Origin of the sequence: Streptomyces wedmorensis (assembly GCF_000716445.1) — a bacterium.
Classification (GTDB): domain Bacteria; phylum Actinomycetota; class Actinomycetes; order Streptomycetales; family Streptomycetaceae; genus Streptomyces; species Streptomyces wedmorensis.
This window is the reverse complement of sequence record NZ_JNWK01000085.1, coordinates 1-55,514: the sequence shown is the minus strand read 5'-3', so window position 1 is coordinate 55,514 and position 55,514 is coordinate 1. Positions and strand designations below refer to the sequence as shown.

Annotated in this window: 36 protein-coding genes and 7 pseudogenes; 14 read left to right on the top strand and 29 right to left on the bottom strand. The window is 70.3% G+C overall.

Features of this window, described 5'->3' with window-relative positions; genetic code table 11:
- The 10 genes and pseudogenes from OO54_RS46940 to OO54_RS38335 all read right to left on the bottom strand — a co-directional run.
- Positions 1-210 (bottom strand): annotated as a pseudogene (locus OO54_RS46940) (hypothetical protein); the annotation flags it as partial.
- A 359-nt stretch (positions 211-569) separates the two neighbouring features.
- A complete protein-coding gene (locus OO54_RS38380) occupies positions 570-1,214 on the bottom strand; it encodes a dihydrofolate reductase family protein (RefSeq protein ID WP_033211760.1) in 645 nt (214 codons plus the stop codon).
- Between the two features lie 249 nt (positions 1,215-1,463).
- Positions 1,464-1,907 carry an SRPBCC family protein gene (locus tag OO54_RS38375; RefSeq protein WP_033211758.1) on the bottom strand — a complete coding sequence of 148 codons (444 nt, stop codon included), beginning with the start codon at positions 1,905-1,907 and terminating at the stop codon, positions 1,464-1,466.
- Between the two features lie 195 nt (positions 1,908-2,102).
- Positions 2,103-2,969 (bottom strand): helix-turn-helix domain-containing protein, encoded by an 867-nt coding sequence (locus tag OO54_RS38370; protein WP_106970182.1) that lies wholly within the window; start codon positions 2,967-2,969, stop codon positions 2,103-2,105.
- A gap of 153 nt (positions 2,970-3,122) precedes the next feature.
- Positions 3,123-3,359 carry a helix-turn-helix domain-containing protein gene (locus OO54_RS47970; protein WP_234439314.1) on the bottom strand — a complete coding sequence of 79 codons (237 nt, stop codon included), beginning with the start codon at positions 3,357-3,359 and terminating at the stop codon, positions 3,123-3,125.
- A 608-nt stretch (positions 3,360-3,967) separates the two neighbouring features.
- A complete protein-coding gene (locus tag OO54_RS38360) occupies positions 3,968-4,939 on the bottom strand; it encodes an alpha/beta hydrolase (protein WP_078905579.1) in 972 nt (323 codons plus the stop codon).
- On the bottom strand, positions 4,851-6,230 hold the full coding sequence (locus tag OO54_RS38355; RefSeq protein ID WP_033211756.1) for a M1 family metallopeptidase: 1,380 nt from the start codon (positions 6,228-6,230) through the stop codon (positions 4,851-4,853). Before OO54_RS38355 ends, OO54_RS38360 begins: the two co-directional genes overlap by 89 nt.
- A 44-nt stretch (positions 6,231-6,274) precedes the next feature.
- Entirely contained in the window at positions 6,275-10,183 is a 3,909-nt protein-coding gene (locus tag OO54_RS38350) for a Pls/PosA family non-ribosomal peptide synthetase (protein ID WP_033211755.1), read from the bottom strand.
- 606 nt (positions 10,184-10,789) lie between these two features.
- Positions 10,790-12,376: a right-handed parallel beta-helix repeat-containing protein gene (locus tag OO54_RS38340; protein ID WP_033211751.1), complete on the bottom strand. Its 1,587-nt coding sequence runs from the start codon at positions 12,374-12,376 to the stop codon at positions 10,790-10,792.
- Positions 12,377-12,728: 352 nt separating this feature from the next.
- A pseudogene (locus tag OO54_RS38335) lies at positions 12,729-13,211 on the bottom strand (transposase family protein); the annotation flags it as partial.
- Positions 13,212-13,498: 287 nt separating this feature from the next.
- Between OO54_RS38335 and OO54_RS44530 the strand changes: the two are divergent.
- Positions 13,499-13,645 carry a hypothetical protein gene (locus tag OO54_RS44530; RefSeq protein WP_324611637.1) on the top strand — a complete coding sequence of 49 codons (147 nt, stop codon included), beginning with the start codon at positions 13,499-13,501 and terminating at the stop codon, positions 13,643-13,645.
- A 171-nt stretch (positions 13,646-13,816) separates the two neighbouring features.
- Positions 13,817-15,046 carry a cation:proton antiporter gene (locus tag OO54_RS38330; RefSeq protein ID WP_234439241.1) on the top strand — a complete coding sequence of 410 codons (1,230 nt, stop codon included), beginning with the start codon at positions 13,817-13,819 and terminating at the stop codon, positions 15,044-15,046.
- A 108-nt stretch (positions 15,047-15,154) separates the two neighbouring features.
- Here OO54_RS38330 and OO54_RS38325 read toward each other — a convergent pair whose 3' ends face one another.
- The 7 genes and pseudogenes from OO54_RS38325 to OO54_RS42035 all read right to left on the bottom strand — a co-directional run.
- Positions 15,155-16,114 (bottom strand): ABC transporter substrate-binding protein, encoded by a 960-nt coding sequence (locus OO54_RS38325; RefSeq protein ID WP_033211747.1) that lies wholly within the window; start codon positions 16,112-16,114, stop codon positions 15,155-15,157.
- A 1-nt stretch (position 16,115) separates the two neighbouring features.
- The gene (locus OO54_RS38320) at positions 16,116-18,089 is read right to left on the bottom strand and encodes an ABC transporter permease (RefSeq protein ID WP_033211744.1); all 1,974 of its coding nucleotides are present in this window, start codon (positions 18,087-18,089) and stop codon (positions 16,116-16,118) included.
- Positions 18,086-18,295 carry a hypothetical protein gene (locus OO54_RS46175; protein WP_157856595.1) on the bottom strand — a complete coding sequence of 70 codons (210 nt, stop codon included), beginning with the start codon at positions 18,293-18,295 and terminating at the stop codon, positions 18,086-18,088. The genes OO54_RS38320 and OO54_RS46175 overlap by 4 nt, the downstream gene beginning before the upstream one ends.
- Positions 18,295-19,389 carry a quaternary amine ABC transporter ATP-binding protein gene (locus OO54_RS38315; RefSeq protein ID WP_033211737.1) on the bottom strand — a complete coding sequence of 365 codons (1,095 nt, stop codon included), beginning with the start codon at positions 19,387-19,389 and terminating at the stop codon, positions 18,295-18,297. The genes OO54_RS46175 and OO54_RS38315 overlap by 1 nt, the downstream gene beginning before the upstream one ends.
- Complete coding sequence (locus OO54_RS38310) at positions 19,386-20,912, bottom strand: GMC family oxidoreductase (protein ID WP_033211735.1); 1,527 nt, start codon at positions 20,910-20,912, stop codon at positions 19,386-19,388. Before OO54_RS38310 ends, OO54_RS38315 begins: the two co-directional genes overlap by 4 nt.
- Positions 20,909-22,417 carry an aldehyde dehydrogenase family protein gene (locus OO54_RS38305; RefSeq protein WP_200146587.1) on the bottom strand — a complete coding sequence of 503 codons (1,509 nt, stop codon included), beginning with the start codon at positions 22,415-22,417 and terminating at the stop codon, positions 20,909-20,911. The genes OO54_RS38310 and OO54_RS38305 overlap by 4 nt, the downstream gene beginning before the upstream one ends.
- 911 nt (positions 22,418-23,328) lie before the next feature.
- Positions 23,329-23,789, bottom strand: a pseudogene (locus OO54_RS42035) (cysteine hydrolase family protein); the annotation flags it as partial.
- Positions 23,790-24,277: 488 nt separating this feature from the next.
- Between OO54_RS42035 and OO54_RS38295 the strand changes: the two are divergent.
- Positions 24,278-24,811, top strand: coding sequence for an EF-hand domain-containing protein (locus OO54_RS38295; RefSeq protein WP_033211768.1), 534 nt, complete (start codon positions 24,278-24,280; stop codon positions 24,809-24,811).
- A 66-nt stretch (positions 24,812-24,877) separates the two neighbouring features.
- Here OO54_RS38295 and OO54_RS38290 read toward each other — a convergent pair whose 3' ends face one another.
- The 5 genes from OO54_RS38290 to OO54_RS48465 form a co-directional block, all read right to left on the bottom strand.
- A complete protein-coding gene (locus OO54_RS38290) occupies positions 24,878-25,837 on the bottom strand; it encodes an SAM-dependent methyltransferase (RefSeq protein WP_078905577.1) in 960 nt (319 codons plus the stop codon).
- Positions 25,834-26,946 (bottom strand): NAD(P)-dependent alcohol dehydrogenase, encoded by a 1,113-nt coding sequence (locus OO54_RS38285; RefSeq protein WP_033211733.1) that lies wholly within the window; start codon positions 26,944-26,946, stop codon positions 25,834-25,836. Before OO54_RS38285 ends, OO54_RS38290 begins: the two co-directional genes overlap by 4 nt.
- Positions 26,943-28,352, bottom strand: a complete 1,410-nt coding sequence (locus OO54_RS38280; RefSeq protein WP_033211731.1) for an aldehyde dehydrogenase family protein — start codon at positions 28,350-28,352, stop codon at positions 26,943-26,945. The genes OO54_RS38285 and OO54_RS38280 overlap by 4 nt, the downstream gene beginning before the upstream one ends.
- Positions 28,353-28,360: 8 nt before the next feature.
- Positions 28,361-29,116, bottom strand: coding sequence for a (5-formylfuran-3-yl)methyl phosphate synthase (locus tag OO54_RS38275; RefSeq protein ID WP_033211724.1), 756 nt, complete (start codon positions 29,114-29,116; stop codon positions 28,361-28,363).
- Between the two features lie 647 nt (positions 29,117-29,763).
- Positions 29,764-29,898, bottom strand: a complete 135-nt coding sequence (locus OO54_RS48465; RefSeq protein WP_267888940.1) for a hypothetical protein — start codon at positions 29,896-29,898, stop codon at positions 29,764-29,766.
- A 496-nt stretch (positions 29,899-30,394) separates the two neighbouring features.
- Here OO54_RS48465 and OO54_RS38270 point away from each other — a divergent pair.
- Positions 30,395-31,010: pseudogene (locus OO54_RS38270) on the top strand (transposase family protein); the annotation flags it as partial.
- Positions 31,011-31,164: 154 nt separating this feature from the next.
- On the opposite strand, the gene OO54_RS38265 reads toward OO54_RS38270, so the two are convergent.
- Complete coding sequence (locus OO54_RS38265) at positions 31,165-33,585, bottom strand: RICIN domain-containing protein (RefSeq protein ID WP_033211722.1); 2,421 nt, start codon at positions 33,583-33,585, stop codon at positions 31,165-31,167.
- A 143-nt stretch (positions 33,586-33,728) separates the two neighbouring features.
- On the bottom strand, positions 33,729-33,869 hold the full coding sequence (locus OO54_RS46170; RefSeq protein WP_157856594.1) for a hypothetical protein: 141 nt from the start codon (positions 33,867-33,869) through the stop codon (positions 33,729-33,731).
- 371 nt (positions 33,870-34,240) lie between these two features.
- Between OO54_RS46170 and OO54_RS38260 the strand changes: the two genes are divergently transcribed.
- On the top strand, positions 34,241-34,498 hold the full coding sequence (locus OO54_RS38260; RefSeq protein WP_033211720.1) for a LacI family DNA-binding transcriptional regulator: 258 nt from the start codon (positions 34,241-34,243) through the stop codon (positions 34,496-34,498).
- On the opposite strand, the gene OO54_RS48965 is transcribed toward OO54_RS38260, so the two are convergent.
- A complete protein-coding gene (locus OO54_RS48965; protein ID WP_078905576.1) occupies positions 34,423-34,587 on the bottom strand; it encodes a helix-turn-helix domain-containing protein in 165 nt (54 codons plus the stop codon). The two genes, OO54_RS38260 and OO54_RS48965, sit on opposite strands and share 76 nt — an antisense overlap.
- A 535-nt stretch (positions 34,588-35,122) precedes the next feature.
- On the opposite strand from OO54_RS48965, the pseudogene OO54_RS42030 reads away from it, so the two are divergent.
- Both OO54_RS42030 and OO54_RS42025 read left to right on the top strand, forming a co-directional pair.
- A pseudogene (locus tag OO54_RS42030) lies at positions 35,123-36,299 on the top strand (ABC transporter substrate-binding protein).
- A gap of 117 nt (positions 36,300-36,416) precedes the next feature.
- Positions 36,417-36,855, top strand: a pseudogene (locus tag OO54_RS42025) (helix-turn-helix domain-containing protein); the annotation flags it as partial.
- A 635-nt stretch (positions 36,856-37,490) separates the two neighbouring features.
- On the opposite strand, the gene katG reads toward OO54_RS42025, so the two are convergent.
- The gene (gene katG, locus OO54_RS38240) at positions 37,491-39,686 is read right to left on the bottom strand and encodes a catalase/peroxidase HPI (protein ID WP_078905575.1); all 2,196 of its coding nucleotides are present in this window, start codon (positions 39,684-39,686) and stop codon (positions 37,491-37,493) included.
- 306 nt (positions 39,687-39,992) lie between these two features.
- Here katG and OO54_RS38235 point away from each other — a divergent pair, with 306 nt between their 5' ends.
- The 4 genes and pseudogenes from OO54_RS38235 (at position 39,993) to OO54_RS38225 (ending at position 44,185) form a co-directional block, all read left to right on the top strand.
- The gene (locus OO54_RS38235) at positions 39,993-40,421 is read left to right on the top strand and encodes a Fur family transcriptional regulator (protein WP_033211714.1); all 429 of its coding nucleotides are present in this window, start codon (positions 39,993-39,995) and stop codon (positions 40,419-40,421) included.
- A gap of 449 nt (positions 40,422-40,870) precedes the next feature.
- Positions 40,871-40,954, top strand: a pseudogene (locus OO54_RS48960) (IS5/IS1182 family transposase); the annotation flags it as partial.
- Positions 40,955-42,607: 1,653 nt separating this feature from the next.
- Positions 42,608-43,252 carry a GAP family protein gene (locus OO54_RS38230; RefSeq protein WP_033211708.1) on the top strand — a complete coding sequence of 215 codons (645 nt, stop codon included), beginning with the start codon at positions 42,608-42,610 and terminating at the stop codon, positions 43,250-43,252.
- Positions 43,253-43,498: 246 nt separating this feature from the next.
- Positions 43,499-44,185, top strand: coding sequence for a DUF1345 domain-containing protein (locus OO54_RS38225; RefSeq protein WP_078905574.1), 687 nt, complete (start codon positions 43,499-43,501; stop codon positions 44,183-44,185).
- A gap of 64 nt (positions 44,186-44,249) precedes the next feature.
- Here the strand turns inward: OO54_RS38225 and OO54_RS38220 are convergent, their stop codons facing one another.
- On the bottom strand, positions 44,250-45,248 hold the full coding sequence (locus tag OO54_RS38220; RefSeq protein ID WP_033211704.1) for a helix-turn-helix domain-containing protein: 999 nt from the start codon (positions 45,246-45,248) through the stop codon (positions 44,250-44,252).
- Between the two features lie 137 nt (positions 45,249-45,385).
- A complete protein-coding gene (locus OO54_RS38215) occupies positions 45,386-49,120 on the bottom strand; it encodes a S8 family peptidase (protein ID WP_033211702.1) in 3,735 nt (1,244 codons plus the stop codon).
- Positions 49,121-49,658: 538 nt separating this feature from the next.
- On the opposite strand from OO54_RS38215, the gene OO54_RS45485 reads away from it, so the two are divergent.
- Positions 49,659-50,072 carry a hypothetical protein gene (locus tag OO54_RS45485; protein ID WP_033211700.1) on the top strand — a complete coding sequence of 138 codons (414 nt, stop codon included), beginning with the start codon at positions 49,659-49,661 and terminating at the stop codon, positions 50,070-50,072.
- A 241-nt stretch (positions 50,073-50,313) separates the two neighbouring features.
- Here OO54_RS45485 and OO54_RS38205 read toward each other — a convergent pair whose 3' ends face one another.
- Positions 50,314-52,668, bottom strand: coding sequence for an arylsulfatase (locus tag OO54_RS38205; protein WP_033211699.1), 2,355 nt, complete (start codon positions 52,666-52,668; stop codon positions 50,314-50,316).
- A gap of 490 nt (positions 52,669-53,158) precedes the next feature.
- On the opposite strand from OO54_RS38205, the gene OO54_RS38200 reads away from it, so the two are divergent.
- Positions 53,159-53,563, top strand: a complete 405-nt coding sequence (locus OO54_RS38200; RefSeq protein ID WP_033211698.1) for a DUF7144 family membrane protein — start codon at positions 53,159-53,161, stop codon at positions 53,561-53,563.
- A 76-nt stretch (positions 53,564-53,639) separates the two neighbouring features.
- Entirely contained in the window at positions 53,640-55,001 is a 1,362-nt protein-coding gene (locus tag OO54_RS38195; protein WP_033211697.1) for an anaerobic sulfatase maturase, read from the top strand.
- The last annotated feature ends 513 nt before the right edge of the window (positions 55,002-55,514 follow it).

Sequence of the window (55,514 nt, the reverse complement as noted above, 5' to 3'; positions counted from 1 at the left end):
CCCGGTCTCGTGCGGCCACCAGTACCCGGACACCTCCAGCCCTGCGGGCCAGTCCCGGGGCCGGGGGACGACGAGCCCGCTGTAACCGTGCAGCACCGGGCGCGCCCGGCGCCGTGCGGACCGGCCCGGCGTGTCGTGCCCGGCCCGTACGAGACCGGCACCCAGACCCGTGTACGGCGCGACGTCACCCCGCGACCCCGCCGTCATCATCACGATGCGCACACGGCCAGTGCGCCCCACCCGGACGCGGCACCACAGAAGACCTGCCCCCGCCGCACTCGGTCGTCCTTCCGGATGGTCGAGGATCGCAGCCCCTGGTCATCCCAGCCACCGGCGCCACACGCACCAAGATCCGGACCATTCCCGGACCGGCTCCTTCCAAGAAACCGGGCATCCGGCCGTTCTCGCTGGTCAGGATGGGTTTATTGGCTGTACCGCCAGCAGACGAAGAACCTCCTGGTCAGCTACTCACCGAAGAAGCTCGGGTTCTTCTAGAGGCAGGGAATGGGGCGTCTGACCTGGTGAAACATGCGCCAGGCGCCCCTTTCCGCATACGGATCCAAGGGGCTTCAGTCGTCGCTTCCAACACCGCGATCGGGTGCGCTCATGTCTCCCGTGGCGGGCATGCCGTCGGCAAGCCCGTAGCGCAGGAACACGGTGCCCTTCGGGCTGGCTACCGGAGGTGCGAGGAGTGTGAGGTTGCTGGGCACCGCGCCGGCGTCGAACACCGTCTTCCCCACTCCGAGCACGATGAGGTGCAGCCAGAGGTCGAGACGGTCGAACAGCTTCTCGCGCAAAAGGGTCTGCACGAGGTTCAGGCTCCCGACGACCTTCACGTGCTCGTGCCGGTCTCGGATCTCGCGCACGGCGTCGGCGAGGTCCGGGCCGAGATGCGTGGACCCGGCCCACGAGAGGTCGGGCGTGCCGCGCGAGGCCACGTACTTCGGCACCCTGTTGAAGAGCGTGGCGATTTCGTTGTCCTCGCCGCCCTCCTGGTGCGGCCAGTAGGCGGCGAAGATGTCGTACGTCCGCCGGCCGAGCAGGAGAGCATCCGTGCCTTCGTACGCGGCCAGGATCTGCGCCCCGGCGACCTCGTCCAGCAGGGGCGCCTGCCAGCCGCCGAACGGGAAGCCCACGGGGTCCTCATCCGGGCCGCCGGGCGCCTGCGCGACGAGGTCGAGGGTCGCGAACAGTTCGATCTGGATGAGGCCCATGGCTTACTCCTGATGAGTCGTTTACGTCCGTCAGAGATCGACTCGTGGGCGGCCGCCGGGCGTCGGCCTCACGGAGGCGATGTTCACCTCCGGCACGGTCATCAGTCGGGCGGACGCTCGTCCGATCTCGCCCACCACTACCCAAACCGGAACTGGTCGCCGGGTTCACATCCCCATCGACAAGAACCATTCGAGGGCGAAGCCTCGCTCCAGGAGCCGCATGTCACGCGGCCTCGGGCCGCCGCTGGGTCAGGACCGCTCGACGGCGGCCTTGATCCGGAGACCGAAGTCGGGAGCATCTTTACGAGCCGCGCGAAGCGCCGGTCCCAGCAGGATTCGGCCAAGTCCGTGGCCTTCGAGCACGTTGAAGATCCGCACCCGGGTGCGGCCGTCAGGCAGCGGTTCGAGGTCATAGCCTCCCTCGGCCGTGATGAGGTTCTTGCTCTGCTCACTCCAGCGGATCGTGCGTGGCACGTCCAGGCTGGTGATGCGGAACTCGCGGGAGGTCTTCATCCCGGCGTCCTTCACGGTGCTGCGGAAGACCGTCCCGACAGTGGTAGGGCCGTCCGGAGTCTTCGTGATCTCCAGGACCCTGGGACTGAACTCGGGATCGTTGCGGCCGTCGACGAGGTAGGCGAAGACTTCCTCCACCGGGCGGTCGACCTCGACGCTGGACTCGAACTCTCCGGACATTGCGTCTCCTCGCTGTGTGCCCGGCGCACGCTTCACGGCCAGGATCCCAGAGAGATCCGACTGCTGCCTCCCGGCCGCAGGGCAGCGGGGTGGGTGCCGGTCCCCCGTGCGCGTCTCCACGCTGCGCCGATATCCGGCACCTCGTACCGAACCTGCGCGCCATTCTGCTCGGCTGACTCCGTTACCAGGTCACCGTCAGGGCGTCGCGGAGTTCCGCCGGGCGCGGGCGCTCTCACGCCAACGGCTCGGCGACTCCCCGTACGCCGCCCGGAACGCCTTGCTGAAGCGGGCTGGGCTGGTGAACCCCCATCGGGCGGCCACCACGGACACCGGGAGGTGGTCCCTGTCGGTGCGTGCGAGCTCCGCGCGGCATCCCGAAAGGCGGCGCCCGCGTACCCAGCGGCCGAACGTGGTGCCCTCGGCCTGGAAGAGCTCGTGGAGATAGCGCGGGGAGATGTGGTGCTCCTCGGCGAGCACGCGCGGTGACAGCTCAGGCTCGCCGAGCCGGGCCCCGGCCGTGGCCTTGATCCACTCGATCATGGAGGCGGGGCCCGGTGCATCCCCCTGTCGATGGGCAGCGGCCGCCTGGTGCGCCGCCAACGTGGCGAGGAGACCCACGACGGTACGGGCGAGGTCCTCGCGCCCGTACGGGGAAGCGTGGCCGAGAGCCTCCCGTACGAGGCCGTGCACGAGCGGGAGCAGCAGCGCCGGCGTCTCGCCCGACGTCTCCTCGACGGGGATCGTGGTGATGCGGCGCAGCCTCGTCTCGTTCACGCGCAGCAGCTGTCGCGGCAGCATCAGGACGTGCGCCCGCTGGGCTTCCGGCAGCGTCAGGGCGAACGGGCGGCTCGCGTCGTGGAAAGCCAGGGTGCCCGGCGTCAGATGCGCGGCCCGGCCGTCCTGGACGAGGAGCGCCGAGCCATCCAGCTGCATTCGGGCGAAGACGTACGTCTGACCATCCGCCGTCACACCCTCGGGCATACGCCGGACGAGGGCCGGCCCCGACGTCTCGGCAGCGATCTGGAGTGTGCCCGTCCGGTACGCGGTGAGAGAGGCGGCCACTCCTCCGGAGCCGCTCCTATGCCGGCTTCCACGGGGACGTAGCACTCCGACAGGGCACGCCGCCAGGCGGCCGACCGGTCCTCGGGAGGCATCGTCCCGGTTGAGAAGACCGGGTGCGCTGGGGTGGGCGTCAGGTGTGAGCGTCCCGTCATGTCACCGCGGTCCCTGCGGGGAGTGCCGGGACCGTTCGCCCCGCAGCCACTCGGTGGGTGACATGCCGTACTCCCGTCGGAAGGCCCGCGCGAAAGCAGCCGGTCCGGTGAAGCCCCAGCGGCGCGCGACCGCCCCCGGAGTCGCCCCGGCGCCCGAGGCGCCTCCCGCACCCTGGAGGACGCCCGACAGCTCCCGCCGGCACCCTTGGAGGCACAGCTCGCGCGTCCAGCGGCCCATCGAGGTGCCTTCGGCCTGAAACAGGCGGTGCAGATGCGGACCGAGATGCCGTGGGCCCTGGCGACGGTCCCTGGTGTGAGGTCCGGGGATTCCAGGTTCCAGCGGATGAACCGCTGCACACTCAGCAGCAGGACCCGCTCGGCACCGGGCAGTTCCCTCGAGTGTCGGCCCAGCTGCTCGGTCGCCACGACGGACAGCAGGTCCACGGCGCTGTCGGCGAGCCGATCGGCGACCGGCTGCTCGTACGCCCGCCGGATGTTCGCCAGGCGACTCAGGAACGGGGAGACGAGGGCCGTGAGTCCCTGAGTCGGGCGCAGCGTCCGCGCCGCGATCCGGTGCAGCTCAGCCTCGGACAGACCGAGACGGTCACGAGACACGGCGAAGATGTCCAGCTGAAAGCGATGGGGAAAATGGGTACGGAACGGGCGGACGGTCTCGAAGAAGGCGGCGTCATCGGGGCGCATCTCCATGGTGCGGCCGTCCTGGTCGACAGCACGCGTCCGCTCGGTGTCATGACGGCTGCGCCCCGCCGCCGGTCATCGCTCTCGGGAGGCCTTCTCATCTCGCTCGGCATGGCATCAGCCTGCCGTCGCTCCCGTGCCCACTCATCAGTCGGTCGACTGGTCCGACGACGGACCCGACGGTGAGCCGGGCCGTTCACCGTTCAGGTGCTTCTGGAGAAAGGCCCCACCCATCCGTACGGCCGCGCGAGCGGTGACGCTGTCGCGGAGGGATTCGAGCGACACGAAGTCATGCACCGTGCCCTGGAACCGTACGGTCGTCACGTCGACGCCCGATCCCCGGGGTCGCTCCGCGTACTCCTCGGCCTCGTCGCGCGCCACATCGGCCTCCGCGGTGACGACCAGTGCGGGCGGCAGGCCGCTGAGCTGCTCAAGGCTCGCCCTCAGGGGCGACACCATCGGCTCGTCGAGCAGTGCTGCGTCGCCCGCGAAGATCAGCCAGTACTCACGCAGGGCTGCTCGGGTGAGCAGGTGTCCGGTGGCGAAGCGCCGCTGGGAGGGGGTGGCGCAACGGGCGTCGGTCAACGGGTAGCGGAGCAATTGCGCCTGGATGCCGGGACCGCCGTGCTCCTTCGCCACCCTCGCGAGTGCGGTCGCCGGAGTCGCCCCGGCGCAGTCACCGGCGACCGCGACCCGGTCCGCGTCCAGGCCCAGCCGCTCGGCGTTGTCTACGGTCCATGTCAGCAGGGCGTGACACTCCTCGATCGGGACGGGGTGTCGCGCCTCGGGGGTGCGACTGCACTCGGGGACGACTGCCGTGATCCCCGCTCCGCGCGCCGGTTCACCGATGAGCCGGGCGTGGGTGTGCGCGTCCCCGAGCATCCACCGTCCTCCGTGGACGTGAAGGACGAAGGGCGACCGCGCGGAAACGCCGCGCGGCCGGAAGACCCGGAACCCCACCAGCCCCGTCGGCCCGACGGGCGCCACGTGGAAGGCGGTCTCCACCCCGGCGTCCTCGACTCGGCTCGTCTCACACTCCTCTCGGCCCGCCGATCGTGGGCGGATTCCCGGGGCGGGCCGGGATCGGCGGGGCGGGCAGCGGGGGGAGGGAGGGCTCATGGAGCCAGGACGAGAGCAGGCCGTCCAGCGGGGCGGCCGCGTAGCGGGCCACATGGGCGGCGAAGCCCGCGGTGGTCACCACGCCGTGGCGGTTCACGCCGGCCCAGTCGCGCAGCATGCGGAAGAACGCCCCGTCACCCAGCGCGCAGCGGATCGCGTGCAACGCCAGGCCCCCACGCTGGTACAGGCGGTCGTCGAACATCAGCTTGCGGCCGGGGTCGGCCAGCACCAGGTCCTGCGGCTGCGCGGCCAGCAATCGGTGTGCGGCAAGTGCCAGTTCATGCGCGGTGCGACCGCCGGAGCGCTCCGACCAGAGCCATTCGGCGTACTTCGCGAAGCCCTCGTTCAGCCAGATGTGTCGCCAGTCGGCGATGGTCACACTGTTGCCGAACCACTGGTGCGCGAGCTCATGGGCGATGAGCCGCTCCGAACCCCGCACGCCGTCCACATGGTTGGCTCCGAACAGGGCCAGCCCCTGGGCCTCCACCGGCACGTCCAGGTCCTCGTCGGCGACGACGACCGCGTACTCGCCCAGGGGGTAGGGGCCGAACAGTTCCTCGAAGAGCTGCATCATCGCAGGCTGCCGGGCGAAGTCCCGGGAGAACTTCGGCAGCAGATGCGCCGGTACGTGGGCGCTCTGCGGAACACCGCCGAGTCCGGGGTCGCCGAGCAGCACGGTCTGGTACATGCCGATGGACAGGCCGACCAGGTAGCTGGAGGTCGGGGCGGTCTGCTCGTACACCCAGGTGGTCGTGGAGGCCTTGGTCGTCCGCGTCAGCAGCCGGCCGCCGGCCACCACCGCGTACGCAGAAGGGGTGTTGACCGAGAGCAGGTAGGAGGCTTTGTCGGCGGGCCGGTCGTTGCACGGGTACCAGGAAGGCGCGCCGACCGGCTGGCTCGCGACGAGCGCGCCGTCGGACAGCTCCTCCCAGCCGAGGCCGCCCCAGGGGCTGCGTACCGGCCTGGGGTTGCCCGACCAGTGCACCTCCACGGTGAAGGCGACGCCGGCGGCGAGGGGCTTGGCCGGCCGGATGCGCAGTTTGCCGCCCCGGTGGGTGTAGCGGGGCGCCCGGCCGTTCACCTGGACCCGGCCGACCTTGAACTCGGCCAGGTCGAGGGCGAACTCGGTGAGCTGCGCCCGGCCGACGATCGCGCTGAGCCGGGCCGTCCCGGCCAGCCGGTTGGGGCCGGGGCGGTAGTCCAGAGCGATTTCGTACCGGTGCACGCGGTATCGGGGATCGCCGCTGGCCGGGAAGTACGAGTCCGACGCCGTTGTCCTCTGGCCGCTCACTGCCGCTTCCGCTCCCTGCACTGTGCTCGTACGCCGTAGCCCCTTCAGGACCGCCACGCCTCGATCGGATTGCCCAGCCAGCGGGTGTCGGCGGGGACGGATTCCCCGGCCATCACGAGAGAGGCGGGTCCCAGTGTGCTGCGGGCCCCGACCGTGCTTCCGGGCAGGACGATGCCGTTCGGGCCCAGGGTGGCGCCTTCGCGGAGGACCACAGTATCCGTCCTCAAGATCCGGTCGTGGAAGAGATGGGTCTGCAACACACTGCCGCGGTTCACGGTGACGGCGTCGCCCAGCCGCACCAGGTCGGTCTCGGGAAGCCAGTGGCTCTCGCACCACACGCCCCGGCCGATCCGGGCCCCCAGAGCACGCAGCCACAGGGTGAGGACTGGCGTCCCCGGCACCGAACCGGCGAGCCAGGGCACGGCCAGGACCTCGACGAACGTGTCGGACAGTTCGTTGCGCCAGACGAAGCCGCTCCACAACGGGTGCTCCCCCGTTCGGTGCCGGCCCACCAGCAGCCATTTCCCGGCCACGGAGACCACCCCGGCGGTCGCCCCGGCGGCGAGCAGGACCACTCCGGACAGCGCCGCGGCCCCCACCGCCCCGACGCCACTCGTCGCGATCAGGGCGCACAACGCGGCCGCGGTCAGGACGGAGAGCGCGGCCGAGCAGAACACCGGGACGAGCCGGCACAGCTCCACCAGGCCCCGGGCCCACAGCAGATGGGCGGGCGGGTCGTAGGTACGGCTCCGATCCGCGCCGGCCGCGGATCGCGGCAGCTTGACCGGCGGCAGGCCCAGGTAGGAACTGCCCTTCTTGGCCTTCTTCGGAGTGGCTGACAGGACGCCGACCAGCCCCTCGTCGGGCACGCTACGGCCCGGCGCGGTCATTCCGGAGTTGCCGAGAAACGCCCGGCGGCCGATCTCGGAATGTCCGATGCGGACCCAGCCTCCGCCCAGTTCGTAAGGAGCGGTCAGGGTGTCGTCGGCGAGGAACGCGCCGTCACCCACGGTCGTCAGGCTCGGGAGCGCGAGCACTGTGGACACCTCGGCGCCCCGGCCGATCTTCATGCCGAGCAGCCGTAGCCACACGGGAGTGATCAGCCCCGCGTACAACGGGAACAGGGTCTCCCGGGAGAGGTCCATCAACTGCGTGACGGTCCAGGCCTGCCAGCCGACCCGGCTGTGCGTCGGATGGGTCCCGGTCCGCAGCCCGAGGCTGAGCAGACGCACCGAGACGAGCAGGAGCAGCGCGTACACGAACCCGAAGGCGAGCGCTCCTGGCACCACGGCCGTCAGCGCGCTGCGCAGGGCCTCGGCGAGCCGGGCGTCCGCGGGTACGAACAGGCTGACGACGAGCAGCGCCGGCAGGGCGGCGAGCACGGTCAGGAGTGGGAGACAGAAGCCGGTCGCTCCGTACACGGCGCGCCAGCGGAAGGCACGCGGCGGGCGCTCCTTGGGCCAGTTCCGCTTGGACTTGCCGAGCTTTACGGCCGGTACTCCGGCCCAGCGCTGACCGGTCGGGATCTGCCCGGTCACGGCGGAACCCGGGGCCACCTCGGCCCGCTTGCCGACCCGCGCGCCCGGGAAGAGCACGCTGCGGGTGCCGACGACCGCGCCCGCGCCGACCTTGACCGGGCCGATCTCCAGCCGGTCCCCGTCCAGCCAGTGCCCGTTGAGATCCACCTCGGACTCCACGGCGCAGCCGCGTCCGAGCTTGAGCATGCCGGTCACCGGAGGCAGGGAGTGCAGGTCGACTTCCGGGCCGATCTTGGCACCGAGGGCCCGTGCGTAGCGTTCCAGCCAGGCCCCGGTGAGGGAGGTCGCGCCGACATGATCGGCCAGTCGTTCGGCCGTCCACAGCCGCAGGTGCACACTTCCGCCGCGCGGGTAGCGTCCCGGCTCGACCCCGCGCAGCAGGATGCGTGCGCCGCCGGCCGCGAGGGCCAGCCGGCCGGGCGGGCTGTAGAGCAGGGTGGCGCCGGCGGCGACGAGCCACCAGGAGGCGGTGGGCGCCCAGGGGTAGGACCCGAACCGGTGCAGGACGTTGCCCAGGGCGAGGAGCGCCACCGTCCAGCGCAGTCCGACCAGAGTGAACAGCGGGAGCAGGAGCAGCGACTGTGTCACCTGGAACCGGAGCGGGACGGGAGCGACGGTCCGGGCCGTGCCGCCGACCTGTACGGACTGCTCGAGGTGGCGGGCGAGCTTGCGCAGGGTGGGTTGCTGGTAGATGTCGACCACGGCTGCGCTCGGGTAGCGGGCGCGCAGCCGGGTGGTGAGCTGGGCGGCGGCAAGGCTGCCACCGCCGATCGCGAAGAAGTCGTCGTCGGCACGGGTGACCGTCACGCCCAGGGTCTCGCTCCACCGCTCGGCGAGCCAGGCCTCGGTGCCGTAGAGCTGCTCGGCGGAGCCGGTGGACTCCAGGTCGGGCACCGGCCAGGGCAGCGCGTTCCGGTCCACCTTCCCGGAGGTACGGGTCGGCAGGTCGTCGACCGGCGCGAGGAGCGGCACGAGGGCCGCCGGCAGTTCGGCGCGCAGCCGCTCGACCGCCGCGGCATGGTCCCATCCCTCCTTTGTGACGAGGTAGCCGACAAGGAGCTGGTTGCCGCTGCGCGCGGTGCGGACGGCGGCGGCCGCTCCGGCGACGCCTGGCAGAGCCTGGAGTGCCGCGTCCACCTCGCCCAGTTCGATGCGGCGTCCACCGAGTTTGATCTGCTCGTCGCCCCGGCCGAGGAAGACGAGCCCCTCCGGCTCCGCGCGGACGAGGTCACCGCTGCGGTAGGCGCGGTGCCAGCCGAGGGAGGCGAGCGGGGCGTACTTCTCGGCGTCTTTCGCGGGGTCGAGGTAGCGGGCCAGGCCGACGCCGCCGATCACGAGCTGGCCGCTGCCGCCCATGGGCACCGGCTCGCCGGACTCGTCGACGACTGCCATTTCCCATCCGTTCAGCGGAAGACCGATGCGGATCGGTTCCCCACCGGTCAGGAGCGAAGCGCAGGCGACGACGGTGGCCTCGGTGGGACCGTACGTGTTCCAGACCTCGCGCCCCTCGGTCACCAGGCGCTGGGTCAGTTCGGGCGGGCAGGCCTCCCCACCGAAGATCAGCAACCGGACCTCGCCCAGGTCCTCCGGCTCCCAGAGCGCGGCCAGGGTCGGCACGGTGGAGACCACCGTGATCTCCTGCTCCACCAGCCAGGGACCGAGGTCGGCGCCGCTGCGTACCTGGGAGCGCGGGACGGGCACGAGGCAGGCCCCGTGGCGCCAGGCCAGCCACATCTCCTCGCAGGAGGCGTCGAACGCGACCGACAGTCCGGCCATGACCCGGTCGCCGGGTCCGATCGGTTCCTCGGTGAGGAAGAGCGCGGCCTCGGCGTCCACGAAGGCGGCGGCGCTGCGGTGGCCGACGGCGACGCCCTTGGGCATGCCGGTGGAGCCTGAGGTGAAGATGATCCACGCATCGTGCTCAGGCCCGGGGCGGGCAGCGGGGGCGTGGCCGGGCTCGGGGTCCCCGGTGACCTCGACGGACTGTCCGGCGCCGAGCACCGCGCGCACCCCGGCCTCGCCGAAGACCAGGTCGGCCCGCTCGTCCGGGTCCTCGGCGTCGACCGGCACGTAGGCGGCCCCCGCGGCGAGCACGGCGAGGATGGCCACGTACAGCTCGTTGGTCCCGGAGGGCACGCGTACGCCGACCCGGTCGCCGAGCCCGACCCCGGCTGCGGCGAGGGCGCGGCGCCGCCGCTCGACCTCGGCTGCCAGCGCGTGATAGGTCAGCTGGGCGGAGCCGTCGTCTAGGGCGAGTTCGTCGGGGTACGCCAGGACGGTCGCGTCGAGGATGTCGACGAGCGTACGGGGCGGGGCGGCGGGCCCGGCGGAGAACCGGGCCGCTTTGCCGGACTCTTCGTGCGTCTCCCCGTTGTCGAGCAGAGTGAGTTCACCGCGCTCAGGTGTGGCTGACATCGGCCCTCGCGTCTCGCTCCCGGAACGTCCGGGTCGCCGGTGGAGCCCGGGTCTGCCCGGGTTGTTCCGATCCGGCGCCAAACAGCCCGCCAGTCTAGTGCGCCGACGGGGAATTCCTTGTCGAATCCCTTGCGCGTTGCCGAGGAAATCCGGTAAAGCGACTGCTCTCCGTGGGGTTCCGGCCAAAGCATGGTGCGACGCGACTGGGCTTCGCCGTGCTGCTGAAGTTCTACACGCAGTACGGCAGGTTTCCCCGGAACCGGGCGGAGCTGCCTGGTGAGGCTGTGGAGTTCCCACGGCGACTGGTTCACGAACTGCTGCAGGACCTGCATGTTCCCATCCGGCAGCCGCTCGGCCCGGTCATGTAGGCGGCCAGAGCAACCGCCCCGCGGGACTGCTGTGGTTTCAGAACGGGTTGTGGGCTGCTTGGAGGGCGGGAACGGTCACGGCCTGGGTGAGGGCGAATCGGTCCTGGACCGATTCGCCGTACCCGATCGACTTCCCGCCAGGTACTCGACTGCTTCGCGGCGACCGGCCACCTGTACCACCCGCTCGGCCGCACCCCGCAGTCGTCGGTGACCCCGCTGTTCGTAGGCGAGGGGAAGGTCAGATCGTGTTCTGTACAGGCGTGGTGCCCGTTCCGTTGTCCGTGATCGCGGGGGTGCCAATGCCGCGGGCGGTGAGGTCGTTGCCGACCAGCCAGGTACCGCTGGAGCCCGCCATCACGCCGATCGCGGCCCCTGAGGCGCCGCCGGTGACCGCACCTACGGTGGTGGCCTGGACGAAGGTGCCCACCGCGTTGCCGCCGACCCGGACGGCGTAGCCGGTGGCTCCTGTGATCCGGTTGCCTCGCAGGGTGGCGCCGTTCACGCCCGTGTTGATGCCGGGGCCGGTCGTGGTCAGGACCGTGTTGTCGGCCACGAGGGTGCCGGTGGAGCCGCTGTCGACGCCGATGCCGTCGCCCTGGATGTCCGTGAGGCTGTTCTGGGCGACGACGGCATGAGGGGAGCTCTGGACGTGGATGCCCTGGCAGTTGCCGGTGGGGGTGAGGCGCTGGGTGGCGGTGACGGTGTTGCGGGTGACGGTGAGGCCGTCGGTCTGCGCGACGTAGATGCCGGCCTCGCCCTTCACCGACTCGACGGTGTTACCGGAGACGGTGATGTCACGGTGGCGGGCGCCGCCTGCGGCGACGGTGGCGGAGATGCCGCCGCTGCCGTCGACTCCGCGGACCGTGTTGCCGCTGATGGTGATGCCGCTGGTGCCATTGCCCTGGGGCGAGTTGAGGTAGATACCGTGGAGCGCGACGTCGGTGACCGTGTTGTCGGCGATGACGGAGTCCTGCCAGTCGGCGGCACGGATGCCGAACGCGCCGCTCTTCTGGACCGTGTTGCCGATGACCCTGATTCGCCGGTGGAACACGCCCTTGGCGCCCCAGTGGTCCCCGCACAGGGCGCCGAAGGGCCCGGTTGTGGTGCCGGCGCGCAGGGTGCAGCCGGTGATGAGGATGTCCTCGCAGCCAGTGGCGTCGTAGGCGGGGGCGGGCAGATTCCCCTCGGTGGCGCAGGTGATCTGGACGGCTTCCTTGGTGGTGAGGCTCGCGCCGTCCCCGGGATGGTGGCCGTCGAAGACGCAGTTCACGACAGCCGCGTTCCGGACCGCGTTCAGCTCGAGGGCGTGCGCTGAGGGGGTGTCGACGAAGGTGCAGTCCTTGACCAGGACGCCTTCGCAGTGGGCGAAGCCGACGGCGTCGCTCTGCTTGCTGAACTGGGCGCCTCGCATGTCCCAGGTGCCGCCGAGGACGGCGATGTTCCCCGCGCCCTCGTAGCCGTACACGGGGGTGACCGAGTCGAAGTTCTTGAGCAACGCGCCGCTGTCCTTGGTACGAACGATGTGGGCTCCGTACGCGGACACGGTGGTGTCGGCGGCGAGGACGAGGCTCACGCCGACGGGGTAGGTGCCGGGCGGCACCAGCAGGGTGGCCGCGCCCGGTACGGCCTTCACCGCGGCGAGGGCGCTCTGGAAGGCGGCGGTGTCGTCGGTGATGCCGTCGCCCTTCGCGCCGTGGGCGGTGGCGTCCACGACGACCCCGCCGGCGGCCGCGGCGGCCGCGGCGGCCGGCGCGCCCAGCACGGACGCGCCGCCCCAGGCCCCTACGAATCCACCCATGGCCAGCATCAACGCGCGACGTTCCATGCGTCCCTCCCCGTTCTCTTGACGCTTGGCAGGAGCGTACGTCAGAGGCGTCAGGGGCCTGTCACGGGAGGGGCGGGCGAAGGCAGGCGGACCCGGCGCCCTCGCGCCCAGGAGTTCCGCAGCGAACTCTGGTCTTCGGCCGGCGGGCGCCGGGGGCACGCTGGAAGATCACCGAACACAAGCGGAGCATCGTCACCGACACCCTCGGCCTCCTGCCGGCCATGCTGGTCACGGCCGCGGGCTCCGGGCTGGCACTGATGGCCGCCACCTGCTGTCCCGGATCGCGAGCGATCATCCCACCATCACCAAGGCATGGGCCGACACGGGCCACGAGAACGCCGCCTGGAACACGGCCGTGGTGTCGCGCGGCGGTCAGGTCGTGGGTCGAGCCGGGCAGAGCCGGCGAGACCCAGAGCAGCCGTCCGAACGGATCGGTGAGGACCTGCACGTTCGTGCCGTGGCGCTTGTGCTTCCCGGAGCAATAGGGGGTGTCGGCGGCGATGCGGTCGATCGGCAGCAGGGTGCCGTCGAGGATGGCGAACGCCTTCTCCCGGATCGTTCGCATCGCCTCGGCCGGGGACGGGGCGAGGGCGGCCAGGGCCTCGACGGCTTCGCGTATGCAGCGGTGGACGGTCGCGATCCCGATGCCGAACCCGGCGGCCGGCCGGGCATAGGTGTCACCGCACCGCAGGTGGGCCAGGGCGAGCAGGGCCTGTCGTGAGGCGGGAAGGCGCCGCCGGCGCGTCCGGATCTCCCGCCGCCTGGCTGTCAGCCGTCCGGCCGGGAACCGCAGAGTACGGCTGGACAGATCAATCGCCCACGGGCAGGCAAGCACGCGAAGCTCCTGGCGGACACGGGTGATCTTGGTCGAGAACCCGTCTACTAGGAGCTTCGTCGTTGTGCAGACATGTCCGGCTCGCGGTCAGCACCGCCGGCTCGGAAAGAGCTCACTGATCTCACCCATCGCAACAGCCGACTTGCGTCGGAACTCCCGGTTCACCCCACCCGGATCCCGCTCCCGGCCAGCCGTTCCGGTCTCATTCCGGTCCAAGCTCGGCCCGCCAGCGGGTGTCGACCGGCCCGAACCGGATCCCACCCTGGTCGGCACCCGTGCGGTGGCTCATGGCACAGCGCCTCGAGCCGGCCGAGCAACCGCTGGAGACGACCGTGCTTCCGATCGCCCTCGTCGCCCGCCGCGCCGGCCTCGGCTCCGGGAACTCCCTGCGCGCGCACATGTGTACGGCCTTCGGTATCTCGCCCGCCGCCTGACCTCCTCGCTCCCGGGCATGGTGACGGAGACCGCTGGTGTCCTCGCGGGGCCGAAGTCCCGCGAGGGAACGCGCACCCCTCGTGCGGGGCCCTTGTCGGCGTGCTCGCACGAGTCGGCGCGGCATTCGCCTTACGCTGCGTCTCCCCGAGACCCCTTCCGAAAGCGCGGATGTGTTGCTTGCCGTAACCGTCATCGCGGGCATTCTTTTCACCTGGTGCGTCCTGTCGCGCCGGCTCGCGCTGTGGAGCATCACCGCACCGATCGCCATGATGGTGGCGGGCATCGCCCTCACCAGTGGCTCGGACCCGCCGCTCGTCTTCGACCTCGGGGACATGGCCGGCTTCGAGCACGCGGTGGAGGTCGTCCTCGCCCTGCTGCTCTTCGTCGACGCGACCGAGGTTCCGGCGGGAGTCATCCGACGGGAGAGGAGAATCGTCGCCCGTCTCCTGGGCGCCGCTCTGCCGCTGACCCTGGTCGCCGCCTTTCTGACCGCGCTCGCCTTCTTCCCCGACGAGCCCGGATGGGTGCTGGCGACACTGGCGACCGTCGTCGTCCCCCTCGATCTGGCGCCCGCCTCGGCCGTCGTGCGGGACAAGCGCATCCCGGCGCGCCTCCGGGAGGTACTCAACGTCGAGGGCGGCCTGAGCGACGGAATCGTCTCACCGGTGTTCCTGCTCTGTGTCGCCGCCGCCGCCGAGTACCACACGGTCGGCGACGACTACACCGAGGCGCTCCTCGACGCCGTCGGAGCGGCGGGCTGGGCCGTCGGGGCCGGATCGCTCGTCGGCTACGTGACCGGATGGCTGTTGCGGCGCTCCTGGGCGAGGGACTGGACGCTGTCTGGCGCCGCGCGCCTCGCGGTGCTGAGCGTGCCGATCGCCGCTTACAGCCTGTCCGCGGCGCTGGGCGGCAACGGGTTCGTCGCCTCGTTCGTCGCCGGCGTCTGCATCGCGCCGGCGATGCGGCATCTCCCCGGGGACACCGTGAAGATGACCGACGACCTGGTCACCTTGCTGACACTCGCCCTGTGGTTTCTCTTCGGCCAGTTGGTCAGTGACGAATTCTGGGACGGCTTCCACCTCTCCGTCGTCCTCTACGCCCTCCTCGCCGTCACCCTGGTGCGCCTGGTGCCCGTGATGCTCGCGCTGATCGGTACGGATCTGTCGCTGTCCGACAGGCTGTTCCTGGGGTGGATGGGGCCCAGAGGAGTGACCTCGGTGGTCTTCGGCCTCCTCGCCGCGATCGAACTGCCTGCGGCCGGTGGCGGCGACTTCATCAGCCGGGTGATGGTGATCACCGTCATGGTCAGCATCGTGTTGCACGGTCTGAGCGCCGAGCCCATCGGCCGCCGCTACGCCCGCGGTCGGCCCGCCTCGCCGGAGCCTCGGGGCGTGGGATGAGGGCGGAGCGGGCGCGACGGACGACCAGCGGCGGCGACGCGGGCGGGGGGCTCGTGCCGTGGGGAAGTGCGGCGGACCCGGCCGGCTGCCGGGTCCGCCGCGGGCGCGTCAGGAAGGGAGCCAAGCCCGCCAGGTGGCTTCGTTCCCCTTCACCCAGCGGCCCGCCGCCTCCTCCGGCGACAACTTCTCCTCCGCGATCATGAGGGCGACGTCGTTCTGCATGTCGGTCGTCCACCGGAACTTCTTCAGGAAGGCGGCGGCGTCGCCTCCGCCGTCCGCGAAGCGGGCGTTGAGGAACTTCTGCAGCGGGGTGTGCGGGTACGCGCAGGCCACCTTCTCCGGTTCGGCGTCGCAGCCCTCCTCGTACGCGGGCAGCCTCACCTCCGTCATCGGGACCTTCTCGAACAGCCACTGGGGCTTGTACCAGTAGCTGAGGAACGGCTTCTCCTCCTTGGCGAACTGCTCGATCTGCGTGATCTGCGCCGCCTCCGAACCCGCGAACACGACCTGGTAGTCGAGGTCCAGGTTGTCCACGAGCGCCTTGTCGTTCGTGACGTAGGACGGGGAGCCGTCGAGGAGCTGGCCCTTGCCGCCGCTCTCCGCGGTACGGAACTCGTCGGCGTACTTGTTCAGGTTCTTCCACTCGGTGACGTCCGGGTGCTTCTCGGCGAAGTACGTCGGCACGAACCAGCCGATGTGGCCGGTCACCCCGAGGTCCCCGCCCCGGGTGATCGTCCCCTTCTCGTCGATGTACCGCCTCTCCTGGTCCGGGTGGCCCCAGTCCTCCAGGATGGCGTCCACCCGGCCCTGGCTGAGGGCGTCCCAGGCGGGGACCTCGTCGATCTGGACGGTGTCCACCCGGTAGCCGAGCTCGTGCTCCAGCAGGTACCGCGCGACGGCGACGTTGGCCTGCGCGCCCACCCACGACTGCACGGACAGGGTCACCGTGCGGGAGTCCTTCGCGTCGGCGTACGGGGAGGACTGGCTGGTCATGTCGGCGGCGCCACATCCGGTGAGGGCCGTCAGGGCGACGGCGGCCGCGAGTGCGGCGAGGCGTGTGCGAGGCATCTCAGGCCCCCTTTCCGGCGAGGTCGCGGCGTTCCGTCGGCTGGGTGACTCGGTCGAGCGTCAGACCGAGGCAGACGATCGCCGCCCCGGCCACCAGACCGGTCGCCAGATCGCCCTGGGCGAGGCCGAGGACCGCGTCGTATCCGAGTGCGCCGCCGCCCACCAGGCCTCCGATGACGACGACGGCGAGGACCAGCACCACACCCTGGTTGACGGCGAGCAGCAGCGCGGGCCGGGCCAGCGGCAGCTGGACCTGGAACAGCTGCTGCCGACCGGTCGCGCCCAGCGAGCGCGAGGATTCGAGAGCGGCCGGGTCCACCGCGCGCACCCCCTGGGCCGTGATGCGTACGACCGCCGGTAGCGCGTAGACCACGGCGGCCGCGACCGCCGGGGCGCGACCCACACCGAACAGGGCGACGACGGGGATCAGATAGACGAACTGCGGCATCGTCTGGAAGACGTCGAGCACGGGGCGCAGTACGCGTCCGAGACGGGTGCTGCGGGCCGCGGCGACGCCGAGGGCGACGCCGAGCACCAGCGTCACGGCGACGGCGGCCATGACCTGGGACAGGGTGTCGAGCGCCGGGTCCCAGACACCGAGCACACCGATCGCGGCCATCGCGAGAACGGCGGTCGCGGCGGTACGCCAGCTGCCGATGAGCAGGGCGAGCGCGCCGACGGTGAGCAGGACCACCCACCACGGCAGCCACTGCAGGCCGCCGCGCAGGGGGTCGAGGACCCATGCGGTGAACCGCGCGGCCCAGTCGGCGGTGCCGCCGACGAGGGGCACGCCGGAGTAGAGGTGGGCGGTCATCCAGTCGACCGCTCCGTTGATGGGTGGGGCGATGTCCGCCGTCCACCCGTCGGGCCAGGAGAGCCGGCCGGACAGGCGACCCGCCACGGCGACGACGGCGGTCACCCCGAGGGCGACGGCCCAGCGGAGTCCTGCCCGGTGGGCCGGAGCCGCGCCGACGCGCTCCCCCGCCGCAGTGGTGACCCGGTCCAGAACGACGGCGAGCAGCACGATCGGCACGCCGGCGGCGAGCGCGGCACCGACGTCCACAGCGGCCAGCGCCTGGTAGACGCGGTCGCCGAGTCCGCCCGCGCCGATGACGGACGCGATCACGGCCATGCCGAGGGCCATCATGATCGATTGGTTGACGCCGAGCAGCAGCTCCTTGCGGGCCAGTGGCAGCCGGGCCGTCAGCAGCCGCTGCCCGCCGGTGGCGCCGAGGGAGGCGACGGCCTCCATGACACCGGCGTCCGCGCCGCGCAGCCCGAGCGCGGTGAGACGGGCCATGGGAGGGGCGGCGTAGACGACGGTGGCGAGGACGGCTGCGGGCACGCCGATGCCGAAGACCAGGACGACGGGCAGGAGGTAGGCGAAGGCCGGCAGCACCTGCATGGTGTCGAGGACCGGGCGCAGGATCCGGTTCATGCGGTCGGACAGGCCGGCGGCCAGCCCGAGGAGGCCTCCGAGCAGCACGGACGCGGCGACGGCGACGAGCATCAGGGCGAGCGTCTGCAGGGTGGGGACCCACATGCCGAGCAGTCCGCACGCGGCGAAGGCGGCGACGGAGGTCAGTGCGGGCCTGACGCCGGCGACGCGCCAGGCCACCAGACCCGCGGCGGCGGTGACACCGGCCCAGCCGAGGGCGAGCAGGACGAGGTAGACCGCGCGGACGGAGATGACCACGGCGTTGCTGACGTGGCCGAGGAAGTGGAGGAACAGCGGGTGGCCGTCGCGGTTGTCGATGATCCAGTCGCTTGTGCGGTCGAGCGGGCCGGACAGGTCGACGGCGAGCGACGCCGGCCAGCTGCCGCCGCCGAGCAGCAGGGAACCGAGGACGAGCGCGGCTACGGTACCGGCGCCGATCAGCCGGCCGCGGTGACACACGAACGCGCGCAGGGCACCGGGCGCCGTGTCGGGGGCGGAGGCACGGCGGGGAGGGGCAGGGGTGACCGTGGCGGTCATCGGCCCCACCTGCCCGCGTCGCGCGTCGGCTCCACGGGGCGGGCGAAGACGTCCGTCCCGCCGTGGACCGGGCCGGTGGTGGTGCGGTGGGCGTCATGGACCGGCCGCGGGCCGGCGAGGGGCGCCCGGACGTGTCCGGTGCGGCATGCTCCCGCAGCGGCGCGGGGCGTGCCGCCCGGCGGCGGCCAGGTCGTATGGGCGTACATCAGGCCACCGCCTTCCCCGTCGTGGCCGGGATCCCGGCCACGACACCGAGGAGTCCCACGTGGTCGACCACCCCGAGGCACCGGCCGTCCTCGACGATCCGCGCGTTCGCCCCCGTGCGGGCGACGGCCTCGATGGCCTCGTGGACGGTGGCGCTCGGGTCGAGCGCGGGCCCGGCCTCGTACTCGTCGGCGAGCGCGGGCCGCATCACCGAGCGGACGGTCAGCACCTGTTCGCGCGGCACGTCCCGGACGAAGTCCCTGACGTAGTCGTCGGCGGGCGCGCCCACGATCTCCTCGGGCGTCCCGAGCTGCACGATGCGGCCGTCACACATCAGCGCGATGCGGTCGCCGAGCTTCAGCGCCTCGCTCAGATCGTGCGTGATGAAGACCATCGTGCGTCCCTCCTCCCGGTGCAGGCGTACGACCTCCTCCTGCATGTCCCGGCGGATGAGCGGGTCCAGGGCGCTGAACGGCTCGTCGAACAGCAGGACTTCGGGGTCGACGGCGAGCGCGCGGGCCAGTCCGACCCGCTGCTGCTGGCCGCCGGAGAGCTGGCTCGGCCTGCGGTGCTCCATGCCGTCCAGGCCGACCTTGGTGACGAATTCCGCCGCCCGCTCGCGCCGTTCACCGCGCCCGACGCCCTGGATCTCAAGACCGTAGGCAACGTTGTCGAGCACCGTCCGGTGCGGCAGCAGCCCGAAGTGCTGGAAGACCATCGCCGCCCGGTGTCGGCGCAGCTCGCGGAGCCGGCCGGTGTCCATGGACAGCACGTCCTCGCCGTCGATGGTGATCGTGCCCGAGGTCGGCTCGATGAGGCGGGTCAGACAACGTACGAGCGTCGACTTGCCCGAGCCGGAAAGGCCCATGACGACGAAGACCTCGCCCTTGCGGACGTCGAAGGAGACGTCGCGAACGGCGGCGGTGCAGCCGGTGCGCTCGCGCAGTTCGGTGGCACCGAGGGCTCCGAGCTGCTTGTCGGCGGGCACGCGGTCGGCCTGCGGACCGAAGACCTTCCACAGATCGCGTACGGAGAAGACGGACGCCGAATTCCGCGGAGGTGCGGTGGCGTGCGGCGGAGTGTGCGGCGTCCTCATCGGGTCGTGCCTCCCAGCAGGTCGGCGCATTTCTCGCCGATCATGAGTACGCCGATCATCGGGTTGACGGCGGTCATGGTCGGGAAGACGGACGCGTCGGCGATCCGGATGCCGTCGAGGCCCCGGATCCTCAGATCGGGTGCGACGACGGCGAGTTCGTCGTCGACGGCCCCCATCCGGCAGGTTCCGGCCGGGTGGTAGACGGTGTGCGCGACATGGCGGGCGTACGCACTGAGTTCCTCGTCGGAGGTGACCTCCGGGCCCGGGCACACCTCGCGCTTCAGCCAGCCGGCCAGCGGTTCGCTCGCCGCGATCCGCCGGGCGATCCGGATCCCGTCCACAAGGGTCCGGCCGTCGTAGTCGTCCTCGTCGGTGAAGTACCGGAAGTCGAGCGCAGGTTTGTCCTCGGGGTCGGCGCTCGTCAGGTAGAGCCGGCCTCGGCTGCGCGGCTTGGGGATGTTGGGGGTCATCGACACGCCGTGCGCGGGCCGTTGGTAGCCCAGACGCTCGGGGTTGTCGGTGAAGGGGATCTGGTAGAAGTGGAACATCAGGTCCGGCCCCTCCGCCTCCGGGTCCCGGCGGACGAACAGCCCGGCGTCGGAGTCCATGGCGGAGTTCTCCGGGATCGGCCCGTGCGTCTCCCACACGATGACCGACTCGGGGTGGTCGAGCAGGTTCTCCCCGACGCCCGGCAGGTCGTGCACGACGGGTATGCCGAGCTTCTCCAGGTCGGCACGCGGCCCGATGCCGGAGTGCAGCAGCAGGCGGGGGGTGTCCACGGCGCCCGCGCACACCAGGATCTCGCGCCGGGCGCGTACGACGTGCTCCGTGCCTTCCTTGGTGCGGAGGTGCACACCGGTGGCGCGCGTCCCGTCGATCTCCAGTCGGAACGCCCAGGTCTCCAGGGCGATATGCAGGTTCGGCCGGTCCAGGAACGGGTGGAGATAGGCGACGGAGGCGGACGACCGCTTGTTGTTCTCCGGGTGGTAGGCGAGGTCGAAGAAGCCGGCGCCTTCGTGGAAGGGCTGCTTGTTGAAGCCCTCGACGCGCGGAACGCCGAGCGCGGTCTGCGCCGCGTCGACGAAGTCCCGGGCGATCGCGTTCCGGTCGGCCTCGTCGACGGGGACGATGTTGTTGCGCAGCCGGGCGAAGTAGGGAGCCATGGCTGCCGCGTCCCAGCCTTCGGCACCCGCTTCGGCCCACTCGTCCCAGTCGGAGGGAAGGGGCTTGAAGGCGATGAGGGTGTTGTGCGAGGAGCACCCGCCCAGCACCCGCGCGCGGCTGTGCCGGATGTTCGAGTTGCCCCGGGGCTGCTCGGTGGTGGGATAGTCGTAGTCCAGCTCGCCGCCGAGCAGGCCCATCCAGCGGCGCAGGGTGAGGACGTCGTCGCGGCCGACGTCGCTGGGGCCGCCCTCGATGACGGCGACGCTGACGTCCGGATCCTCGGTCAGCCGGGAGGCGATCACCGAGCCCGCTGTGCCGCCGCCGACGACGACGTAGTCGTACACGTGCTGATCGTTCACGCCTGCTCCTTCTGCGTCGCGCCCGCGAACCAGCGCACGGGGCGCGGAGCGAGGTTCTGGTAGATGTGCTTGGCTTCGCGGTACTCGGCGAGGCCGCTGGGGCCCAGTTCCCGGCCGATGCCCGACTTGCCGAAGCCACCCCATTCCGCCTGCGGCAGGTAGGGGTGGAAGTCGTTGATCCAGACGGTGCCGTGGCGCAGCCGGGCCGCGACCCGTCGGGCACGGTCCTCGTCGGAGCTCCACACCGCTCCGGCGAGGCCGTACTCGGTGTCGTTGGCGAGGGTGACGGCCTCCTGCTCGGTGCGGAAGGTCTCCACGGTGAGGACGGGGCCGAAGATCTCCTCGCGGACGACCCGCATGCGGCGGTGACACCGGTCGAGGACCGTGGGCCGGTAGAAGTAGCCGGGAGCCGCCGGCTTCTCGCCGCCCGCCCGCAGAACCGCGCCCTCGCCGAGGGCGGAGGCCACGTACTCCTCGGTCCGCGCCAGTTGGGCCGCGGAGACCAGGGGACCGCACTCGACGCCCTCGTCGGTACCGCGTCCCAGCCGGATCAGGGCGGCCCGCCGGGCGAGTTCGGCGACGAAACGCTCGCGCAGCGACTCCTCGACGATGAGGCGGGAGCCCGCGGAGCAGACCTGGCCGCTGTGGATGAAGGCGGCGTTCAGTGCCTGGTCGACGGCGGTGTCGAACCCCTCGGGCGTCGCACAGGCGTCGGCGAAGACGACGTTGGGGTTCTTGCCGCCCAGTTCCAGGGCGACCTTCTTCACGCTGTCGGCAGCCGCCCTGGCGACCTTCGTGCCGCTGGTGGTGCCGCCCGTGAACGAGACGAGGTCGACATCGGGGTGCTCGGCGAGCCTGGCGCCGACGGTGCCGCCGGGCCCGGTGACGATGTTGGCCGCGCCGAGCGGCAGCCCGGCCTCCAGGAGCAGTTCGATCAGCACGACGGTGGTCAGCGGGGTGATCTCACTGGGCTTGATCACGAACGTGTTGCCGGCGGCGAGGGCGGGCGCGATCTTCCAACTTGCCTGGAGCAGCGGGTAGTTCCACGGCGTGATCAGGGCGCAGACCCCGACCGGCTCGTGCACGACGACACTGCGGACCTCGTCGGAACCGGCGTCCACGACACGTCCGCCGTTCTCGTTCGCCACGAGGTCGGCGAAGTACAGGAAGGCATCGCGGACACAGTCGACGTCGACGCGGCCCTCCTCCATTGTCTTGCCGGCGTCCTGGCTCTCCAGAGCAGCGATCCGCTCGCGATCGCGTTCGAGGAGGGCGGAGACCCGACGCAGCAGGGCGGCCCGTTGGGCTACCGGCGTACGCGGCCAGGCGCCGTCGTCGAACGCGGCTCGTGCCGCGGCCACGGCGTCGTCGGTGTCCTGGACACCGCCCTCCGCCACCACCGCGAAGGCGGTCGCGTCGGCGGGATCGATGATCTCGCGGGTGGCGCCGGAGAGGGCTGCGCGCCACTCTCCGCCGACATGGATGGTCTGTTGTACTGCGATCACGTCGTGCACGGCCCTTCGTTCCTGTGAGTCCCCCTGCCGGCAGCACCGGCGATTCGGCCGCCTGCCCTGGGTCTCGAGGACCATGCGCAATGCCTTACGGAAAGTGACCTGTCTCACGCTCGCAAGAGAGGCGAACCGCGCGTGCAGGACACTTCCCCGCTGCTCCACTCCAGCCGGAGCACACCCACCAGCCGGCCTCGGCACTGGCCGCGGCCCAGGTACCTCCTGACCGGATCCCCCTGCGCACGCCGACCCCCGAGACCACGTGCCGTGAGGGTCGACCAAACGACCACGAGGTCGAACAGGTGACGATCGTGCCGATCGACTCCCACAACCGGACCGCGATCCGGACCGTTTCCGGACCAGCCCCCTCCAACGAGCGCCACAAGCGGCTGTTTACGCTGGTGAGCGTGGGTGCGACTGCTGTACCGCCGGCAGACGAAGAACCTGCCGGTCTCGTACTCGCCGAAGAAGGCCCCAGGCGGCACGCCGTCCGGTGATGGGCACTCGGGTCTCCTCCACCCTGCGCCGCCGTCCGACGTCCGGGCTGCAGAACGGCACTGGACAGGGCCGTGGCGCTGCCGCACGAGGCCGACCAGAAGTTCTCCCGTTCCTTCCGGACAGCGCCGTCAGTCGACTGTGGCGCGGGGAGCCAAGCCAGACAAGCACCACTCCCGCCGTACGCCGCGTGCCGGAACCGTGCGACCTCGCGCACGGCAGTACCCGGGCGCCTTCGACCTCCGCACCGACGGCCGGCCCGATCCGCGCGGCCTGGTGGAGGGCCGGCCGCCGAGCGGGCCTGGCGGACGCATCGGGAGGCCGGCGCCACCGACGCGTGGTGAACACGGGCGGCGACGTACCAGCAGACGCAGGATCAGAATGCCGGTGTCCACGGGGGTCAGCCCGCCGCGCGCGCCGATGACGCTCTGCGCGTACACGACGCCCAGGCCGTACGCGCCCGCGTGGGCCTTGACGATCTCCATGACCGCGCCGTCCGTCTCCTGGCGAGCCCAGTCGCGCTGCAGTTGCAGGAGCACCCGCACCTGGCGTTCATCGTCGTACGGTCGATGACCTCGTGCTTGGGGAACACCTCGGCGAGCTGAGGCAGCAGGGGTCCGGAGAACGACTCGGCGGCCACCGTGGTCAGGACGGCCGGCACGTCGAAGGCCAGAGCGGCCTTGGCGAGACCCACGGTACTGTTGATGATCGCGGCGCGGTCGCCGCTGCCGCTGCCGCTGCCGCTGCCGCTGCCGCTGCCGCTGCCATTGTCGAAGAACATCTGCGGCTGGTGGTCCACGAAGAGCATGACCGCGTTGTCAGGGGTGAGGAGGTCCGCACTCTGGGCGGCCTGCACCTTGTTGATGTCGAACATGAGGGGTCCTCTCGAAGCGGTCGGTAACGTGCCCGCCACCTCCGCGGCTCGGCACTTCTTCACGCTACGAGCGACCCGACCGACCGCGTTGGCCTCCTGCGCCCAGGGGTTGGCACGACAGCGCACAACCGGTCGAGGACGAGATCCGCGAGGTGTCACGGGCGCGAACGCGCAAGGCCGCGACGTAGGCACACTCGCCCAGAGACCCCTCCGAAACGGCGCGTAGCCACACACCCCGACCCCACGAAGGGCCGGCTCACCAGCGGAAACGCTGCCAGCAAGCACGCCTCCTCCCGTAAATGACGCGGAGGCATCACCCTGGATCACAGGTGACCGGTCCGAGCCGCCGGGACTGATTGTCGGTGAACTCACTCCTTCCGGTAACGGCGACCGCCTCACCGTCACGGCACTCCCCCCAGCACGGTTACGTAGAAGCACTCATCAAGCCAGGCCCGGGACCGACGGGCCGCACGAGACAGGTGACGAACATGCGTACTGAGGCCGCCAAGCGGGTCGAGCTGGTCTTCTCCCTCTTCGACGCCAACGGCAACGGAGTCATCGACTCCGGCGACTTCGACCTCATGACGGGACGCGTTCTGGAGGCGGCGGTCGCATCGGACGCCGGCGCCAAGGAGGCCATCCGGACCGCGTTCCGCCGCTGGTGGACGACGCTGGCCGTCGAGCTGGACGCCAACGGTGACGGCGTGATCACCGTCGACGAGTTCCGCCCCTTCGTACTCGACCCCAAGCGCTTCGGCCCCACGGTCACCGAGTTCGCCGAGGCTCTCTCCGCACTCGGCGACCCGGACGGGGACGGCCTGATCGAGCGTCCGCTCTTCGTGTCGCTGATGACGGCGATCGGCTTCGAGGAGGCGAACATCCACGCGCTCTTCGACGCCTTCGCCCCGGACGCCGAGGACCGCATCACCGTGGCAACGTGGGCCGCCGGCATCGAGGACTACTACGCACCGGACCTGGCCGGGATTCCCGGCGACCGGCTGGTGGGCGCCCCGGCCGTGTGACACGGCCGCGTCGCGAGTGCCCCGGGGCGGAGTCGGCCGCCCCGGGCACCGTCGGCCCGAAGGGCGTCACGGCCCGGGCTTTCGGGCGAAGACCCACCGGTTCCCCTCCAAGGCGTCGTTCGGCTCGGGGAGGGGGCCGCGTCCGTGCCGGCGGGTGTAGTCGAAGGGCGTGCGCATCGACGTGGTCCAGCCCTTGGCCGTCAGGTGGCCCGCCGAGTCGGGGCGCGGTCCCAGGTCGAAGAGGTCGAGCAGGTCGATGCCGATCTGTTCCCGCGTGGCCGTGTAGATCGCGCTGTCGCGGTACGCCAGCAGGTCCTTCTCCAGCTTGGCCTCGAAGGCCAGGGCGCTGCCCCCGGTGGTCAGCCGGTCCACCGTGTCGATGAGGTACGTCTCGGCGGCGCTCGGCAGGTAGAACAGCAGCCCCTCGGCCAGCCAGACGCTCGGTGCGGCCGGGTCGAAGCCGGTGGAGATCAGCGCGTTGGCCCAGTCCGCGCGCAGATCGACCGGTACGGGGACGCGCTTCACCCTCGGGGCGGCCGACAGGTCCGTGAGCACCTGGTGCTTGAAGGCCAGCACACCCGCCCTGTCGATCTCGAAGACCACGCAGTCGGACGGAAGGTCCAGCCGGAAGGCCCGCGTGTCCAGCCCCGCGCCCAGCAGGACCACTTGACGGGCACCGTCGAGGACCGACCCGAGGACGAAGTCGTCGAGGACCCGGGTCCGCAGCCCGAAGTAGCGGGCGAACCTGCCCCACAGCGGGTTGTCGTCCCCTTCCGGGACCTGCCCGATGCGTACCGGCCATTCCGCACACGCCGGGGCCGCCCGTACGAAGTGTTCGGCGTAGACGTCCTGGGCCAGGCTGTCGTGGCGGTGGGTCTCGATCGCCCGGGCCGCGGCGACCAGGAGGGCGGTCAGCCCCACACCTCCGTCCACGCCTTCCGCGTCGGCCTGCCGGGTCGACGCGGCGGCCGTGTCTCCTCCGGTGGTGGAACGGGAGGACTCCCTGGTGGGGAAGGTTTCGCTCATCGGTCTCTTCTTTCCGGCAGCAGGACGGGTTTGACCACGCGGCCGGCGTCGCAGTCGCGTTCGGCCTCGTTGATGTCGGCCAACGGGTAGGTGCGGACCAGCTGGTCGAAGGGGAAGCGGCCGGCCTGCCACAGGCCGGTCAGCCGGGGTATCAGCAGTCCGGGTACCGCGTCGCCCTCGCAGATGTGGCGGATGCACCGGCCTCGGTCGAGCGTGCCGGGTTCGAGCGGTAGCGGGGTGTGGAGGCGTGCCACGAGGCCGAGGGTGCCGGTGGGGCGCAGCGCGCGGAGCGCGTCGTTGATGAGCGGGGCCGAGGCCGTGGTGTCCAGGGCGTACTGGGCTCCGCCGTCGGTCAGTCGGCGGATCCGCTCGGGCAGTCCGTGCGATCCGGCGGGCAGCGGGGTCGCGCCGAACCGTTCGGCCAGGTCCAGCCGCTCGGGATGCCGGTCGACGGCCACGGTCCGCACGCCGGCGGCAGTGGCCGCCATCACGGCGGCGAGGCCCACCGCTCCCGCGCCGAGGACCGCGAGGGTGTCGCCGGGTCCTGCGGCGAAGGTGTTCAGTACGGCGCCTGCACCGGTGAGGAAGCCGCAGCCGAGGGGCCCGAGCAGTTCGAGCGGCAGGGCGGGGTCGACCCGGACGGCGTTGCGGGCCGGGACGAGCGCGTACGCGGCGAAGGAGGACTGGCCGAACCAGCGGGGAGCCAACGCTTTTCCGGCCACGTCGGTGAGGCGCGGTGGTTCCTCCTCGCGCCCGCCGAAGAGGTTGAGGGAGGCGAAGGAGTCACAGTAGGCGGGGGCGGCGGCGCGGCAGTTCCGGCAGTGTCCGCAGGAGTCGAAGCTCAGCACGACGTGGTCGCCGACGCCGAGTGCGATGCCGGGGCCGCCGCCCGTCGCCACCACGACCCCGGATCCCTCGTGGCCGAGGACCGCGGGCAGCGGGCTGCGGCCGGCCGATCGCCGTACCGCGAGGTCGGTACGGCACATCCCGGCTCCCGCGATCTCGACCAGGATCTCGCTGGGGCCGGGCTCCGTACGAAGGGCCACTTCCTCTACCGTGAACGGGTCCTCGTACGAGCGCAGTACGGCCGCCTGGAACCTCCTCGTCACGTTTCCTCCTCCCGCAGGCGGTGCACCACGAACGGCCTGAGGTTGCCGTAGAGGCCCCACGGTCCGCCCGCGACACCGACGCCGCTGCTCTTGACGCCCGCGAAGGGCTGGGCGAGGGAGAGTTCGGCGTGGTGGTTGATCCAGGCCGTGCCGCATTCGAGCCGGTCGGCCACTGCCTCGGCCCGGTCGAGATCGGTGCCCCATACGGATCCACCCAGTCCGAAGCCGGTGCCGTTGGCCGCGTCGACAGCCTCGTGGAGGTCCCGGTACGGCAGGACCGGCAGAACCGGTCCGAACTGTTCCTCGGTCACCACCGGGCTGTCGGGTGGGACGTCGGTGAGGATCGTGGGAGCGAAGAAGTAGCCCGCTCCGTCGAGTCGGTGGCCGCCGGCCGCGGCCCGGGCGCCGGCTGCCAGGGCCTGTCGCGTGACCTGCTCGACCCTGGCCAGCTGTGGTGCGTTGTTGACCGGACCGATCCGGGTGTCCGGGTCGAGTCCGGATCCGACCGCGACGGCCTTCGCGCGCTGGGCGAGGGCTTCGACGACCTCGGTGTGGAGCCGGGCGGGGGCGTAGACGCGTTTGACCGCCATGCAGACCTGCCCGCAGTTGCGGAACGCGGCCCAGAACAGCCGGTCCGCGATCCGCTCCACGTCGACGTCGTCCAGGAGGACGGCGGCGTCGTTGCCGCCCAGTTCCAGGGTGACCCGGGCGAGCGAGGCCGACGCGGCCTCGGCGACGGACCGACCGGTGGGCACCGAGCCGGTGAAGGTGACGTGACGGATGCCGGGGTGGGCGGCGAGGCGGGCACCGAGGGGTTCGCGACCGGTGACGACGCTCAGGACGTCCTCGGGCAGGACGGAGGCGAGGACGGAGCAGAGCAGCCGGGTGGCGAGCGGGGTGTGCGGGGACGGTTTGAGGACCACGGTGTTGCCGGCCGCGAGCGCGGGCGCGAACTTCGCCGCCGCGAGCTGGAGCGGGAAGTTCCACGGCACGATCGCGGCGACGGGCCCGACGGGCCGCCAGCGGACCTCGCTGTGCACGGGTCGACCGTCGTCGATCCGGCGGGTCCTGGGGGCCAGGTCTGCGAAGTAGCGCAGCCGGGCCGCCGTACGGACGATTTCGGCGCACGACTCGGCCAGGGGCTTGCCCTGTTCCCGTGTGAGGAGTCGGGCGAGGTCGTCGCCGGCTGTTTCCACGGCGTCGGCAGCGGCGCGCAGGGCGGTAGTGCGGACTGCGGGGTCGGTGCGCCAGACGTGCCAGGCCCGCTGGGCCCGGGCGACCACGTCGTCCAGTTCGTCCGGCCGCTGGTCGGGGGCCTCGTCGAAGGCCTTCCCGGTGGCCGGGTCGAGGACGGCGAAGCGTGCGGCACGACGCCCAGGTACGCGGCCGGCTTCCGGTGTCGGCATCCCGGTGGTCAGTTCACGGCCGAGGTGCCGACAGCGTGTTCCCGGGCCTGCCGGTCCATCTCCGCCCGGAAGGCGGCGACCAGGTGCGGCTGGATCCTCCCGGCATTGCGGTCCCCGCCCGCGCAGACCGCTCCCCGCACGCCCACGATGTCCGTGCCGATGCGGGTCAGCGGACCGAGATCGGCCTGCTTGACGCTGCCCGCGAGGGCGGCGAGCAGGCCGGAGGCGTGGGCGCGCCGGACGAACTCGGCGCAGGCGTCGGGCGGGACGTGGTCGAAGAGCCGCGTGCCGTCCTTGATGGCGGTGTCCAGCATGGCCGCGTCGGCACCGGCGCGGGCGGCGATGTCGGGCAGGGCGAGCGGGTTGACGCAGCCGATGCGGTGGGCGTCGGCGTAGCCCGAGGCGACGACGAGCGCTTCGGGTCGGTGGTCCTTCACCGCGCGGACGACCGCCCTCATGACCTCGACCCCCTGCTCGGGAGTCGTGCATCCGTACAGGCCGACCTTGATGTACGTGGCGCCGGAGACGACCGCGCCGAGCGCGGCTTGCGCCACCGTGCCAGGTTTGTACGGCACGTCCCCCACGGTCGCGGACACCGGCTTGTCCGCCGGCACCGCGTCGCGGATCTCCCGGATGACCCAGGGGAAGTTGGCGCCCAGCGAGCCCTCGTCGGGCTTCTTGACATCGACGATGTCGAGGTGTTCCGCGGCCTTCGCACAGTCGAGGGCTTCCTCGACACCGTCCGGGGAGATGAGAAGCAACACCGTGAACTCCTTCCGCCCGCATGTCCACCTGGCCGAGGACAGGGGTGCGGATCACCTGGTTCATGTGCGGTGCGCTCATCCTTTCCGTCGCCCCGTGGGCACCGGTAGGGCGCACGGGGCTCCCCGGAGGCTCGTGAAGGGCACGCGCATCACGCGTTGTGCACCGGGCGTGCACCGAGCGTGCACCGGCGTCCGCCGAACCCTGCCAACCGCCCCCCGATGCGTACTTGTGTACTCCGGTGTCTCCGTCTGCCTCCTGCCCGGTCACCAGGCACGAATGATCCCGCAGGTGGCACGCTCCCGTCCCGCGGGAATCCGAAGAGACCGGTGATCGCGCCAAGATCCGGACCATTCCCGGACCAGCCCCTTCATCCGAACCGCCGGCTGCACCATTCTCGCTGATGAGCATGGACGCGACTGCTGCACCACCAGCAGACGAAGAACCTCCCGGTGTCGTACTCACCGAAGAAGCCCGGCTTCTCCTAGAGGCACGAAAAGAAGCGCTTGACCTGGGCTTTTGCCTATCAGGCGCCTCTCTGTGATCTCATCCATCGCAGCAGCCGACTTGCGTCGGAACTCCCGGTTCATCCCACCCGGATCCCGCTCCCGGCCAGCAGGTCCGGGCCATACACGGGCCAGATCGCGGCTCAGCCCTTGGGACTGTTGTCCTCGCTGCGCCGACTCCACTCCTGCATCGACTCCTCGATGAGCCGGTTGGAACGCTCCTGAAGACCGTCCAGGACCTTCTCACGGGCCCGCTCCCACGTCTTGCCATAGGCCACCGCATCAACGTGCCGCCGGCCGCATTGCGAAACACTCGACCATCGGGCGCCACGCCGAAGCGATCGATGTGATTTCGCAGTGTGTACACGAACGACGGCGGTATCGGCACGGGACGCGTGGCCTTGACGGCTCGCCGCCTCAAGGAGTGCACTTCGTGGACCGAGCCATCGTCCGTCCACTCCTTGCCGGCCGTGACGAACCCTCCGCTCAGGTTGAGCATGCCCCAGCCGCTCTCCTGCAGATGGCACCGCGAGATCTGCAGGTGGATGACCTCCGCCGGACGCATGGCCGCGTAGTACATGCGGCCGAAAACGCCTCAAGGTGCGGACCACGTCCCCGTTGTTCGCCAACAGCGGTCAACAGGCGAGCAATCTGTGTCGGGTTCGGAACGCAGGCCGGGTCCACTTCCTCACTGAGCCACTTTCATCTTGTGCGGGAGGGTGAAATGGGCTGTTCGGCGGGTGCGGTGACGAGGCAGGGCCCCTCGTCGTCGGCGTGGTGATTCCACTCAACACACCGGCGACCGAAGGGGCCCTGAAGGTTTCCGTATCCTGCCACGCTCGACGTCCCGCACGAGCTCGTCGAGCATGTCGCCTGGCTGCTGCACGAGCACCGACAGGACCGCGACACCCGCTGGCGCAAGCTCGGCTGCTTCCAGCAGGCACTGCTCACCCTGGTGCACCTGCGGAAGAACGAGACGTTCTCCCGGCTCGGAGCAGGTTTCGGTATGTCCCAGGCCACCGCCTGGCGGTACGTCGACGAGACCTTGGACGTTCTGGCCGGCTGGGCGCCCGGTCTCCACGAGGCGCTGACCGGCCTCGGTGAGGGCGACCACGTCATCGTCGACGGCACCCTGATCCCCATCGACCGCGTCGCCGCCGACGAGCCGTACTACTCGATGAAGCACCGCAAGCACCGCAAGCACGGCATGAACGTGCAGGTCATCGCCCGGCCCGACGGCACACCGCTGTGGTTCTCCCGCGCGACACCGGGCCGCGACCACGCCCGACCGCGAGCTCCGGGCGAACGTGCCTTCGCCCAGGTGAAGTCATGGCGACCGCTCCGGCGAGCCAGATGCTCCACCCGTCGCATCGGCACGATCGTCCAGGCTCGCGGGCAAGGATTCGGCGCACGCCGTTGGAGTGTCACCACCTGCTGCCCGTCCCTTCATCCTCCGCCGTGCGCGAGCCGGTCGCCGTACAGCCCGCCGAAGACACCGGAGGGCTGGTCCGGAAGCCATCCGGCTTCCGGACCAGCCCAAGGTGTCAGGAGGTGGTGAGCTGCTGGTTGGCGCCCGTGCCGCAGGTGTACTGGATGACCTCGGCGCCGTTCGCCGTGGAGACGCCGCTCACGTCCAGGCACTTGCCGCTGTGGCGGGCCAGCAGGGTGATGAACCCGTCGGCCGACCTGTGCACCGCCCACTGCTGGTTGGCGCCGCCGCCGCAGGTGTACTGGAAGGCGATCGCGCCGTCGGCGGTGGAGGCACCGGTCACGTCGAGGCACTTGCCGCTGTGCCGGGCGACGACGTTGACGTAGCCACCGCCCACAGGGCGCAGGGACCACTGCTGGTTGGTGCCGGTACCGCAGGTGTACTGGATGACCTGGGCCCCGTCCGTGGTGGAGGCTCCGGTCACGTCCAGGCACTTGCCGCTGTGCCGCATGCGCAGCGGGACCCAGGTGTCGGCGGCGACGGAGCGGAAGGTCCAGGACTGGTTGGACCCGGTCGTCGGACGGTAGACGCCGACGGGCGCGCCGTCGCTCGTGGACTGTCCGCTGACGTCGAGGAGTTTGCCGCTGGCGCTGTTGACCAGGGTGTAGTGCCCCTCACCGGTGGTGGAGAGCATCCACTTCTGTTCGGCGGAGGTGCCCGCGTCCACCAGGGCGAGGGAGTCGCCCTGGGCGGCGAGCGCCTTGCCGTTGGCGACGCTCGTGATGCGGTAGGCCGCGGTGTTGCCCCAGTCGGTCGAGGCGAGCTTGGTGAACGTCCACTGCTGCGAGGTGGTGGTCGGGCTGGAGTTGCGCTGGACCAGCGTGCTCTGGCCGCCGCTCGTGGCGACGGCGAGGGCCTTGCCGCTGTTGTCGTTGAGCAGCTGCCGCGCGGCGCCGGTGGGAGCCGTGGTGTCGGAGGCGTTCACGCCGGTCGCGGAGGGCAGGACGAAGGTGGTGACGGAGCCCGCGCCCACGGTGGCGGTGAGCGTCTTGCCCGCGGGGGTCAGGTCGCTCTCGCGCTGGAGGTTCTTGGTGCCGTCGGTGGTGTAGCGCTCGACGGCCCCGGTGCCCACGGTCTGGAACCCGGAGAGGTTCAGGGTGAGCCGCTGGGGCTCGTTGGTGGGGTTGGTGTGGACGACGACCGCGCCCTGACCGGCCGGCCGCAAGGCGGCGAAGGTGTCGGCGTTGTCGGTGTTGATCACGCGGGCGCCCGGACGGACGAACTTGGTGTAGTTCGCCAACGCCCAGTACTTCTTGTTCTTGCGGATCGGCTCGGTGGCCGCGTCGGCGGGGGTGAAGTCGGTCTGGATGAGGCCCCAGTTGGAGTTCTCACGGCCCGGCGTCATGTTCTCGTAGTCCTCGACGGCCTGCCACAGCACCCACGCGCTGGGCTCCAGCTCGCGGAAGTCCTCGTTGACGCGCTGGGTGAGGTCGAGGGCGGGGCTCATGTCGGTGAAGCTCTGCCCGACGCTGCCGCCGAGGTCCACCTCGGACATCCACAGCGGCTTGGCCGTCCCCTTGGCGATGTCACGGGCACCGGTACGGCCGCCGGTGCTGTACGTGTGGGTGTTGAGCTTGCCGACCGCGGCCTTGGCCGCGGTGCTGTAGGCCTCCCAGTTGGTGCGGAAGAGGTTCGGGTTGGTCTCGTCCATGGCGGCGATGGGCGTGGTGATCCCGTCGGCGTTCAGCTTGGCCCGCATGGTGGTGATCATGTTGGCCTGGGAGGCAGTACTCCAGTGGGAGCCTTCCTGCCGGCCGCCCGCACCCCAGTAGTTGGTGCTGGGTTCGTTGATGGGGGAAAGGGTGTCGAAGGTGACACCGGTGGCGTCCTGCGCGCGCTTCATGGCGCCCGACAGGTAGGCGGCGAACCGCTCGTACTGGTCGGACCGGAGGTTGTCCTGCCAGGCGTTCCAGTTGCCCGAGACGAGACCGCTGTTGGTCATGAAGTACGGGGCGGAGTTGGAGAACGCCTCGAACGTGTCGGCGCCGCGCGCCTTGGCGGCGGTGAGCCACCAGCGCTGGTTGGCGTCGGCGTTCGGGTTCCAGTGCGTGGGGTTGCTCGGGTCCCACCAGTCGGGAGACTCCGCCCCCGGGCGGTTCCACCAGCCCGGGACGGCGGCGCCGGCCCGCATGTAGGGGGTGGTCTCGGGGCTGTCGCCACCGCCGATGTTGTAGCGGGCGATGTTGAAGCCGAGGCCGTCCGCGCCGTAGAGGGCGTCGGCGAGCGCGTTGCGCTGGGCGTCCGGCCAGCCGCCGGTCACGTTGGCGAACCAGGCGAGCGCCGTGCCCCAGCCCTCGAACGGCTGCTGCTGGTAGCTCGGGTCGGGGCGGACGGTCACCGCCTGCCCGGTGCTTTCCGTCGCCACGGAGGTCACGGGCGTCAGGCCGGTCGCGACGAGCGCGGCCACGGCGGCGGCGCCGACGAGCGCGGCTCTTCGGCGCGCGCGGTTCGGGGTTCGTTCACGGTCGGAGGGCATCGTCGATCTCCTGAGTCGGTCGTTCATCGCCGAGAGGGGCGCGGTGAAGGGGCATGTGCGGCCGGGCGGTGCCGGCCCGAGCAGTCGTGTGCGGCGGGTCCCGACAGGGAGGCGGGGCCCGCCCGGTGGGGTCCGGACGGCGGTCAGGCGGCCGCCCGGATCCACTTCTGCTTGGCGGCGCTGTTGTCGCAGCTCCACTGGATGACGGCGGCGCCGAGGGGGCACAGGGGAACGGCATCGAGCGCGGTGAGCAGGGCGGCCGTCCCCGAGGACGTGCGTCGCATGATCGCGTACCTCGTGGTTTGAGGGGATGAAGTGTCTGGTGGGGCGGATGGGACAGGCGTAGGCGCACCTCCGGTACGGAGATGTCCATTGGAGGGAGCGCCCCGACGGGGCGCATGCTGAACAGAGAGCGACCGCCGGACGGGATCCGGAGTCACCGCCGGAAAGTGTCCGCTGCGTTACGAGTAGGTGTCACCTTCTCGTGTTTGCGTTAACGCGAGCGCTTGGGACGAGAGCTTGGGAAGGATGCGAATGACTGTCAAGGTTTCGGGCAAGATCCACCGAAGGACGACCGGTCGGTATGTTTACACCGGGATGCGGAGGGCCCTTCGCGTGGGCGGGTCTTGAACTCTCCTGACGGAGAGTGACCTGTATGGCGACGGGCAACAGAGCACGGTCACCCCGCTCCCGGCTGGCCAGCCAGTGGCCGCCCCTGGCTGACGTCGCCACGATGACGGGCGTCTCCTCGCAGGCGGTGTCCCGGGTGGCGAACAACCGGGAGAACGTCGACTCCGCCACCCGCGAGAAGGCGCTCTCCGACATGCAGGCGCTCGGCTACCGCCCTAGCACGGCGGCCCGCGCCCTGGTCACCGGCCGGTTCGGAGCCCTGATCCTCGCGACGCACTTGTGATCGACCACCGGGCCGCCTTCGTCATGGAGCTCGGCGGTGGCCCTCGGGGCTCCATAGGTGCCGTCGGAATCCTGGTGCACTCTGTGCATCCGGGCCGAAGGCCCGGCTTCAGCAGTCTGCCGGGCCGTCCGCGTGCCCGCGGTGCGGCACCGCACCAGCAGGAGAAGCCCGAGCGGGCCAGGCCGACGCGTGAGATCCGCCCGCCGCCCCGAACCCCACAGCCGACCTGAGCTGTGCCTCCACCCGTTTGGCACGGCGACTGCGGCTCCGGCCCTCCGGCGCCGGAGTGGCCCTCACCGGGGCTCGCGCCAGGGCGGGGGATTTCTCCTCTCCTTCGGATCCTTTGACCTCCGTCACCGGAACCTCAGTTCCTCCTTTAATCCGGAGTGTTCGCTCTTGACTTCCGTTGCGCACCGGTGCAACGATCGCGCCACCGATGATCGCGCAAACATCGCCGCATCGTCCTCCTTTCTCCCGGCTTCGCCTCGCCCCTTGCCACTTCAGCGGCAAGGGCGGTCCGGCCTGGATCCCGCGTCACGGAGTCATGGAAGTCACGGCCTCAGGCCCTGTGCTTCCCCTCCGGCGCCCTCCCCCTCACCGAACCGCTCACCCGGAGCACCCCTGATGCGTACGCACACCACCCGCAGACTGCTCGGCGCACTCGCCGTGCTCGCCACACTCTCGCTGACCACTACGGCCTGCGGCTCCGACGCCCCGGACGCCGGCGCCGGCAGCGGCGGCCCGAAGGACGTCGCCGCCGCGTTGGAGAAGGGCGGAAAGGTGACGGTGTGGGCGTGGGAGCCCACCCTGAAGAAGGTGGCGGAGGACTTCGAGAAGAAGTACCCCAAGGTCGACATCGAACTGGTCAACGCCGGCACCGGCGACAAGCAGTACACCGCCCTGCAGAACGCGATCGCCGCCGGCAACGGCGCCCCCGACGTCGCGCAGATCGAGTACTACGCCCTCGGCCAGTTCACCGCCGGCAAGTCCGTCGAGGACCTCTTGCCCTACGGCGCCCAGAAGTACGGCACGAGCTTCACGCCCGGCCCGTGGAACGCCGTCTCCCGGGGCGGAGGCATCTTCGCGCTGCCGATGGACTCCGGTCCGATGGCGTTCTTCTACAACAAGAAGGTCTTCGACAAGCACGGCATCGAGGTGCCGACCACCTGGGACGAGTACGTGGAGGCGGCCCGCACCCTGCACAAGGCCGACCCGAAGATCTTCATCACCCGTCAGCTCCTGGAGCGACGCCTGGTACAAGGGCCTGGCCGACGGCTCCATCGCCACCCTCTCCATCGGCGCCTGGATGCCCGCCAACCTCACCTCCGGTGTCGCCTCCGCCTCCGGCGACTGGCGGGTCGCCCCGCTGCCGCAGTGGGAGAAGGGCGACAAGACGAGCGCCGAGAACGGCGGCAGCTCGCTCGCCGTGCCGAAGGCCGCCAAGAACAAGGAACTCGCCTACGCCTTCACCGAGTTCGCCACCACCGGCGCCGGCGCGAGCACCCGCGTCGCCCAGGGTGCCTTCCCCGCCGCCCGCGCCGACCTGGAGTCGAAGGCCTTCCTCGACGCCAAGTTCCCGTACTTCGGCGGCCAGCAGGCCAACCGGATCTTCGCCGAGTCCGCCCGTAACGTCGGTGAGAACTGGTCCTACCTGCCCTTCCAGGTGTACGCGAACTCGGTCTTCAACGACACCGTAGGCAAGGCCTACGTCTCCTCCACCAAGCTCGACGACGGCCTGAAGGCCTGGCAGGACGCCAGCGTCAAGTACGGCAACAGCCAGGGCTTCACCGTCAACAAGTAACTAAGGATCTTCAGAGTGGTCACCGATCGGGTGGCGGTCGGGGGCGGATAGCGGGCGAGGCCTTCGGGCAGTGGTTCGAGATGTCTGACGTCTCAACCGCCGCTCCCGGAGGCCTCGTTGGTCGCCCATCCTGCCGCACTCGACCCGCCGCACGCGCTCGTGGAGTGGGTCACGATACTGATCGTCACCCGTGAGGGTGACCGCCGGTGCAAACTGCGGCCCTCGCAACGCGCCCTCATCACCCTGGTCCACCCGCGCGAGCACCACCTACGCGAAGCTCGCCGCAGGCTTCCGCATCAGCGAAGCCACCGCCCACGCCTACGTACAGAGCGTGATCAAGCTCCTCGCCTCAAGGGCGCCGTCCCTGACCCAGGCGCTTCGCCGAGCACGTCCCGAGTACGTCCTGGTGGACGGCACCATCGCCGAGTGCGACCGCGTCGGCGACCACGAGAAGGACTACTCGGGCAAGACCCGCCGGCACGGCGTGAACATCCAGGCCGTCACCGATCCCGCGGGCGAGCTGATCTGGTACTCGCCGGCACTGCCGGGCCGCACGAAGGCCGTCCTCACCTTCGAGAGGCGACGCTGAAGATCCTTAGGGAAGCCCAGTGTAGGGGCCTCGCCGCGTTCGCCCGCGGTGAGGCCGTAGTCCACGAGAGGGCCGCGGGCACCCGAGAAGTCGTCGCCCCTCTGTCCGCGCACAGGAAGGGGACCACCATCGACGCCCTTCTGGACAAGGGGTTGATCAGCCGCACCCAGCTCGTCCAGCAGGACCGGTACGGCGTCCGGCTCATCTCTGGCGGTGTCCAGGCCTTCTCTCTGCACGGCCGGCGCAGCACCGCGACCCCACTTGCACCGTACCTGCGTCCAGCAAGGCGAAGAACCTGGCATGGCCTGCGAACGCGCGACGGTGACGCCCAGAGCCGACTGACGAGCCGCGCCCTGTCCGCCGATGGCGCCCTCCCGAAGGTTGATTACGCCATATTCACCGACACCGGATGAGAACCCAAGGCTGTTCATGACCATCTCGACCGCCTCGAACGAGAACCCTCTGACACACCGCCCGACGTCCCGGCCGGCCGCCACGAGCAGCCGGCCGGGACGCCCGCCTCGGACTACGGCCCGGACTCCGATTCGCAGTCCGGTCGACGTCCGGTGGACATCCGGTGGTAGTCGGCGGGGGACGTCGCGTCAGGCGAGGTCGAACCGGTCGAGGTTCATGACCTTGTCCCAGGCTGCGACGAAGTCACGGACGAACTTCTCCCGCGCGTCCTTGGCCGCGTAGACCTCCGAGATGGCCCGCAGCTGGGAGTTCGCACCGAAGACCAGGTCCACGGCGGTGGCGGTCCACTTCGGTTCGCCGCCCTCCGCGCCGGCGACGCGCCCCTCGAACACGTTCTCGTCCGTGGCTGACGCCTTCCACTGCGTACCCATGTCGAGCAGGTTGACGAAGAAGTCGTTGGTCAGTGTCTCCGGCCGGTCGGTGAACACACCGTGCGCGGACCGCCTGAAGCCGGTGTTGAGGGCGCGCATACCGCCGACCAGCACCGTCATCTCAGGCGCCGTCAGGTTCAGCATGCCGGCACGGTCCAGCAGCAGCGTCTCCGGCGACAGCTTCTCGCCCGCCGACAGGTAGTTGCGGAACCCGTCGGCCCGCGGCTCCAGCACGGCGAACGACTCCACATCCGTCTGTTCCTGCGTGGCGTCCGTGCGTCCCGGCGCGAACGGGACCGTGATGTCGTGCCCGGCGTTCTTCGCGGCCTGCTCGACCGCCGCGCAGCCGCCCAGGACGATCAGGTCGGCGAGCGAGATCTTGGTCCCGTCGCTCTGGGAACCGTTGAAGTCCTGCCGGATCCCTTCGAGGGTCCGTACGGTCTCGGCCACCTCGGGCAGGGCGTTGACCTCCCAGTCCTTCTGCGGCGCGAGCCGGATCCGGGCACCGTTCGCACCGCCCCGCTTGTCGGTGCCGCGGAAGCTGGCCGCCGACGCCCAGGCCGTGGCGGCCAGTTGGGAAACGGTCAGCCCGGAGGAGAGGATCCGGCCCTTGAGGGCGGCGACGTCCCCGGCCGTCACCAGCTCGTGGTCGACCGACGGCACCGGGTCCTGCCACAGCTGCGGTTCGGGAACCCACGGGCCGAGATAGCGCGAGACCGGGCCCATGTCGCGGTGCAGCAGCTTGTACCAAGCCCTGGCGAACGCGTCGGCGAGCTTGTCCGGGTTCTCGTGGAAGCTCTTGGAGATCGGGGCGTAGACGGGATCCAGCTTCAACGCGAGGTCCGTCGTCAGCATCATCGGGGCGTGCCGCCTGCCGGGATCGTGCGCGTCCGGCACCGTGCCCTGCGCTGCAGGGTCCTTGGGGGTCCACTGCTGCGCCCCGGCCGGGCTCGTCGTCAGCTCCCAGTCGTAGGCGAACAGGTTGTCCAGGTACCCGTTGTCCCACTTCGTCGGCTCGCTCGTCCACGCGCCCTCGAGCCCACTGGTGATCGTGTCGACGCCCTTGCCGCTGCCGAACGAATTGTGCCAGCCGAGGCCCTGCTGCTCCAGTGGACCGGCCTCCGGTTCCGGACCGACGTACTCGGGGTCCACCGCGCCGTGGCACTTGCCGAAGGTGTGGCCGCCGACGATGAGCGCGACCGTCTCCTCGTCGTTCATCGCCATGCGCCCGAACGTCTCGCGAATGTCCCGGGCGGCGGCGAGGGGATCCGGATTTCCGTTGGGGCCTTCGGGATTGACGTAGATCAGACCCATCTGCACCGCACCGAAAGGACCGGTGAGTTCCCGGTCACCGCTGTAGCGCTCGTCTCCGAGCCAGGTGTCCTCGGGCCCCCAGAAGACCTCCTCCGGTTCCCAGATGTCCTCCCGGCCGAATCCGAATCCGAACGTCTTGAACCCCATTGACTCCATGGCGCAGTTGCCGGCGAAAACCAGAAGGTCGGCCCAGGAGATCTTCCGCCCGTGCTTCTGCTTCACCGGCCAGAGCAGCCGCCGCGCCTTGTCCAGACTCGCGTTGTCCGGCCAGCTGTTGAGAGGGGCGAAGCGCTGCGCGCCGGAACCGCCGCCGCCGCGGCCGTCGGCGATGCGGTACGTCCCCGCCGCGTGCCAGCTCATCCGGATGAAGAGCGGCCCGTAGTGGCCGTAGTCGGCGGGCCACCAGTCCTGCGACGTCGTCATCACCTCGAAGACATCGCGCTTCAGCGCGTCGACGTCCAGGGTGGCGAACTCTTCCGCGTAGTCGAAGTCCTCGCCCATCGGATTGGCTTGGGGCGAGTTCTGGTGGAGAACCTGGAGGTCCAACTGGTTCGGCCACCAGTCCCGGTTCGTCCTGGGACGAGTGGGCGCGGGGGTGGGGGAGGGGATTGCGGGGTTCTCGCTTTCGCTGCCGGACACGTCCGTCCTTCTTCCTGTCTCGGTGCTTCCATCTGGCTGCTCGCTCTTGACGGCGTCCGTATGGTCGCGCACCGCGGACCGCCCGGCGGAGAGAACACGCAGGGCTTCCCCACCCAAGAAACTTTCCCGCTCGGGCCGGGCGGGAAAGGGCGAGAACGGAAAAGATCGTACGATCATCGATATCGCTCCCGCCGGTCGGGAAAGCCCGGCGCTTATCACCGCCGGGTACCCTGTAGTTCCCTTTTCGGCCCCGTGACCGGTCCCGCCGAATCCTTTGTTCCGCCGAACCCGAACTGGTGAACCGAAATGAGCGACCTGCTGGAGCGGCTGCGGGGGCGCGGTTGGCGCATGACGTCCCAGCGGCGTGTCGTCGCGGAGGTCCTCGACGGCGAGCACGTGCACCTCACCGCCGACGAGGTCCACGCCCGCGCGGCCCGGCGACTGCCCGAAATCTCCCGGGCCAGCGTCTACAACACCCTGGGCGAGCTGGTCGCCCTCGGTGAGGTCGCGGAACTCTCCACGCACGGGCGGGCCAAGCGCTACGACCCGAACGCGTACCGCCCCCACCAGCACCTCGTGTGCTCCGGCTGCGGCCTCATCCGCGACGTCCACCCGGCCGGCGACCCGCTGGCCGGCCTGCCCGCGCAGGAGCGTTTCGGCTTCGCGGTGTTCGACGTCGAGATCGTCTACCGCGGGCTGTGCCCCTCCTGTACGGCGGGGCCACCGCCGGCGTGACTCCGCGCCACGGGCTGTAGCCAAGCCCGCCGGAATACCCGTCCTTCGCGTCACTTTCGGAAACATGAGAGACGGCACCCTGGGCCCGGATCATCGATTCGCTTCGACGCCTCTACACATCCTCAACAAGGACGGCCGACCTGGGGTGACCCGGCACCAGTGCACAGTTGTCTGCACCTCTTCTCCTCGTTGATCGCGGTGTTGGTCATCACGATCAAGGAGAGTGAAGTGGCTCCACGTAACGAACTGATGGAGGGTCGGGCCCAGCTGCCCCGTGGTGGAAACCGGTGATGCCCACCCTCCCTTCATGGTTGTCAACGGCCTCGGACACCAGGTGGAGCCGGTCATCGCGTACCTGTGCGACCTGGCGCCGAGTGATAGCAGCCCGCTGACTGCACGTAGCCACGCCTTCGGGATGCGCTGGTTCCGACTGCTGTGGCTGCTCGATGCGGCCTGGGAACGGGCCGGGTGGTGGCCGGCCGTGGAGTCTGCCGCTGCCGGACCGGGTGCTGCTGGTGGCCGTGTACTACCGCTGGCGGACGCCGACCGGTCGTGGATCGTGGACGGCAGGTCAAACGCCATTCAGGCCTGCCCGAAGCGGACCTTCTGCAACACCTTTCAGCCCCGAAACGCTTACGCCGCACAGCAGAGCGGCCAGATCCAGGGCCGCGACTCGATACCCATAGATCGTGCCAAGACAGTCGAAGTCAACACCGCGGCAGCAATGCCCAGGCAGACGTGTCGGGCTGAGCAGAACGGCCGCGCGCCAGCTCTTCGCCGATCGGACTGGCCGCGTTCGATCGCGATGAAGCGGAGCAGCCTTCCGGCAGGGCAGATGGGCCGCGGCCGGCCAGCCGGGCTCAGTCAGAGCGTGTGCAGGGGAAGACGCCGCCGCACATCTCGTGGCCGGTCGTGACAGCGTGGAAGTTCTTCAACCGGTGGGTTGCCCGCTCCGCGGTCCAAGCCCTGACGATTCTCTCTCGTAGGGCGTCGGGTAGAGGCATGCTCCGTGGAGCCCTGTGGGCACACCCCTCGTTTGTGTGCCAGCTCGCCGCCGCCACGGGCCGGCGGTCAGGGTCCACTCCGTGCCGGCCAAGATCCGGGCCATACGCGGACCAGCCGCCTGCATCTTGGCCGAATCGTGGCCGTTTCCTCTGGTCAGCGGCCACACGAGGCGTGTACCACCAGCACACGGAGACCTGCTGGTCAGCTACTCGCCGAAGAAGCCCGGGTTCTTCTAAAGACACGAAAAGAGGCGCCTGACCTGGGCTTCTGCCCGTCAGGCGCCTCTCGCTCGCCCCGCGTAGGGAGGGGTCGCGTTTACGCCGGAACTCCCAGTTCATCCCACCCGTATCCCGCTCCTGACCAGTGCTTTCCAGACCAGTCACGGAGCAATGCTCCGGCTCACCTCGCAGGCGCCGCACTCACCCCGGCCGATGAGGTCCCCCTCCCCCATGGGCTGCTCGAGCGCGTTCGGTCGGGTCCCCACCGAAGTACGGCCAGAACGAGATGCCGGCGTGCCTGAGATCGTATGGGTCGCGTGCCCAGCCCGGAGGTGAGCTCCATGCCCGTGAGCACGTGCTTCCATGCCCGCACCCACGTCGTGCCATAGGCCGCCGGGCCCACGTAGTCGCCGGCCTGGGGCCGGTGACAACCATGGCCGAGCCGCTCGACCTCCGGGCCTTCTCCCGGCTCGTGTTCTCGACCCTGATCGCATCCAGCGCCGTCACCTTGGCCCAGCTGGGGCCGTCCCGCCATCGACATGGCCGCGGACCCCACGGCCCTGTACGGCGTCCTGATCGACGCCCTACGAGACCGCGCCTAGGGCCTGTCCGCTTCGGTCACGACCCGGCCGGTTCGAGTTCGGGCAGCGGGGATCGCTCCGTGTACTGCATCTGGACCGTGGTTCTGACCGGACTGCAGACCTGGGCGGACACGGCCAGGCTGAAGAGATGGCTGGTGGCGCCCGGGATCGCCTCGCCGTGGCCTCGGTGAAACCGATGCAGACGTAAGCGGCGGTGCGCCTTCGAACAGGCCGGCAAGGCTTCACTGGCGTGGCCTGCTTGACCGGCCGGGCAGCCGCCTGCAGAGTCGGAATGCGGTCCCGTAGCAACGCCTCACCCCTACCGACCGGCTCTCTGCCCATACGTGGCGAACAGCACCGAGACCCAGGAGCGACTGGTCCGATGGTCCTCGACCTGATTGTGATCGGTACGGCCATCACCCTCGGGCCTTTGCACAACAGCGCCTTCATCCTGCTGCTCTCCTCGCGGCGCGGCGTTCGTCAGGGTCTGGCGTTCCTGTTGTCATGGCTGGCCAACCTGGTCGCGGTGATCGCCCTCGTCGTACTGCTGACCGGCGGTCAGCCCCCGGCCCCTCGTAGCGCGCCCTCGACCGCCGCGACCGCCGCGAAACTCGCCATCGGCCTGGCACTGGTGCTGTTCGGCGCGTACCGGCACCGCCGACCGCCCCGCCCGCACGGCCCGCCACGCTGGGCCGCCCGGATCGACAACGCTTCTTTGGTCGCGGCAGCCGGTCTGGCGTGGCTGTTGCAGCCCTGGGGCCTGGTCGGCGCCGGCGCCGCGACCGCCGTCGACGCGAACCTCTCCACCCTCACCGACTGGCTCGTACTGACCGGCTACTGCCTGCTGGCCACACTCAGCCTCATCGTCATGGAGATGTACACGGTCTGGGTGCCCGCGGCCGCGAACGCCCGCTTGAACGCCCTACGGAGCTGGCTGCAGCAGCACCAGGAACAGCTGGTAGTCACGCTCTCCTTGCTGATCGGCCTGTGGCTGACGGCCCGGAGTATTTACGAGCTGGTCGCCTGACCCAGACAGCTGGTGCCTCGCAGGGCCGGCCGGGGGCAGTCGCCGGTGAGGGCGGGCGGTTCGGGCCGGTGCAGGCGAAGGAAGACGTTGACACTGCCTCGACTGCGGGTGGTCCGTTGTTCTCGCGGTCGGGTCCGGCGCTGTCGGGCGCCACGCGTGGGATCCGACGCCCGCCCGCTCGGCGGCTATACCGTCCGAGGGCAGGACAGCGTCATTCACTCCACACTCGACCGTAAGGGCCGCCTCGTGACCGGACGCACCCCAGAGACGACCGAGAGCCCGGGACCGGACGAGTCCTTGGGCGAGCCGCGATGGCCGATGGCGGCGGCCGTCGTCACCGCCATGGTGCTGACCGTCCTGCTCCCCGACGACCTCCGTCTGGCACCTCGCTGGGTTCTCCCCGCCATCGAGGGACTGCTCCTGCTGGCGCTCATCGCCGGCGACCCGGGCCGGATCGACCGGCGCACGGCCGCCCTGCGGAGCCTGTCGATCGCCCTGGTGGGAGTCCTGGCCGTCAGCGCCGTCTGGTCGACCGTCCAACTGGTCGACGACATCATCCACGCCGGGAAGGAGACCAGCTCCGCCACCAGCCTGCTGCAGACCGGCGGCACGGTGTGGGCCTGTACGGTCCTCGCCTTCTCCCTGCTGTACTTCGAACTCGACAGCGGAGGGCCCGCCACCCGCGCCCACCACATGCCCTCCACCCCCGCACTCGCCTTCCCCCAACATCTCGAGCCCCGGCTCAGCAGCGCCGACTGGCGGCCCCACTACATCGACTACCTCTACCTCGCGCTCACCAACGCCACCGCCTTCAGCCCCACCGACGTCATGCCCCTGGCACCCTGGGCCAAGATCACCATGGGCATTCAGTCCCTCGTCTCCCTGCTCATTCTCGGACTCGTGGTCGCCCGTGCCGTCAACGTCCTCGCCTGACGCGTGGCCGGGACGACCACGCCGGCCCGCACGGCTCAAGCGGTGCCGCGCCGACGCTTGCCCATCACGCCCGCAGGGGCTCCGCCCAGCCGTTTCGCACCGCGCAGGCCCCGAGCTGCATCCGGGTCCGGACTCCGGCCAGGTCCATGAGATGACGCAGGCGCCGGTGCAGCGTGCGCGGTGACAGACCGAGTTGCGTCGCTGCCGCCAGGTCCGTCAGACCGGCCAGGAGCAGCGCGAGGATCCTGCGGTCGAGCTCGGTCGGGCCGTGCGGACCGACCTCGACGGTGGGTTCGGACTCTCCGACCGTGGCCGACAGCGCGAGCGGGTCGGCAGTACGCCAAACCGTCTCGAACAGAGCGTCCAGCGCGTCCAGCAGTCCGCTGCGGTGCAGCAGCGCGGCGCCGGGCTCCCCGTCCGGTGTGACCGCGAGCGGGACGAGGCCGAGGTCGGCGTCGGCCAGCACGAGCTTCATCGGCAGCTGGTCGGCGACGCGCAGTTGCACTCCCCTGCGCAGGGAATCGATCGCGTCGTCGAGAATGCCCGGCTCAGCCAGCACGGCCCGGTCCAGTACCGCCCGGAACTGCACGCCGCGGCCGATGGCCATGGGTTCGGCCGTGTTCTCGTCGGGCGGCAGGGCGACGAACGGTGCGGTGATGAAGGAGCGGACCTGCGTACGGGCTGCCTGCTGCACCTGGAGGAAGCGATGGCGGATGGCGTCGACGCCCGTGACGACCTCGATCAGGTCGCTGATGCTGCTCCCGGTCATCGCCGCCCGGTGTTCCTCGGCGAAGGTCACCAGGGCGTGCTCGGCCATCCGCAGCCCGTCCCGGCGCTGGCTGATGAGAGCGCCGAGCGCCATGGCCGGCGGTGCGGCGGTGAACCGCTCGTCCGCCGACCTGGTCACGAGTCCCCACTCGACCAGGCGGGACAACGCCTTGTCGACGTGCGCGTGCGGCAGGTCGAGCTGGCCGGACAACACGATCGCGGTGGAGTTCGGGCGTCCGAGCAGCGCCCGGTAGACACGCTCGTCATCGGGTTCGAGGCCCAGAACATCCAACATCGGCGACCGTCTCTCCTCCGCTTGCCGCAGCGGGGAGAGTATGTGCCACGGCGGCAGACTCTGGATAGTCCCTGATGGGAGTAGGTGCGAGGGGAAGGGCCCCGGGGAGTCTCCTCCCCGGGGCCCGACAGTACGGTTCATCGCAGGCCGTACGCCCGGATGATCTCGTTCTTGACGCTGAAGCCCCTGCCCGTCTCGGCGCTCGCGCGGACCGAGACGAAGCCGCCGGGCTTCGTGGCCGTCCTGAACGAACCCGTCCAGTAGCCGTCAGGGCCCTTCGTCACGGATACCTTCCGCCAGGTGGCACCGTCGTCGTACGAGACGTCCAGCTTCACCGTGGTGACGGTGCCCGGCACGGTGCCTCGGCCCATCGACACCGGCTTGAGCGCGATCTGCTGGGTCGCGTTGGCCTTGACGTCGCCGTGCAGGTCCGACTCCAGCTTGTAGTCCAGGTTCAGCACCGGAAACGGCTCGAAGAAGTCCGAATCGACGGTGTCGGACATGAACGTCCACTCGGTATGGGTGCGCGTCGAGAGCCGGAAGACGTCAGCGGGCCGCTCCGCGTCCAGGACGGCGCGGTAGGGCAGGTTGCCCGCCGGCACCTCCACCCACTGCATGTCCGTGCTGTTCGGGTTGTCGTGGATCAGCGTGTCGCCTTGGAAGACCCGCAGGTGGGTCGGCGTCTCACCCCACTGCAGGAAGCCGCCCAGCCGCATGGTGTCGCTGGAGGAGGCCCACGCCTGCACGTTCCAGGTCATGTAGTTCTGCCAGCGGGAGTTGTACACGCCGAACGACTCGCTCTGGCCGGGCCTGGTCACCGGAGCGAACCAGTCCAGTCGGGTGGTGCTGCCCTTGGTGTACGTGTTGTCCCCCGACACCATCACCCACGGCAGGCCGCCGTCGACGCCCTGCGCGTGGAACTCCCTCCAGACCTGACCCGGAGTCACCCATTCGGTGCGGGTGCCCGGGTGCCACTCGCGCTCGGGGAAGTTGAAGGACGGGCTGAGGGTGAAGTCGGACCGGTAGCCCTCCGCCGGCCCGCCGGCCGTGGCCGAGTAGTAGCGGGCGTCGATCCGGGCGAGGTCGTCCTTGGTCGGCTTGTAGACCAGGGCACGGTCCGGAACCTGGCCGGGGTACTCCCGGGTGAGGTCGTAGACGAACGGCGTGTGCTCGGTCTGCTTCACGGTCAGCTTGAAGATGCCGGCCTTGGCCGTCGAGACGAGGGCCTTGCCCGCGTCGCGGTGCACGGTGGCGACCGGGATGGCCGACTCGCCGACGTACTCCATCAGGGGACCGACACCGTCGTTGACCACGATCAGCGCCTTCGCACCGGCCGCGACCGCGGCCTCCGTGCGCTCCTGCGGCGAGACCTCGTCGCTGCGCTCGATGACGACGGCCTTGCCCCTGCCCTTGACCCGCTCGTACGCGGCCGGCGCACCGTTGCCCGCGTAGACGGCGTCCAGCGTGTCCGTGGCGGTGCCCAGGGCGCTTCCCGCCTGTACCAGTGCCTCGAACCGGAGTCGACCGCCCTTCGTGCTCAGGCTGAGCTGCGGCTCGCCCTTGCGCCAGCGGGTGGTCAGCATGAACTCGCCCTCCTCCATCGGCTCCGTCGGCGCGACGTAGACGTCGTCGTACGTCGGCGGCAGCACGTACGCGCTGCGGTAGTCCATGAACGGGTCCAGGTCCTTGTAGTGGACGTTGAAGTCCACCTTGCGTTGGCGGTCCTCGGTGCGCTGCGGCGCCTCGGTCTGCAGCAGGCGTGCCTTGCTCGCGTCGAGCACCACGTCCGCGGCGCCGTCCTTGAGCACGGTCTCCGGGTCGACCAGCACGGCCAGACCCGAACGGTCCGCCTTCTCGCCGGTCACGTCGAGGTACCCCGCGACGGTGTACAGGCCGGGTGCCATGCGCATGGTGGTCGAGCCGTCGACGTAGACCTGCCACGGCCAGAAGTCGCCGGCCAGGTTGATCGTGACCCAGCCGGCGCCGGGCTTGCCGTCCCGCCCGAGCAGCTTGATGTTCAGGTCGTAGCGCTCCTCCTCCTTGAGCAGCGCCACGGACGTGCGGGTCACCGGCTGCCCGGTGGCCGCGTCGGTGGCCGTCACATAGCCGACGTGCCGGCCTGCCGAGGCGGCCTGCGGGTCACCGGTCACCGGGACGGCGGCGGTGCCGCCCGCCGGTACGGTGACCGTAGTGGCTTCGAGCGTGAACGGGCCGGCGCCGTCGCTCAGCGCCAGGTTCAGCGTGACGTCGGCGGAGCCGGTGTTGGTGAAGGTCAGGTCCTTGGTGACGGCGCCGTCGCTCGGCTCGTGCGGCCACGTGTGGTTGCCGAAGAAGAGCGATCCGGTGCCGCGGACCGTGGTGCGCACGGCGGCGGCCACGTCGAGACGGCCTGTGCCGACCTCGTACGGCGAGTACTCTCCGTCCAGGCCCTTGGCGGTGCTCATCAGGTGTTCCTTGAGCTGCGCGCCGGTCCAGTCCGGGTGCTGCTGGGCCAGTACCGCCGCCGCACCGACCACATGCGGGGTGGCCATCGAGGTGCCGCTGATGGTGCGGTAGAGGCCCTCACCACCGCCGGTCATCTCCTGCGAGCGGGCCGCGGTGATGTCCACGCCGGGCGCCGCGATGTCCGGCTTCATACCGCCGGAGTAGGCCAGCGGGCCGGTGCTGGAGAAGGACGCGAGCCGGTCCTGCTTGTCCGTGGCGGCCACGGTCAGTGCCGAGGCGGCCGCGCCCGGGGCGGAGATGCTCTCCGGGCCGGAGTTGCCGGCGGCTATGACGAACAGCGTGCCGTACTGGGCGGACAGCGCGTCGACCGACTGCGACATGGGGTCGCTGCCGTCCGTCGGGTAGGAGTCGCCGAGGCTCATGTTGACGACGTCCGCGCCGGATTCGGCAGCCCACTGCATGCCGGCCATGACCCAGGAGTCCTGACCGTAGCCCTCGGCGCCGCCGAGCACCTTGCCGACGTACAGGTCGGCGCCGGGGGCGACGCCCTTGTGGTCGCCCCCGGAGGCGGCGCCCGAACCGACGATCGTGCCGGCGACATGCGAGCCGTGCCCGTTGACGTCGGTGACGGCCTCGCCCGGCACGAAGCTCGCCGTGCCGTCGATCAGGCCGGCGAAGTCGGGGTGGTTGACGTCGATGCCGGTGTCGAGCACCGCGACCTTGACGCCTTTGCCGTCGTAGCCGGCCGCCCAGGCCTCGGGCGCGCCGATCAGCGGCACGCTCTCCTTCAGACTGGCCTTCACGCGACCGTCGAGCCACAGCTTCGCCACGCCCGCGCCCAGCGACGGGCTGCCCTGCGGCGCGACGGTGTTCCAGAAGGTGCGGGTCTGCCGCTTCTCCGTGCTGAGCGCGGCGCCTCGGATGCCCTTGAGCTTTCGGGTCAGCCTGCTGCCCCGGGGAGCCGTGGGCTCGACGGCCGCGCGGGACTTCGGCTGGGTGTACGTCGCGATCAGCGGTACCTCAGCCGACTTCGCGTCGTCGTAGCCCATCTCGATCAGGTCGGTGACGTTGAACAGCCGTCGGTCCAGCGTGTCCGTGTCCAGCAGCGGCGCCGCCTCGTCCGGGATGACGAAGAGATCGCCCTTGATCTCCTGGAGCTTCACGCCGCCGACGGCGCTGTCGGGCCGGTCGACCTCGGCGATCTGCCTGCCGTCGGCCGTCGTGGTGACGGTGACGACGTCGCCGGTGACCAGGGTGACCTTGTGGGTCGCCGAGGGCTTGGCAGGAACGGTGGACTTGCTCGGAGTGGCTTGTGCGGGCGCTTGCAGGACCGCAAGCCCCGACGCCAGCAGCGGCACCGCGGTGGCAACCGAGATCAGCCGCCAGCGGCCGCGCCGGAAGGCGGAAGCATGAGAGGGGGAAGACATGCCATGGGTCTATCGACCCGTGAACGCCGTCGTGAAGGCCTCGCGACGGCAAGTCCTCGCCATGGCAAAGGCTTGCCAGCCGTGAATCGTGGGATTCCGGACGGAGCATGACGAGCCCCAGGCGGGCGTCCTGCGGTGTCCCCCATGCCGCCGACCTGGCGACGGACGCCCACAAGACGTTGACGTCCCCTACGACCGCGAACTCGGGATCGTGCGCGACGCGTCCGCGGTTCGGGCGGCGATGGGCCGGCATGGCGACCGAGCGGCACGGCGGGGCTCCTCACACGAGAAACGTCGTTAAAACCAGATTCAAGAACTGGCCATTCTTTGCGTCAAGTCCTAGAAGTATGCAGTTAAATACAAATACGGAATGCGGCAGAGTCGCCACAACGGCGAGGGGCCTCGACGGCCGAGACTTGAACATGTTCAAACCCCATGACAGGGTACGGCGAGGGTCCTTGAGAGAACCGGTCGCGGACGCGGCACGGGAACCCGCAAGGGGTGGAGTGTGTTGCGTTACCGCCGTACTGCGCTGAGCTTGTTCGCCACGGCCCTCGCCCTGACGGCCTGCGGCAGGCTCACCGTCATGCCGCCGCCCGAGGGCGTACCGGTCGTTCTGAGGCCGGCCGAACTTGCGACCACGTGGACCGACTCCGACGGCGGCACCCTCACGCTGAAGCCGGACGGGACGTTCATCGCCGACGAAGTCTGCATCGCCCACAGCTGGGACGAGGGTTTGACCGCGTCCGGAACAGGCACCTGGGCGCACCGCTCCATCAAGAAGCAAAGTTTCGTCGGCGTGACCTTCGACGCCCCTCACCCCGAAACGGGTGAGCGGAAGCCCGACTCCTACGACGCCTTGAGGCACAACAAGGTCCTGAAGCTCTGGGTCCCCGTCGGCGATCCGGACAACGACTATCCGAACTGCGTCCTGACCAGCCCGGCGAGTTGAACCGGTAGCAGAAGCCGTCACCCTGGCGGTTGACCTTCCCTGAGAAACCCGCCGGCGTGGCGTCGAGGATGCTGCCGCTGCTCTCTCCCGCGAGGTTGAAGGACGTGTGGTTGGTGAGGTTCACGACGGTGGCCCTGTCCGTCGTGGCCTCCGAAGGCTTCTCCGATGCCGCGGGCCGCGGTCACCCCGCGGGCGCTGCCGACCGCGGGGGCGATGGCCACGAGGGTGCCATGGAGCCTTTTCAATCGGTCATGAACCAGCCGCGTACCTGCGCCTCGTGGTCGACGTAGCGTTCACCGGAGACGTCCACGACGACCTTGTCGATCGTGCCGCCGGTGAAGGGGAACGGCCCCTGGTAGTCGGGGGTGACGGGTGAGGCGTCGTCGCGGCCGACGCAGATCCCGTCGCCGACGACACAGAAGTTCCCGGGCTGGGTGACGATGTCGTCGCGGCCCACCTCCTGGTCGTCCATGTAGAGGGTGAGGGTGCCCACTGCGCCGGGCATCGCCGGGTCGGTGCTGCGTCCGTTCGCCGCGAACTCGGCCGTGAGCACGTGCTTGCCCGGCGGGATCTCCCGGTCCGCGTCCACGACCTGGAGGGTGCTGCCGACCCAGTTGTACGCGTAGTGCAGGCGATGGTCCTTGACGTAGAGGCTGTGGCCGCCGGCCACACCGCCGTGCGCGTAGAGAACGCCCTCGGCGTCGGTCGACCCGACGTCGACGCCGGCGGCGATGGTGTACGACCGGCCGCTGGTCACCACCCCGGACTGTTCGGGCACCGCCGCGGAGTCGGGGTAGTACACGTAGTGGTCGCGCTCGGGGCTTCCGTGCGGGCGCTCGGCCAGTATCTGTTCCAGGGCGCTGCGGTCGTCCAGCGGCAGCCCGTTGTAGATGCCCGCGTAGTAGTACCAGAGGCTCTTGAGCGTCTCCAGCCGTGCCGGCTCCCGTTCGGACAGGTCCGTCGACTGCGCGCGGTCGGTGGTGAGGTCGTAGAGCTCCCACACGTCGTTCTCGAAGTGGCCCCAGCCGCTCAGCGGCGGGTGAACCGTGCAGGCCAGCCAACCTTCGTGGTAGAGGGACCGCTGCCCCAGCATCGCGTAGAACTGCGTCCGGCGTCCCGGCGCCTCGGGGTCGGTGAGCGAGGCCTTGAAGCTCTCGCCCTCGATCGGGTTCTGCGGGTAGCCCTTGACCACCTCGGGCGGCTCGATGCCGAGCAGGTCGTAGAGGGTGGGCACGACGTCGACCGCGTGGACGTACTGCCCGCGCACCTCCCCCCGGGCCTCGATCCCCGCGGGCCAGGCGACCAGGCACATGTCGGCCACGCCGCCCTCGTAGCCGGCCCAGCGCTTCCAGTACGGGAACGGCGTGTCGAACGCCCAGGCCCACCCGGTGTTGTAGTGGTTGTACGAGGTCGGGCCGCCGAGTTCGTCGATGTGTTCCAAGGACATGGCGGTCGGCGTGGACATGCCGTTGAAGAACCGCCACTCGTTGAAGGTCCCGTCCGGTCCGCCCTCACCGCTCGCCCCGTTGTCGGAGACGGCCACGATGATCGTGTTGTCGAGCTCGCCGGCCGATTCGAGGAAGTCGAGCACCCGGCCCAGCTGGTCGTCGGTGTACGAGACGTATCCGGCGAAGACCTCGGCCATCCGGACGAACAGCCGTCGCTCGTCGGCGCTCAGCTCGCCCCAGGGCCGGACCGTGTCGAGCACCGGCCACAGCTGGCCGTCCGGCCCGGTCGCCTCGGGCTCGCCGTGCGGGTTGATCGCGGAGAGCTCGGTGTCCTCCGGCAACAGCCCCATGTCCTTCTGACGGCGCAGGATTCCGGGCCGGATCGCCTCGTAGCCCTCGTCGAAGACGCCCTTGTAGCGGTCGGCCCACTCCTTGAACACGTGGTGCGGCGCATGGGCCGCGTCGAGCGAGAGGTACATGAAGAACGGCTTGCCGGGGTCGACGACCTTGGCGTCGCGGATGAACTCGATGGCCCTGTCGGAGAAGTCCTTGGCGATGTGGTACCCCTCTTCGGGCGTCGCCGGCGGGTCGACCGGGTGGTTGTCGTGGATCAGGTCCGGGTACCAGCTGCTCGACTCACCGCCCAGGAAGCCGTAGAACCGCTCGAAGCCGCGCCCCAGGGGCCAGCGCCCCTTGTACGCGGCCATGTTGATCTCCTCGCCCGGCGTGAGGTGCCACTTGCCGACGCAGTACGTGTTGTAGCCGCGCTCGCCCAGCACCTCCGAGATGAAGCCGTTCTCGAACGGAATGCGGGTGGAGATGCCGGGGAAGCCGGAACTGAACTCGGCGATCGTCGCCATCCCGTTCGACGTCGCGTTCCTGCCGGTCAGCAGGGAGGCCCTGGTCGGAGAGCAGAGCGCCGTGGTGTGGAAGTTCGAGTAGCGCACCCCCATGTCGGCGATCCGTGACATCGCCGGCGTCCTCACCGGACCGCCGAAGCAGTCCATCGTCCCGTAGCCGACGTCGTCCCACGCGATGACCAGAACGTTCGGGGCGTTCTCCGGTGCCTTCGGGGCGAGGTACGGAGCCCAGTCCGGCTGCGCGTCACGGATGTCCAGGGCCACCTTCCCTTTGAAGCGCTTGCCCATGACGGTTCTCCTCGCTGCCCCGAGTCCTGACCGGTTGTCCCTCCACCCTCGCCGGGGACGGCCCGTCTCGCCTCATCCCCCACGGGTGACAGCGTCCTGGAGTGGAGCGGCACACCGTCCCGCGGAGTAGGCGTACGGCGTCATCCAGCGGCTCCGCGCCGCCCCCGTCGCCTGCGCCGCTGCCGGCAGTCTGCCGCCGCACACGCCGACCAGGAGCACCCCGCAGCCGACAAACACCATCGCCGACGACACCGGTGTCATGGCCACAGCCGGCAAGAGTCCAGCGCGTACGCGGCGGCACCCGCCACCGCCACACCTGTCCAGGCTTCGCCGCTCGTCTCCGGGCCTTCCGGTCCCTGGGCCTTCGCAGCACCGGCCATCCGGCACGCGGAGCTCACCCGCCGCGGGTGAGCTCCCCTGCCCGGCCGTGTCACATGCTCGAAGAGGTGGTGCCGTCTGCTCCATCACACCGACCGAGTGAGGAAAATCCATGGTCACGACCCACAATCGCCCGGACACGTCCCCGAAGGGGGCGGGTGGACTGACGACGTTCGCCGGAGTCCTGCTGTTCATCGCCGGCGTCCTCGACCTCCTCCGGGGCATCATGGCGATCGCTGAGGACGACGTCTACGTGTCCACCCCCGACTACCTCTTCAAGTTCGACCTGACCAGCTGGGGCTGGATCCAGCTCATCCTCGGAGTGATCGCCGTCCTTGTGAGCACGGGTCTCTTCGCACGCGCCACGTGGGCGCGGGTCGTCGGGGTCGGCATCGCGGGGCTCCTGATCATCGCCAACTTCCTGTCGATCCCGTACTACCCCGTGTGGTCGATCATCCTGATCGCGCTGTACGCCTTCGTCATCTGGGCCCTGTGCGTCGTGCGGCGGGAACCCTGACGGCGTACGGGGGAACCTCCCCCGTCACCCGTGCCGGGTGACGTGCTCAGCGGGGGTGGGGTCCCATCCTGGGTCGATGAGCACCGTAGAGCTGCCCGATCCGACCGTCCGGCGCCGACCGTTCCATCTGCTGGCCAAGCCCACCGGTGCGATCTGCAACCTCGATTGCGACTACTGCTTCTTCCTGTCCAAGGAGCTCCTGTACGAGGGCAGCAGGTTTCGTATGGCGGACGAGCTGCTGGGCACCTACATCCGGCAGCTGATCGAGGCGCACGGCCCGGCGCCCGAGGTCACGGTGGCCTGGCAGGGAGGTGAGCCGACGCTGATGGGCCTCGACTTCTTCCGCCGGTCCGTGGAGTACGAGCGGCGATACGCACGTCCCGGCCAGCGGATCGTGAACACCATCCAGACCAACGGCACGCTCATCGACGCCGAATGGGCCCGCTTCTTCCGCGACAACGACTTCCTCGTCGGCCTGTCGGTCGACGGCCCCCGCGAGCTCCACGACGCCTACCGGGTCGACAAGGGCGGCAAGCCGACCTTCGACCGCGTGATGAGCGGGCTGGGGCAGCTGCGCGAGCACCGCGTGCAGTGGAACGCGCTCACCACGGTGCACGACGCCAACGCCGGCTACGGCCGCGATGTCTACGCCTTTCTGCGCGACGACTGCGGCGCCGAGCACATGCAGTTCATCCCGATCGTGGAACGCACCACCGCGCAAGAGCTGCCGCCGGCCGACGACGGCTGGGGCGCCCGCGCCAAGGACCGCCCCCTGTACCGGCAGGAGGGCGACCTCGTCACCGACCGGTCGGTGACGGCGGAGCAGTACGGACGGTTCCTCATCGACGTCTTCGAGGACTGGGTACGCCACGACGTCGGCCGGGTGTACGTCCAGATGTTCGACGTGGCCCTGGCCAACTGGTACGGGGAACCGCCCTCCCTGTGCGTGCACTCCCGGACCTGCGGCAGCGCCCTCGCCCTGGAACACAACGGAGACCTGTACTCCTGCGACCACTTCGTCGAGCCCGGCCACCTGCTCGGCAACATCGGCGACCGGCACATGCTGGAGCTCGTCGACTCACCACGGCAACGGAAGTTCGGCCAGGACAAGTACGACACGCTGCCCCAGTACTGTCTCGACTGCGACGTCCGCTTCACCTGCCACGGCGGCTGCCCCAAAGACCGTTTCGACACCACACCGGACGGCGAGCCGGGCCTCAACCACCTGTGCGCCGGGTTCCAGGCGTTCTTCCACCACATCAACCGTCCGATGCGCACGATGGCCGAGCTGCTGCGCCAGGGACAGGCCTCCGCGCTGATCATGCGCGACTACCAGGAAGCCGACGCGCGACGGCCGCACAACGCGCCCTGCCCGTGCGAGGGCGGACGCAAGTGGGCGCGCTGCCACGGCAGACCCGTTGCGGCGGGTCGGTGGTAGTACCCGACACGCTCCCCCAGCCACCTCCACTCCTGGCCCAGGCCTTTCCCTCCTCCTGATCGACGGGTTCATCGCCATCGGGCCCGGCGCCGGCCTCGCCCAGCTCACCCTTCCCTTCGGTCGGAAGCGCGCGAGCAGCCCGTAGGGATGTGCCTCGTCGATAACCTGGCCGAACAACAAGGTCTGTCCGGACATGGACATCATCTGCGCCAGGCTCTACAGGACTTCGCGTTCACGGTCGCTGATCGGCTCGATCACGGAGATGAGGGCAGGCCCACCGCTGTCCACCGGTCGTCGGACGTCTCGACCGCAGCGGCCAGCCCCGTCCGGGCCGCGTCGAGGCCGCCTGCCCACGGCTGAGCCGCCCCCAGAGCGGCAGCTCGCCGGCACCCCACAGCAGCGCGCAGTCCGCGTCGGTGCTCTGCCCCGTCTCGAACTCCTTCAGGTCCGTCGGTGCGGGTCACAGGCGCAGGACGACCAGCGCCGTGTCGTCGGTGTTGCCGTCAGGCGGGA

What these genes read in the sequence shown, in the direction of transcription:
- OO54_RS46175 (WP_157856595.1), bottom strand. Translation starts at nt 18,295, where the DNA reads ATGTACGCCCATACGACCTGGCCGCCGCCGGGCGGCACGCCCCGCGCC.
- OO54_RS38260 (WP_033211720.1), top strand. Translation starts at nt 34,241, where the DNA reads ATGGCGACGGGCAACAGAGCACGGTCACCCCGCTCCCGGCTGGCCAGC.
- OO54_RS38375 (WP_033211758.1), bottom strand. Translation starts at nt 1,907, where the DNA reads ATGTCCGGAGAGTTCGAGTCCAGCGTCGAGGTCGACCGCCCGGTGGAG.
- OO54_RS38295 (WP_033211768.1), top strand. Translation starts at nt 24,278, where the DNA reads ATGCGTACTGAGGCCGCCAAGCGGGTCGAGCTGGTCTTCTCCCTCTTC.
- OO54_RS38220 (WP_033211704.1), bottom strand. Translation starts at nt 45,248, where the DNA reads ATGTTGGATGTTCTGGGCCTCGAACCCGATGACGAGCGTGTCTACCGG.
- OO54_RS38230 (WP_033211708.1), top strand. Translation starts at nt 42,608, where the DNA reads ATGGTCCTCGACCTGATTGTGATCGGTACGGCCATCACCCTCGGGCCT.
- OO54_RS38340 (WP_033211751.1), bottom strand. Translation starts at nt 12,376, where the DNA reads ATGGAACGTCGCGCGTTGATGCTGGCCATGGGTGGATTCGTAGGGGCC.
- OO54_RS38325 (WP_033211747.1), bottom strand. Translation starts at nt 16,114, where the DNA reads ATGCCTCGCACACGCCTCGCCGCACTCGCGGCCGCCGTCGCCCTGACG.
- OO54_RS38350 (WP_033211755.1), bottom strand. Translation starts at nt 10,183, where the DNA reads ATGTCAGCCACACCTGAGCGCGGTGAACTCACTCTGCTCGACAACGGG.
- OO54_RS38235 (WP_033211714.1), top strand. Translation starts at nt 39,993, where the DNA reads ATGAGCGACCTGCTGGAGCGGCTGCGGGGGCGCGGTTGGCGCATGACG.
- OO54_RS38215 (WP_033211702.1), bottom strand. Translation starts at nt 49,120, where the DNA reads ATGTCTTCCCCCTCTCATGCTTCCGCCTTCCGGCGCGGCCGCTGGCGG.
- OO54_RS38280 (WP_033211731.1), bottom strand. Translation starts at nt 28,352, where the DNA reads ATGCCGACACCGGAAGCCGGCCGCGTACCTGGGCGTCGTGCCGCACGC.
- OO54_RS38360 (WP_078905579.1), bottom strand. Translation starts at nt 4,939, where the DNA reads ATGAGCCCTCCCTCCCCCCGCTGCCCGCCCCGCCGATCCCGGCCCGCC.
- OO54_RS38380 (WP_033211760.1), bottom strand. Translation starts at nt 1,214, where the DNA reads ATGGGCCTCATCCAGATCGAACTGTTCGCGACCCTCGACCTCGTCGCG.
- OO54_RS48965 (WP_078905576.1), bottom strand. Translation starts at nt 34,587, where the DNA reads ATGCACAGAGTGCACCAGGATTCCGACGGCACCTATGGAGCCCCGAGG.
- OO54_RS44530 (WP_324611637.1), top strand. Translation starts at nt 13,499, where the DNA reads ATGGCACAGCGCCTCGAGCCGGCCGAGCAACCGCTGGAGACGACCGTG.
- OO54_RS38265 (WP_033211722.1), bottom strand. Translation starts at nt 33,585, where the DNA reads ATGCCCTCCGACCGTGAACGAACCCCGAACCGCGCGCGCCGAAGAGCC.
- OO54_RS38195 (WP_033211697.1), top strand. Translation starts at nt 53,640, where the DNA reads ATGAGCACCGTAGAGCTGCCCGATCCGACCGTCCGGCGCCGACCGTTC.
- OO54_RS38320 (WP_033211744.1), bottom strand. Translation starts at nt 18,089, where the DNA reads ATGACCGCCACGGTCACCCCTGCCCCTCCCCGCCGTGCCTCCGCCCCC.
- OO54_RS46170 (WP_157856594.1), bottom strand. Translation starts at nt 33,869, where the DNA reads ATGCGACGCACGTCCTCGGGGACGGCCGCCCTGCTCACCGCGCTCGAT.
- OO54_RS38200 (WP_033211698.1), top strand. Translation starts at nt 53,159, where the DNA reads ATGGTCACGACCCACAATCGCCCGGACACGTCCCCGAAGGGGGCGGGT.
- OO54_RS38205 (WP_033211699.1), bottom strand. Translation starts at nt 52,668, where the DNA reads ATGGGCAAGCGCTTCAAAGGGAAGGTGGCCCTGGACATCCGTGACGCG.
- OO54_RS47970 (WP_234439314.1), bottom strand. Translation starts at nt 3,359, where the DNA reads ATGGGCCGCTGGACGCGCGAGCTGTGCCTCCAAGGGTGCCGGCGGGAG.
- OO54_RS38315 (WP_033211737.1), bottom strand. Translation starts at nt 19,389, where the DNA reads ATGAGGACGCCGCACACTCCGCCGCACGCCACCGCACCTCCGCGGAAT.
- OO54_RS38290 (WP_078905577.1), bottom strand. Translation starts at nt 25,837, where the DNA reads ATGAGCGAAACCTTCCCCACCAGGGAGTCCTCCCGTTCCACCACCGGA.